The sequence below is a fragment of the Maribacter sp. MAR_2009_72 genome (assembly GCF_007827235.1).
Classification (GTDB): domain Bacteria; phylum Bacteroidota; class Bacteroidia; order Flavobacteriales; family Flavobacteriaceae; genus Maribacter; species Maribacter sedimenticola.
The window spans coordinates 3,633,302-3,690,972 of record NZ_VISB01000001.1 but is presented as its reverse complement, the minus strand read 5'-3'; the positions used below and the strand labels follow the sequence as shown (position 1 = coordinate 3,690,972).

The 57,671-nt window shown below is 37.2% G+C and carries 63 protein-coding genes (2 of these 63 running past the window's edge); 14 read left to right on the top strand and 49 right to left on the bottom strand.

The window, feature by feature from the left end; translation table 11 throughout:
* Nucleotides 1-1,241: the 5' portion of a hypothetical protein gene (locus tag JM81_RS15490; protein WP_144804725.1), read on the bottom strand. 520 nt of this gene lie to the left of the window's left edge; only the first 1,241 of its 1,761 coding nucleotides appear in the window; the start codon lies at nucleotides 1,239-1,241; its stop codon lies beyond the left edge, outside the window.
* 106 nt (nucleotides 1,242-1,347) lie between these two features.
* Between JM81_RS15490 and JM81_RS15485 the strand changes: the two genes are divergently transcribed.
* The 3 genes from JM81_RS15485 (at nucleotide 1,348) to JM81_RS15475 (ending at nucleotide 5,418) form a co-directional block, all read left to right on the top strand.
* Complete coding sequence (locus tag JM81_RS15485) at nucleotides 1,348-1,860, top strand: RNA polymerase sigma factor (RefSeq protein ID WP_144804723.1); 513 nt, start codon at nucleotides 1,348-1,350, stop codon at nucleotides 1,858-1,860.
* Nucleotides 1,861-2,009: 149 nt separating this feature from the next.
* On the top strand, nucleotides 2,010-2,921 hold the full coding sequence (locus JM81_RS15480; protein WP_144804721.1) for a FecR family protein: 912 nt from the start codon (nucleotides 2,010-2,012) through the stop codon (nucleotides 2,919-2,921).
* Entirely contained in the window at nucleotides 2,902-5,418 is a 2,517-nt protein-coding gene (locus tag JM81_RS15475) for a carboxypeptidase-like regulatory domain-containing protein (protein WP_144804719.1), read from the top strand. The genes JM81_RS15480 and JM81_RS15475 overlap by 20 nt, the downstream gene beginning before the upstream one ends.
* Nucleotides 5,419-5,420: 2 nt before the next feature.
* On the opposite strand, the gene argS is transcribed toward JM81_RS15475, so the two are convergent.
* Entirely contained in the window at nucleotides 5,421-7,202 is a 1,782-nt protein-coding gene (gene argS, locus JM81_RS15470; protein WP_144804717.1) for an arginine--tRNA ligase, read from the bottom strand.
* 116 nt (nucleotides 7,203-7,318) lie between these two features.
* Between argS and JM81_RS15465 the strand changes: the two genes are divergently transcribed.
* From JM81_RS15465 to JM81_RS15455, 3 genes are all read left to right on the top strand, one after another.
* Complete coding sequence (locus tag JM81_RS15465) at nucleotides 7,319-7,744, top strand: hypothetical protein (RefSeq protein WP_144804715.1); 426 nt, start codon at nucleotides 7,319-7,321, stop codon at nucleotides 7,742-7,744.
* A 64-nt stretch (nucleotides 7,745-7,808) separates the two neighbouring features.
* Entirely contained in the window at nucleotides 7,809-8,261 is a 453-nt protein-coding gene (locus JM81_RS15460) for a DUF1648 domain-containing protein (protein ID WP_186435590.1), read from the top strand.
* Nucleotides 8,258-9,682 carry an SDR family oxidoreductase gene (locus JM81_RS15455; protein WP_144804711.1) on the top strand — a complete coding sequence of 475 codons (1,425 nt, stop codon included), beginning with the start codon at nucleotides 8,258-8,260 and terminating at the stop codon, nucleotides 9,680-9,682. The genes JM81_RS15460 and JM81_RS15455 overlap by 4 nt, the downstream gene beginning before the upstream one ends.
* 19 nt (nucleotides 9,683-9,701) lie before the next feature.
* Here the strand turns inward: JM81_RS15455 and JM81_RS15450 are convergent, their stop codons facing one another.
* The 41 genes from JM81_RS15450 to rpsL all read right to left on the bottom strand — a co-directional run bounded on the left by JM81_RS15450 (nucleotide 9,702) and on the right by rpsL (nucleotide 37,853).
* The gene (locus tag JM81_RS15450) at nucleotides 9,702-11,876 is read right to left on the bottom strand and encodes a xanthine dehydrogenase family protein molybdopterin-binding subunit (protein ID WP_144804709.1); all 2,175 of its coding nucleotides are present in this window, start codon (nucleotides 11,874-11,876) and stop codon (nucleotides 9,702-9,704) included.
* Complete coding sequence (locus tag JM81_RS15445; protein WP_144804707.1) at nucleotides 11,876-12,370, bottom strand: (2Fe-2S)-binding protein; 495 nt, start codon at nucleotides 12,368-12,370, stop codon at nucleotides 11,876-11,878. The genes JM81_RS15450 and JM81_RS15445 overlap by 1 nt, the downstream gene beginning before the upstream one ends.
* A gap of 8 nt (nucleotides 12,371-12,378) precedes the next feature.
* Nucleotides 12,379-12,990, bottom strand: a complete 612-nt coding sequence (locus JM81_RS15440) for a hypothetical protein (protein WP_144804705.1) — start codon at nucleotides 12,988-12,990, stop codon at nucleotides 12,379-12,381.
* Between the two features lie 95 nt (nucleotides 12,991-13,085).
* Complete coding sequence (gene ctlX / locus JM81_RS15435) at nucleotides 13,086-14,021, bottom strand: citrulline utilization hydrolase CtlX (RefSeq protein WP_144804703.1); 936 nt, start codon at nucleotides 14,019-14,021, stop codon at nucleotides 13,086-13,088.
* A 38-nt stretch (nucleotides 14,022-14,059) separates the two neighbouring features.
* Complete coding sequence (locus tag JM81_RS15430; protein ID WP_144804701.1) at nucleotides 14,060-14,974, bottom strand: dimethylarginine dimethylaminohydrolase family protein; 915 nt, start codon at nucleotides 14,972-14,974, stop codon at nucleotides 14,060-14,062.
* 94 nt (nucleotides 14,975-15,068) lie between these two features.
* Nucleotides 15,069-16,355: a citrate synthase gene (locus JM81_RS15425; protein WP_089259470.1), complete on the bottom strand. Its 1,287-nt coding sequence runs from the start codon at nucleotides 16,353-16,355 to the stop codon at nucleotides 15,069-15,071.
* 115 nt (nucleotides 16,356-16,470) lie between these two features.
* Nucleotides 16,471-18,006 (bottom strand): glycogen synthase, encoded by a 1,536-nt coding sequence (locus JM81_RS15420; RefSeq protein WP_144804699.1) that lies wholly within the window; start codon nucleotides 18,004-18,006, stop codon nucleotides 16,471-16,473.
* 120 nt (nucleotides 18,007-18,126) lie between these two features.
* On the bottom strand, nucleotides 18,127-19,419 hold the full coding sequence (gene eno / locus JM81_RS15415; RefSeq protein ID WP_144804697.1) for a phosphopyruvate hydratase: 1,293 nt from the start codon (nucleotides 19,417-19,419) through the stop codon (nucleotides 18,127-18,129).
* 104 nt (nucleotides 19,420-19,523) lie between these two features.
* Nucleotides 19,524-20,651, bottom strand: coding sequence for a glutamine-hydrolyzing carbamoyl-phosphate synthase small subunit (carA, locus tag JM81_RS15410; protein ID WP_089259467.1), 1,128 nt, complete (start codon nucleotides 20,649-20,651; stop codon nucleotides 19,524-19,526).
* A 92-nt stretch (nucleotides 20,652-20,743) separates the two neighbouring features.
* Nucleotides 20,744-21,298, bottom strand: coding sequence for a 50S ribosomal protein L17 (rplQ, locus tag JM81_RS15405; protein WP_144804695.1), 555 nt, complete (start codon nucleotides 21,296-21,298; stop codon nucleotides 20,744-20,746).
* 59 nt (nucleotides 21,299-21,357) lie between these two features.
* Complete coding sequence (locus tag JM81_RS15400) at nucleotides 21,358-22,350, bottom strand: DNA-directed RNA polymerase subunit alpha (RefSeq protein ID WP_089259465.1); 993 nt, start codon at nucleotides 22,348-22,350, stop codon at nucleotides 21,358-21,360.
* 17 nt (nucleotides 22,351-22,367) lie between these two features.
* Nucleotides 22,368-22,973: a 30S ribosomal protein S4 gene (gene rpsD, locus JM81_RS15395; protein WP_089259464.1), complete on the bottom strand. Its 606-nt coding sequence runs from the start codon at nucleotides 22,971-22,973 to the stop codon at nucleotides 22,368-22,370.
* A gap of 85 nt (nucleotides 22,974-23,058) precedes the next feature.
* Nucleotides 23,059-23,451: a 30S ribosomal protein S11 gene (gene rpsK / locus JM81_RS15390; protein WP_036152169.1), complete on the bottom strand. Its 393-nt coding sequence runs from the start codon at nucleotides 23,449-23,451 to the stop codon at nucleotides 23,059-23,061.
* Between the two features lie 9 nt (nucleotides 23,452-23,460).
* Nucleotides 23,461-23,835 carry a 30S ribosomal protein S13 gene (gene rpsM, locus JM81_RS15385; protein WP_089259463.1) on the bottom strand — a complete coding sequence of 125 codons (375 nt, stop codon included), beginning with the start codon at nucleotides 23,833-23,835 and terminating at the stop codon, nucleotides 23,461-23,463.
* Nucleotides 23,836-23,837: 2 nt separating this feature from the next.
* Entirely contained in the window at nucleotides 23,838-23,954 is a 117-nt protein-coding gene (ykgO, locus tag JM81_RS15380) for a type B 50S ribosomal protein L36 (protein ID WP_013305171.1), read from the bottom strand.
* A gap of 8 nt (nucleotides 23,955-23,962) precedes the next feature.
* Nucleotides 23,963-24,178, bottom strand: a complete 216-nt coding sequence (gene infA, locus JM81_RS15375; protein ID WP_013305172.1) for a translation initiation factor IF-1 — start codon at nucleotides 24,176-24,178, stop codon at nucleotides 23,963-23,965.
* Between the two features lie 3 nt (nucleotides 24,179-24,181).
* Nucleotides 24,182-25,525 (bottom strand): preprotein translocase subunit SecY, encoded by a 1,344-nt coding sequence (secY, locus tag JM81_RS15370; protein ID WP_089259462.1) that lies wholly within the window; start codon nucleotides 25,523-25,525, stop codon nucleotides 24,182-24,184.
* 14 nt (nucleotides 25,526-25,539) lie between these two features.
* Nucleotides 25,540-25,992, bottom strand: a complete 453-nt coding sequence (gene rplO, locus JM81_RS15365; RefSeq protein ID WP_089259461.1) for a 50S ribosomal protein L15 — start codon at nucleotides 25,990-25,992, stop codon at nucleotides 25,540-25,542.
* A 12-nt stretch (nucleotides 25,993-26,004) separates the two neighbouring features.
* Nucleotides 26,005-26,184 carry a 50S ribosomal protein L30 gene (rpmD, locus tag JM81_RS15360; RefSeq protein WP_089259460.1) on the bottom strand — a complete coding sequence of 60 codons (180 nt, stop codon included), beginning with the start codon at nucleotides 26,182-26,184 and terminating at the stop codon, nucleotides 26,005-26,007.
* 10 nt (nucleotides 26,185-26,194) lie between these two features.
* Nucleotides 26,195-26,719 (bottom strand): 30S ribosomal protein S5, encoded by a 525-nt coding sequence (rpsE, locus tag JM81_RS15355; RefSeq protein WP_089259459.1) that lies wholly within the window; start codon nucleotides 26,717-26,719, stop codon nucleotides 26,195-26,197.
* Between the two features lie 9 nt (nucleotides 26,720-26,728).
* Nucleotides 26,729-27,085, bottom strand: a complete 357-nt coding sequence (gene rplR / locus JM81_RS15350) for a 50S ribosomal protein L18 (RefSeq protein ID WP_089259458.1) — start codon at nucleotides 27,083-27,085, stop codon at nucleotides 26,729-26,731.
* A 12-nt stretch (nucleotides 27,086-27,097) separates the two neighbouring features.
* Nucleotides 27,098-27,640 carry a 50S ribosomal protein L6 gene (rplF, locus tag JM81_RS15345; protein ID WP_089259457.1) on the bottom strand — a complete coding sequence of 181 codons (543 nt, stop codon included), beginning with the start codon at nucleotides 27,638-27,640 and terminating at the stop codon, nucleotides 27,098-27,100.
* A gap of 19 nt (nucleotides 27,641-27,659) precedes the next feature.
* Nucleotides 27,660-28,058 (bottom strand): 30S ribosomal protein S8, encoded by a 399-nt coding sequence (gene rpsH, locus JM81_RS15340; protein ID WP_089259456.1) that lies wholly within the window; start codon nucleotides 28,056-28,058, stop codon nucleotides 27,660-27,662.
* A 65-nt stretch (nucleotides 28,059-28,123) separates the two neighbouring features.
* Nucleotides 28,124-28,393, bottom strand: coding sequence for a 30S ribosomal protein S14 (gene rpsN, locus JM81_RS15335; protein WP_089259455.1), 270 nt, complete (start codon nucleotides 28,391-28,393; stop codon nucleotides 28,124-28,126).
* A gap of 1 nt (nucleotide 28,394) precedes the next feature.
* Nucleotides 28,395-28,946 carry a 50S ribosomal protein L5 gene (rplE, locus tag JM81_RS15330; protein ID WP_089259454.1) on the bottom strand — a complete coding sequence of 184 codons (552 nt, stop codon included), beginning with the start codon at nucleotides 28,944-28,946 and terminating at the stop codon, nucleotides 28,395-28,397.
* A gap of 2 nt (nucleotides 28,947-28,948) precedes the next feature.
* The gene (gene rplX / locus JM81_RS15325; protein ID WP_089259453.1) at nucleotides 28,949-29,263 is read right to left on the bottom strand and encodes a 50S ribosomal protein L24; all 315 of its coding nucleotides are present in this window, start codon (nucleotides 29,261-29,263) and stop codon (nucleotides 28,949-28,951) included.
* Between the two features lie 13 nt (nucleotides 29,264-29,276).
* On the bottom strand, nucleotides 29,277-29,645 hold the full coding sequence (gene rplN / locus JM81_RS15320; protein ID WP_027064819.1) for a 50S ribosomal protein L14: 369 nt from the start codon (nucleotides 29,643-29,645) through the stop codon (nucleotides 29,277-29,279).
* A 3-nt stretch (nucleotides 29,646-29,648) separates the two neighbouring features.
* A complete protein-coding gene (gene rpsQ / locus JM81_RS15315) occupies nucleotides 29,649-29,906 on the bottom strand; it encodes a 30S ribosomal protein S17 (RefSeq protein WP_058104316.1) in 258 nt (85 codons plus the stop codon).
* 13 nt (nucleotides 29,907-29,919) lie between these two features.
* Nucleotides 29,920-30,111, bottom strand: coding sequence for a 50S ribosomal protein L29 (gene rpmC, locus JM81_RS15310; RefSeq protein WP_089259452.1), 192 nt, complete (start codon nucleotides 30,109-30,111; stop codon nucleotides 29,920-29,922).
* 12 nt (nucleotides 30,112-30,123) lie between these two features.
* The gene (rplP, locus tag JM81_RS15305) at nucleotides 30,124-30,552 is read right to left on the bottom strand and encodes a 50S ribosomal protein L16 (RefSeq protein WP_089259451.1); all 429 of its coding nucleotides are present in this window, start codon (nucleotides 30,550-30,552) and stop codon (nucleotides 30,124-30,126) included.
* 20 nt (nucleotides 30,553-30,572) lie between these two features.
* Nucleotides 30,573-31,292, bottom strand: a complete 720-nt coding sequence (gene rpsC, locus JM81_RS15300; protein ID WP_089259450.1) for a 30S ribosomal protein S3 — start codon at nucleotides 31,290-31,292, stop codon at nucleotides 30,573-30,575.
* Between the two features lies 1 nt (nucleotide 31,293).
* Entirely contained in the window at nucleotides 31,294-31,701 is a 408-nt protein-coding gene (gene rplV, locus JM81_RS15295) for a 50S ribosomal protein L22 (RefSeq protein WP_089259449.1), read from the bottom strand.
* 3 nt (nucleotides 31,702-31,704) lie between these two features.
* Nucleotides 31,705-31,983 carry a 30S ribosomal protein S19 gene (gene rpsS, locus JM81_RS15290; protein ID WP_089259448.1) on the bottom strand — a complete coding sequence of 93 codons (279 nt, stop codon included), beginning with the start codon at nucleotides 31,981-31,983 and terminating at the stop codon, nucleotides 31,705-31,707.
* A gap of 14 nt (nucleotides 31,984-31,997) precedes the next feature.
* On the bottom strand, nucleotides 31,998-32,822 hold the full coding sequence (gene rplB, locus JM81_RS15285) for a 50S ribosomal protein L2 (protein ID WP_144804694.1): 825 nt from the start codon (nucleotides 32,820-32,822) through the stop codon (nucleotides 31,998-32,000).
* A gap of 9 nt (nucleotides 32,823-32,831) precedes the next feature.
* Nucleotides 32,832-33,122 carry a 50S ribosomal protein L23 gene (gene rplW / locus JM81_RS15280; RefSeq protein WP_089259446.1) on the bottom strand — a complete coding sequence of 97 codons (291 nt, stop codon included), beginning with the start codon at nucleotides 33,120-33,122 and terminating at the stop codon, nucleotides 32,832-32,834.
* Nucleotides 33,123-33,126: 4 nt separating this feature from the next.
* Nucleotides 33,127-33,759 (bottom strand): 50S ribosomal protein L4, encoded by a 633-nt coding sequence (gene rplD / locus JM81_RS15275; protein ID WP_089259445.1) that lies wholly within the window; start codon nucleotides 33,757-33,759, stop codon nucleotides 33,127-33,129.
* 5 nt (nucleotides 33,760-33,764) lie between these two features.
* Complete coding sequence (gene rplC, locus JM81_RS15270) at nucleotides 33,765-34,382, bottom strand: 50S ribosomal protein L3 (RefSeq protein ID WP_089259444.1); 618 nt, start codon at nucleotides 34,380-34,382, stop codon at nucleotides 33,765-33,767.
* A gap of 142 nt (nucleotides 34,383-34,524) precedes the next feature.
* Nucleotides 34,525-34,830 (bottom strand): 30S ribosomal protein S10, encoded by a 306-nt coding sequence (gene rpsJ / locus JM81_RS15265; RefSeq protein WP_007094989.1) that lies wholly within the window; start codon nucleotides 34,828-34,830, stop codon nucleotides 34,525-34,527.
* A gap of 9 nt (nucleotides 34,831-34,839) precedes the next feature.
* Entirely contained in the window at nucleotides 34,840-36,972 is a 2,133-nt protein-coding gene (fusA, locus tag JM81_RS15260) for an elongation factor G (RefSeq protein WP_144804692.1), read from the bottom strand.
* Between the two features lie 6 nt (nucleotides 36,973-36,978).
* Entirely contained in the window at nucleotides 36,979-37,455 is a 477-nt protein-coding gene (gene rpsG / locus JM81_RS15255) for a 30S ribosomal protein S7 (RefSeq protein ID WP_089259442.1), read from the bottom strand.
* Between the two features lie 23 nt (nucleotides 37,456-37,478).
* Nucleotides 37,479-37,853, bottom strand: a complete 375-nt coding sequence (gene rpsL / locus JM81_RS15250) for a 30S ribosomal protein S12 (protein WP_036152127.1) — start codon at nucleotides 37,851-37,853, stop codon at nucleotides 37,479-37,481.
* Nucleotides 37,854-38,255: 402 nt separating this feature from the next.
* On the opposite strand from rpsL, the gene JM81_RS15245 reads away from it, so the two are divergent.
* The 7 genes from JM81_RS15245 to rlmB all read left to right on the top strand — a co-directional run bounded on the left by JM81_RS15245 (nucleotide 38,256) and on the right by rlmB (nucleotide 50,694).
* Nucleotides 38,256-41,480 (top strand): SusC/RagA family TonB-linked outer membrane protein, encoded by a 3,225-nt coding sequence (locus tag JM81_RS15245; protein WP_144804690.1) that lies wholly within the window; start codon nucleotides 38,256-38,258, stop codon nucleotides 41,478-41,480.
* A 24-nt stretch (nucleotides 41,481-41,504) separates the two neighbouring features.
* A complete protein-coding gene (locus tag JM81_RS15240; RefSeq protein ID WP_144804688.1) occupies nucleotides 41,505-43,151 on the top strand; it encodes a SusD/RagB family nutrient-binding outer membrane lipoprotein in 1,647 nt (548 codons plus the stop codon).
* Between the two features lie 18 nt (nucleotides 43,152-43,169).
* Nucleotides 43,170-44,111, top strand: coding sequence for a hypothetical protein (locus tag JM81_RS15235; protein ID WP_144804686.1), 942 nt, complete (start codon nucleotides 43,170-43,172; stop codon nucleotides 44,109-44,111).
* Between the two features lie 230 nt (nucleotides 44,112-44,341).
* Nucleotides 44,342-45,682 (top strand): aryl-sulfate sulfotransferase, encoded by a 1,341-nt coding sequence (locus JM81_RS15230; RefSeq protein WP_261375081.1) that lies wholly within the window; start codon nucleotides 44,342-44,344, stop codon nucleotides 45,680-45,682.
* A gap of 75 nt (nucleotides 45,683-45,757) precedes the next feature.
* Nucleotides 45,758-49,093, top strand: a complete 3,336-nt coding sequence (locus JM81_RS15225; RefSeq protein ID WP_144804684.1) for a VCBS repeat-containing protein — start codon at nucleotides 45,758-45,760, stop codon at nucleotides 49,091-49,093.
* A gap of 57 nt (nucleotides 49,094-49,150) precedes the next feature.
* Complete coding sequence (locus JM81_RS15220) at nucleotides 49,151-49,891, top strand: hypothetical protein (protein ID WP_144804682.1); 741 nt, start codon at nucleotides 49,151-49,153, stop codon at nucleotides 49,889-49,891.
* 68 nt (nucleotides 49,892-49,959) lie between these two features.
* Nucleotides 49,960-50,694, top strand: coding sequence for a 23S rRNA (guanosine(2251)-2'-O)-methyltransferase RlmB (gene rlmB / locus JM81_RS15215; protein ID WP_089259436.1), 735 nt, complete (start codon nucleotides 49,960-49,962; stop codon nucleotides 50,692-50,694).
* Nucleotides 50,695-50,716: 22 nt separating this feature from the next.
* Here the strand turns inward: rlmB and JM81_RS15210 are convergent, their stop codons facing one another.
* The gene (locus tag JM81_RS15210) at nucleotides 50,717-51,451 is read right to left on the bottom strand and encodes a rhomboid family intramembrane serine protease (RefSeq protein WP_144804680.1); all 735 of its coding nucleotides are present in this window, start codon (nucleotides 51,449-51,451) and stop codon (nucleotides 50,717-50,719) included.
* A gap of 134 nt (nucleotides 51,452-51,585) precedes the next feature.
* Between JM81_RS15210 and JM81_RS15205 the strand changes: the two genes are divergently transcribed.
* Nucleotides 51,586-52,863 carry a replication-associated recombination protein A gene (locus tag JM81_RS15205; RefSeq protein WP_089259434.1) on the top strand — a complete coding sequence of 426 codons (1,278 nt, stop codon included), beginning with the start codon at nucleotides 51,586-51,588 and terminating at the stop codon, nucleotides 52,861-52,863.
* On the opposite strand, the gene JM81_RS15200 is transcribed toward JM81_RS15205, so the two are convergent.
* The 5 genes from JM81_RS15200 to JM81_RS15180 form a co-directional block, all read right to left on the bottom strand.
* Complete coding sequence (locus tag JM81_RS15200) at nucleotides 52,860-53,771, bottom strand: hypothetical protein (protein WP_144804678.1); 912 nt, start codon at nucleotides 53,769-53,771, stop codon at nucleotides 52,860-52,862. The genes JM81_RS15205 and JM81_RS15200 overlap by 4 nt on opposite strands.
* Nucleotides 53,772-53,847: 76 nt before the next feature.
* The gene (locus JM81_RS15195) at nucleotides 53,848-55,293 is read right to left on the bottom strand and encodes a DUF5723 family protein (protein WP_144804676.1); all 1,446 of its coding nucleotides are present in this window, start codon (nucleotides 55,291-55,293) and stop codon (nucleotides 53,848-53,850) included.
* Nucleotides 55,290-55,835: a hypothetical protein gene (locus JM81_RS15190; RefSeq protein WP_144804674.1), complete on the bottom strand. Its 546-nt coding sequence runs from the start codon at nucleotides 55,833-55,835 to the stop codon at nucleotides 55,290-55,292. Before JM81_RS15190 ends, JM81_RS15195 begins: the two co-directional genes overlap by 4 nt.
* Nucleotides 55,836-55,885: 50 nt before the next feature.
* A complete protein-coding gene (locus JM81_RS15185; RefSeq protein ID WP_144804672.1) occupies nucleotides 55,886-56,575 on the bottom strand; it encodes a YjjG family noncanonical pyrimidine nucleotidase in 690 nt (229 codons plus the stop codon).
* Nucleotides 56,562-57,671, bottom strand: the 3' portion of a protein-coding gene (locus tag JM81_RS15180) for a polysaccharide deacetylase family protein (protein WP_144804670.1). 192 nt of this gene lie beyond the right edge of the window; 1,110 of the gene's 1,302 nt are visible here — the last part of the coding sequence; its start codon lies off the right edge, out of view — the gene reads right to left on this strand; it ends in the stop codon at nucleotides 56,562-56,564. The genes JM81_RS15185 and JM81_RS15180 overlap by 14 nt, the downstream gene beginning before the upstream one ends.

Here is a 57,671-nt window from a genome sequence, read left to right as displayed (position 1 = left end):
ATATCCCAGGTCCCTTCAGAAATATTGACACCGTTGGATAAGGTTACAACGCCTTCTGCCATAAATTGAAATTCATAACCTAAAACCCTATCAAAATCCTCGTTTTGTAATTCTATATCCTTAATAATCCAAGCACACTCTTTAAGTATCTCTCTTAAGGTATCTACATTGGTATATTGCAAATCTTCACCACAGAATTGCTTCATGATTACTCGGTTACCATCACCACTGAATAACTTGATTTTATCATCTCCTAAATCGTAAACATTCCATTCTAGGTTAAAATCGGTAGAATTCTCAAATTCCATAGTAAGCTTTGCACCATCATCGCCAACCTTTGTGCTCCAAGTACCCTCAATTACAGTTGCGCCGTCAAAACCATTACTAACCGTACCGTCTCCTTTAAAGTTTAATATGTAGTTTACGTATTGCTGCGTCTGGTCAACATCGTTTCTTCTGAATTCAGTTACGAACCATACACACTCAATTAATTCAGAATTCAATTCATCTTCATTAAAATCATCATCATTGTAATCATCGTCGTCATCTTCATCGCAATCATCCTTGGCATTTTCAATGGCACTTGCCAATTCTCTATGGTTAGCAACCTCTATTGTGGTATCATCATATAATTTTAGCGTTATTGGAAAGTCAAAACTTACTAAAGAGTCGCTCCCCAAGTCTTTAAAGAACAATCTAAGTTCACGATCGCTTTCTACCTGAACCGTGCTCGTCTGCTCCAAATTAACATTAAAGGTGTACAAGGTCATAGGGTATACAAAGTCAATACACTCAATATCGTCATCTTCCCCACCTTCTTTACATTCTGCCGCCAATTCCCGTAAATCCTGTAGGCCATTAACCGTAATTTCCGTAAAATCCCCAGCAGTTACCGTAATAGGAAAGATGATATCCAAAATATTTTCGTCATCATCTATACTATCAAAAATTTCCTCAATAGTTTCTAGATCATCCTTAGATTCTATGGTAAGCGTTAATCCGTTCACCTCTACCGTATATGGGAATTTTATTTGAAAGCAACTGGTCCCATCCACTATATTGTCTGAAGATCCATCATTGGAACTTGTGCGCTGTATTAAATCTGCAGTAGAAGAATTGGCCTCTATAGCCTGTGGCTCTTCACCGTTATTGATCTCCTCAAATTCATCTTGACATGACGTTAGGTTCAATGCCATGGCCAAAAGACCAATATACATGGTATAACTAAAAAACTTTTTCATAATGATTTGGTATTATTGTTATTACAACCCTAAAACAATTAACTTGATAAAAACCCTACCTACTTTTTTATTTTTTTTAAAATATCTTTGACAAAAAGAAACCCTGTTGAAAACAGAACAACCACAAAATGTATGTGAAGAGGCGGTTTACCGAAGCGTTTTTAATGAAACGTCAAAAACCGTATTCAATTATATTTATTATAAATTCGGGAACGAGGAAAAAGCCAATGATGCCGTACAGGAAGCTTTTGTTAAACTATGGGAGAATTGTGCAAAGGTAGCACCGGACAAAGCAAAATCGTATGTATATACCATTGCCAATAACCTGTACCTTAATGTTATTAAAGCAGAAAAGGTACGTTTAAAGTATGCCCCACCTTCCTTAGGAACAACCAATGAATCTCCGGAATTTATCATGGAGGAAATAGAGTTCAAGCAAAAATTGGACAATGCCCTAAACGCATTACCGGAAAACCAACGTACCACATTTTTACTTAACAGGATAGACGGAAAAAAATATGCGGAGATTGCGGCAATTGAAAATGTAAGTGTAAAAGCGATTGAAAAAAGAATGCATTTGGCACTGAAAAGTTTAAGGGAGCAGATAGATGGAATATAATTAGAAATTAGAGGTTAGAAATTAGAGGTTAGAGGTTAAATACATTACATACCATTAAGCAACATTATTGGTTGATACCTTTTACCAAATACTAAAAAAAAGTAGGGTTTTTAAAAACTTGGTTGTTATACTAAAACAAAGCTACAAACATGCAAGAAAATTACTTGGCTAAATGGCTCAACAATGAATTGACCGAAGCGGAAATGGCAGAATTCAAACAGTCTGAAGCCTATGCCACATACAAAAAAATAAAGGATGTCGCCTCTAATTTACAAGCACCGGCCTTTGATATGGATACGGTCTATAATTCTCTTGAACAAAATAAGGCTAAGGAGTCACCTAAAGTATTTACCCTTGCCCCTTATAAACCCTTCCTGCGTATAGCCGCGGCCATTACCGTATTGTTAGTAGCTTCTTTTTTCTACTTGAATACGTTAAACAAAACGATTACTACATCATATGCCGAAAATAAGACCATAACCCTACCGGATACATCTGAAGTTATTCTTAATGCGGACTCAGAACTGGCCTATAATGAAAAGAAATGGGACGACAAGAGAAATATTGAACTTGAGGGAGAGGCATATTTTAAAGTAGCAAAAGGCAAAAAATTTACCGTAGCAACCACACACGGAACTGTCTCCGTTCTTGGAACCCAGTTTAATGTTGAAAACAGAAAAGATTATTTTGAAGTGGCCTGTTATGAAGGAATGGTAAGTGTAACCCTTAACGGAAAAGAAACAAAATTACCCGCGGGCAATTCATTGTTGGCAATAAATGGCAAAAGTTCTACTTACAAAGTAGCCGTAAACGGCAAACCATCTTGGTTATCCAACGAAAGTTCATTCAGAAGCATACCTTTGCATTATGTAATGGATGAGTTACAGCGACAATATAACATTAAGGTTACCTATAGCGGTATTGATAAAGAACAACTATTTACCGGTTCCTTCAATAACGACGATCTAGAGCTCGCCCTTAAAAACATTAGTGTTCCATTACAGATAAAATTTAAATTAGATGGAAACCAAGTGCTGTTCTATGAAGAAAAAGCACCATAAACATATTCTTATTTGCCTGGTACTACTGTGCTTTAGCGTAATTGCTTTGGGGCAGCAAGTAGCAAAAGACGCTATACTCCTTTCGGATTATCTCACGACTTTGGAGCAGGAACATGACATAAAGTTTTCCTTTGCGGACAATGCTTTGGAAAATGTCTATGTTAAGCCGTTAGATTTACAATCATTAACATCCAAGTTAGACCATATTCAGCAAAATTCGGATATCGTTATCACAAAGTTAAGTGACAGATATTATAGCTTGACAAAGGTTTCTACGGTATCTATTTGTGGCTTTGTACTAGATAATTTTGAGCAAAATACCATACCAGGTGCAACCGTTGAAGTTTTGGGTACATCACTAACCGGTATTACCGATACTACAGGAAGGTTTTATATGAATAATGTTCCAAGAACTGCGCTCGTACTCGTAAAGCATTTAGGTTTTAAGCCACAATTCATAGAAGTGGAAAAACTTATAAATACTACTATGTGTCATAAAATAGCCATGGCACTTAGCTATCAAGAACTGGAAGAGGTCGTAGTTTCCCAATTTTTGACCACCGGTCTGAACAAATTTAGCGATGCAAGTTTTGAACTTAATCTATCCCAATTTGGAATTTTGCCTGGTATAAGCGAACCTGATATATTACAGACGGTACAAGCCCTTCCAGGCATAAAGAGTGTAGATGAAACCGTTTCGGATATTAACATTAGGGGAGGTACAAATGATCAAAATCTTGTTATTTGGGACCATATTAAAATGTACCAGACCGGACATTTTTTTGGATTGATCTCAGCATTTAACCCTTATGTTACGGATAAGGTCAGCATTATAAAGAACGGAACGTCCTCCATTTATGGAGATGGTCTAAGCGGAACGATGGACTTACGTACCTCTGACCAATTGCCCATCTATACCAATGGTGGGACAGGCTTGAATTTAATATCCGGGGATGTCTTTGGCAATATCCCAATTAATGAACGTTTAGGAATACAAATTTCCGCACGCAGGTCCTATACGGATTTTTTGAGCACCCCCACCTATACCGTATTTTCAGAAAAAGCATTTCAAGATAGCCAAGTGGATAATGAAAGTGATTTCTATTTTTATGACTTTACGGCAAAAGTATTATATGAGATAGACCAGGACCACAAAGTTCAGCTCAGCATGATCAATATGAGCAACAACCTTAGTTATTTTGAAACCAGTGACAGTAACGCTGTTAATGGTAGTAACTTAAATCAGGATAACATTTCATTAGGCACAAGATTACAAAGCAATTGGTTAAGTAATTTTACTACGGACCTTCAATTCTATTATACCCAATATGGTCTGGATGCTCTGACAATTTCAAATAATGAAAGTCAAAGATTACAACAGAATAATTTGGTCAAGGAATCCAGTGTAAAATTGATTACCAAATACGCAGTGCGCAAAAATTTGGATTGGATCAATGGGTACGAACTTACGGAAACAGGTATAGAGAATAGAACAAATATTAACCAGCCACCCTTCGCCAGTAATATAAAAGGGGTAATACGTAAACATGCTTTGTTCAGCGAGCTTCAATTTACATCTGAAGATTCCAAATTTTATGGGCGCATAGGAGGGCGACTCAATTATTTTGAAAACCTGAACACCTTTAAGGAATATATTCTGGAGCCCAGGTTAAATATTACCTATGAACTACTCCCCAATTTCAAGACCGAAGCAATGGGCGAATTTAAAAGCCAGGTAACCAATCAGATTATAGATTTAGAACAGAATTTTTTGGGGATTGAAAAAAGACGATGGATACTTTCTGATGGTAATACCTTACCCATTACCAAAAGCAAACAAGGTTCTATAGGCGTTAATTATGACACGGATAAATTATACATAGGTATTGACGGATTTTACAAAGAGGTCAACGGTATAAATGTTTTTACCCAAGGTTTTCAAAATCAAAATCAGTTTAATGGTGAAATTGGCTCTTATGCGGTCAAAGGTGCTGAATTTTTAATCAACAAGAAAAATAACGACTATAGTCTATGGCTTAGTTATACGTTCAATAAAAATGATTATCTATTCAATAGCCTTACACCATCTAAATTCCCTAACAACCTAGATGTAAGACACGCAATAACCCTTGCCGGAAATTATACCATAGGCCACTTAAAACTAGGTTTGGGTTTAAATTATAAATCCGGAAAACCATTTACCCGACCAGATGCCGACGACCCTATAGACAACACAGTTTTCCCTAGAGAAATCAATTACGAAGAACCCAACAGCAGTAGATTACCGGAATATATAAGGGCAGATGCATCTGCAAATTATACGTTTGTTTTAGGCAAAACCATTAAAGGAACGTTTGGCGCCTCTATATTGAATATCACCAATAGAAAAAATACATTGAATACGTTTTATAGATTAGGTGAAGATAATTCTATAGAAACAATAGAACGATTATCCTTGGGCCTTACTCCCAATGCCAGTTTTAGATTACGGTTTTAGGCCTACATGCGCTCCGGGACCTCAACCCCCAATAATTTAAATGCATCTTGAATTACCTCTGCAACCTTTTTGGACAGTTGTATACGCAATATCTTCTTAGCTTCATTTTCTTCGCCAAGAATAGAAACCTGCTGATAAAACGAATTAAATTCCTTTACCAGATCATAGGTATAATTGGCAATCAATGCCGGACTGTAATTTTCAGCTGCCAATTGTATAGTTTCAGGAAATAACTGTAGCTGTTTTATAAGCTCTTTTTCCTTACTATGTAATTCAGTGACCGCCGCATGAACATTACTCTGTATTTCCATACTTGCGGCCTTCCTTAAAATGGATTGGATCCTGGCATATGTATATTGAATAAAAGGACCCGTATTCCCTTGAAAATCCACAGATTCTTCTGGATCAAACAAAATTCGTTTTTTAGGATCTACCTTTAAAATGTAATATTTTAAAGCTCCCAATCCGATCATTTTATAAAGTGCCTGTTTTTCTTCTTTACTATAATCTTCCAACTTACCTAGTTCTTCGGAAATAGTGGCCGCGGTTTGGGTCATATCTGCCATAAGATCATCCGCATCTACGACCGTACCCTCCCTACTTTTCATTTTACCGCTAGGTAAATCTACCATTCCATAACTGAGATGATGTAATTTATTGGACCATGAAAAACCAAGCTTCTGTAATATTAGGAACAATACCTTAAAATGATAGTCTTGCTCATTACCAACGGTATATACCATACCGTTTACATCTGGGTGGTCTTTTACCCGTTGTATGGCGGTACCAATATCTTGGGTCATATACACCGCAGTACCATCTGAACGTAAAACAATTTTTTCATCCAAACCGTCTTCGGTCAAATCGATCCAAACACTACCATCTTCCTTTTTAAAGAAAACCCCTTTTTTAAGTCCGTCTGCAACCACATCCTTCCCTAAAAGGTAGGTATCGCTTTCATAGTAAAGGGTATCAAAATCAACCCCAAGATTCTTGTAGGTTACCTCAAAACCTTTATATACCCAACCGTTCATGGTTTTCCATAATTGAACGGTATCCGGGTCCCCAGCTTCCCATTTCAACAGCATCACTTGCGCTTCCAACATAATAGGAGCATCTTTTTCAGCAACTTTTTGGTCAGTACCATTTGCTACCAATTGCGCTATTTGATCTTTATAAGCCTTGTCAAAAGCCACGTAATAATTACCTACCAGTTTATCACCCTTTAATCCGGTAGATTCTGGTGTTTCGCCATTTCCAAATCTTTTCCAGGCCACCATACTTTTACAAATATGGATACCACGATCATTGATTATTTGGGTTTTGTAAACTTTTTTACCGGAAGCTTTCAATATTTCAGAAACGGAGTACCCTAATAAATTGTTACGTATATGCCCCAAATGCAAAGGTTTATTCGTATTGGGAGATGAGTACTCTACCATTACGGCATCATTGGATTTTTTTACATACCCGTATTGTTCAATGTTTTTTATGGAATTAAAAAAATCCAAGTAAAAACTATCGTTGATAACAATATTTAAAAACCCTTTGATCACGTTAAAATTAGCCACTTCATTGACCTGATCCTTTAAATAAGTTCCAATCTGTTCCCCTATCTGTACAGGATTGCCCTTTACCACACGTAGCATTGGAAAAACCACAACAGTGATATCCCCTTCAAAATCTTTTCGCGTAGGTTGAAATTCCACATTTGGCAATTCCTTATCAAAAATAGATTGTACGGCTTCTTTAACTTTCTGTGACAGTACCTCTTGAATATTCATCAAAACGTTTAATTAAGGCTGCAAAACTAATCATTTTTTGGGCTTTTAGGGTAAACAGTTATGGCATTCATTAGGCATTTGATTAACTTTAATAAAAACAGTGCAATATATACCCTATGCTTCTTAACGTATCTTACAACAATAAAGCGGTAACCAAAAAAATTGAGTCGGAACTTGGAAAGCCATTTACTTTAAAAGAACGTTGGGCAATGGGCGGTATTGGCTCTCCAAAACTTTATATTACGGAGACAAGCTTAGAAATTAGAAATTTATTGATTTTAGACAATAATAGGGATACTTGCAATATAGAAATGAGGCCCAAGGGCGTTATAGTTGGTTTTAGGTCCTTACTGGAAACGTATGCCCTAATTATTCCTTATTACAAATTAACTATTTACAAAGGTGATGCATCTGTCTATTGCATATACAGGGATCAATACTTTATAAAAGTAGAATCAGATACAAAAGCCGTTCAGAAATTCTTTAAAAAATTATTAGGCTATAAAGCCGATAATGCCCCAACTTCAATAGAAGATTTGTAAAATGTGCTCAACGCCACCTAAAATAAACATACCCCTTACTAAACAGCAACAAAAGCTTATTGTCTTGGGATGGATTATTGTAGTGTTGAATTTTTTATTGGTTGCCGCATTTTATAATAATTTAAATGATATAGTTCCTATCCATTTTACCTATAAAGGTGAAGCAGATGGTTATGGAAATAAACAAACAATATGGGCGCTACCTATATTGACCTTGATCGTCCACACCATACTATACTTGGTCTTAAAAAAGACTAAACCTTGGAACATGAACTACCCAATACAGGTAACTGCAAAAAATGCACCGCAATTGTATAGATTGTCCATACACATGTTGGTGCAATTAAACTTGCTCATAGCGATAATGTTAATACCTATAATTTTAGAAACCATCATATTGGACCATAACCTAAACTTAGGTTTTAAGTTATCTAGCCTTACCATGTTTATGGTAGCATGTATTACCGTTTTGCCATTTTACTATGTATTTAAAATGTATAAAATACCAAAAGAATGAAAATACTGCTCACCGGTGCCAATGGTTATATAGGAATGCGATTATTACCCCGACTTCTGGAGATGGGGCACCAAATTGTTTGTGCCGTACGTGATGAGGCCAGGTTATCCGTAGATAAGGAAATCAAGGATCAAATTGAAATCGTAGAAATAGATTTTTTAGAAGAACCCAAAGAAAATAGCATACCAAAGGATATAGATGCAGCATACTTCTTAATACACTCCATGAGTTCTTCTACCCAAGATTTTGACAATATGGAGGCTAAGACCGCCAATAATTTCAACAAACTTGTATCCCAAACAAATATTAACCAAGTAGTGTATCTAAGCGGAATTGTCAATGATAAAAACCTATCCAAGCATTTACAATCCAGAAAAAATGTAGAGGATATTCTTTATCAGGGCAATTATAATTTAACTGTATTAAGAGCAGGAATCATAGTTGGATCCGGAAGTTCTTCTTTTGAAATTATTAGGGACTTATGTGAGAAATTACCTGTAATGATTACGCCTAAATGGGTTTTGACCAAAACCCAACCAATAGCCATACGAGATGTCATTACCTTTCTAACCGAAGTTTTAGGCAATGAAAAAACCTATAACGATTCATTTGATATTGCAGGACCCAATGTGTTGACTTATAAAGAAATGCTGCTTAAATACGCAGAGGTAAGAGGCTTTAAAAACTGGATTTGGACCGTACCGGTAATGACTCCAAAACTTTCATCCTATTGGCTGTATTTTGTGACTTCAACGTCATATAAATTAGCGCTCAACCTAGTAGATAGTATGAAAATAGAAGTTGTGGCCAAAGATACTAGGCTTCAAGATTTACTTAACATACAGCCCCACACCTATAAAGAGGCAATTGATCTGGCCTTTAAAAAAATAGAGCAAAATTTAGTGGTAAGCAGTTGGAAGGATAGTATGATCAGTGGCCGTTTTTTAGAAAATTTAGAGAAACATATTCAAGTACCAAAGTACGGTGTACTAAAAGACCATAAGAAGATTAAGGTAAAAAATCCTGATATTGTATTGGAACGTATTTGGAGCATTGGTGGGGAAACCGGATGGTATTATGGAAATTGGCTCTGGAAAATAAGAGGCTTTATGGACAAATTATTTGGTGGTGTAGGGTTACGGCGGGGACGTACACATCCAAATAAAATTTTTGCAGGAGACTCCCTTGATTTTTGGCGTGTATTGCTGGCTGAAAAAAAATCGAAAAGATTATTACTGTTCGCAGAAATGAAACTGCCTGGGGAAGCGTGGCTAGAATTTAAAATTGATGAAGATAATGTTTTGCACCAAACCGCAACATTTAGGCCTAGAGGTTTAAGAGGCAGGCTGTATTGGTACAGTATAGTGCCATTTCATTATTTTATATTTGGCGGTATGATCAAAAATATTGCCAAACAATAATACCTATGAAAGGTAAAACCTAAATATGCTTAGGTAATTTTAAGGGCACCTGCGTTAACCGTTCTCCCGTCAATCTTCTTACAGCATTTGCAATTGCCGCACCAATAGGGCCCAACGGGGGTTCCCCTACGGCTCCCGGAGTATCTTTTCCCTGTAGCAGCACAACATCTATTTCCTTTGGCGCATTTTTCATCAATGCCATTTTATATGGTCCATATATCGTTGGGGAAAGTTCCCCATTTTCAACAAACATTTGTTCATAGAGCACTGCGCTTATACCCATGATAACGCAGCCTTCGCACTGCGCACGAATTTGATCTGGGTTTACTGCCAAACCGGGATCCATGGCTACCGTAACTTTATGAACAACAATTTCATGATCCACAATACTAACCTCAGCTATTTGGGCGCATGGCGTATTGGCATCAATGGAGGCTGCTAGGCCCATAGCACGGCCTTCAACAATATTTTCCGAATATTTTGCTTTATCCGCTACCGCATTAATTACATTTTTAAAACGAATACCTATAGGATCATCGGCGATTTGACGAAGCCTGAATTCAACGGCATTCATTTGCGCCTTTATCGCCATTTCGTCCATAAAACTTTCCATGGCAAAAGTATTGGCCAATAATCCCAAACTTCGCCACCAACTTGTAGCAAATGGTAAATCTACATGCCAATAAACGGACCTAAAATTGGGAATACCCGTATACTGGATAAAACCACCACGTATAGCACCAATGTCGGCTCCAATGATAGGAGGAAGAAATCCTGGTATTAAAGCCGAATCGTTACCAACGTCCCCACTTACAAATTCATGTTCCAGGACATTCAATAATCCTTCTTCATTAAGATTGCCAGAAATAATATGATGCGTAGGTGGGCGAAACATATCATGTTGAAACTCTTCCTTTCTACTAAAGAAATATTTAACGGGTCTACCAACTGCTTTTGACATTAAGGCCGCCTGTACCGCATGAGGTGTATGCAACCTACGACCAAAACCTCCGCCCAAATAAGTTGGCTCCACAATTACTTGTTCCACATCTAAATCTAACCGTTGGGCCACTTCCTTTCTTGTGAGTCCGACAACCTGTGTTGATATTTTTATTATTGCTTTTCCATCTTTAACAAATGCTACAACCCCATTAGGTTCTATCTGTGCATGTGCCCCTATTGGGGTTCTAAATTCCATTGTTAAAGGATTATCTTTCTCTTTTAATGCTTTGCCTTTCTTTTGGATGATGGTAGAGGACCCATTACCTACGGTCATGATCTCTACTATATCTTTTGTATTTAAATTGTCATAACTTTCCCAAATTACCTTAATGGCATTTTTTGCATTCTCGGCTTCTATCATGGAATTTGCCACGACTGCTACAAAATCCGCTTCATGTATAATTTTTACCACGCCAGGCATTTTTTCTGCCGTTGTGGAATCTGCACTTACAAATACCGACCCAATTTTTGAAGATCTCACTACTGCCCCATACAACATGTTAGGCATTTGCGCATCCATCCCAAAAATAGGGTCACCAAATACCTTGTCTTCCAAATCTATCCTGGGTACGGGCTTACCCACATATTTATAATCCTTAATATCTTTTAGAACAGGTAAATCTGGCACAACCCATTCATCAACCCCATCTGCCACCTGCGCAAAGGTTAGCTGTTTACCTTTCCCTATAATCGTCCCATCCTTTATAATCAATTGGTCTATATCCAAGTTCAGCTTATGGGAAGCCTCTTTTAAAAGCATAGTACGCAACATGGCAGAAAGTTCCCTGAGTGGTTGCCACAAACCGGAAATGGAAGTACTGCCACCTGTAGCAAAACTATCTACATTTCCTGTAGAGGATGACGCATGTACCACCTTTATCCTGTGAATTGCAACAGAAAGTTCATCTGCAGCCATTTGGGCTATTCCCGTAAATGTTCCCTGTCCCATTTCCATTTTTGGGGAATGCAAGCGTATAAAATTATCCGATGTGATTTCAAACCATATCATAGGTTTATCGGTATTGTCCGTATAAGGCATTTCCAATGAATTTACCTTACCTAAAATTCCTCTGCGTATAGGATTCCTGAATAGATAGGTACCTACAGCAAGGACTCCTAAAGTTCCCAATCCTCCCTTAACCAAGAATTTACGTCTGGACACCCCTTTATTCGAATTTTTATTGGTTGCCATCAATCTGTAATTTTAAATGAGGTGGAACCGCTTTCCGCTGAAAGTTCTGCTGCCCTATGTATAGCCTTGCGCATACGGTAATAGGTTCCACATCTACAAATATTGATGATATTGTTATCAATATCTTTATCCGTAGGTCTTGGCACTTTATTTAACAATGCGGCAGTGGCCATAATGAATCCAGGTTGGCAATAGCCGCACTGTGGTACGATCTCTTCTATCCAAGCCTGTTGAACCGGGTGTGGTTTGGCCCTATTGCCTAACCCTTCTATAGTTATGATTTCTTTTCCTTCTGCAAATTTGACGGGATAGGAACAAGACCGTACGGCCTCATTGTTTACATGTAAGGTACACGCTCCGCAAGCTGCTTTACCGCAACCAAACTTAGTACCTTTTAGATCTAGTACATCCCTAATAATATATAAAAGAGGAGTATTCTCATCTGCAACATCTATTATCTTGGACATGCCGTTAATAATAAAGGATATTTTCATAGCATAAACTATTTAGTAGGAATCACCGCTCCGTTTGCAAACCAATCTACAACGGCTTTTTTAAAATCTTCTTTGGAAACTGGTGGCAATGTTCGTTGCATACCATTTGCATTCACCCCTGGATCCCAGGCCCATAATACCAGTTCATCTTTCGTCATATGTTCAATAAGCTCTTCATGACTTTTATTACCGTTGGTTTCCCTATTCAATAATTGCACAGCTATTTCGGTCCTAGTAAGTCCCTCCCAACCCATAGAAGCCGGAGCCAATGCCCAGTGCGGCGCTCCAGGTACACCAGAATTTTTATTATTTACAGATTGATGGCATGTATGGCAGTTTGTAGCTTGAAAACCTTTATCATTAATTCCTCTTGCCATACCAAAATAATGGGGGTGCCGGTCATCTCCTTGTTTGGGAATATTATCGTTAGGATGGCAGTTCATACAGCGTTGGTGGGTAAGTACGTCCATCATTACAGTGAATGAGGAAGATTCCGTCTGGGCAATATCATGTTGTGAAACAGGCAGTGTATAAGTTACCATATTTGGAGTATTGGCCAAAGAGAACAATATACCTAACAAGGCCAACACAACGACTGGATACAAAAACCTTACATTCATAACATGCAGTTACGTTCAATTTTAGGAACGATATCTTATGAAGATAGTAAAAGCAAAAGACATTAAACAATAATCTGATACAACAAGATCATGATCTACACCCTACCCTTGGGCAAGAACACTTCTGCCATCATACAACGGGCACTGCCACCACCACAAGTTTCTATTGTAGACAATGAACTATGTAAAATACTACAATGCTTTTCTATCATGGTAATCTGCTCCTTAGTTAAACTAGTATAAGCGGCGGAACTCATTACCATATACCGTTTATCATCAGCTCCCAATACCTGTAACATATTCCCTGCAAAATGGTGCATCTGTTGTTCTGTAATAGTTATGATTACCCTACCGTCTTTCTTCAGGTGGTCAAGAACATTTTTACGTTCCTTTTTATCATCGATCGTATCCGAGCATATAATAGCGAAATCCTCTGCCAATGCCATCATAACGTTGGTATGGTAAATAGGTAAACGCTTACCGTCTACAGATTGGTTGGCTGTAAAAATTACAGGAAAACAATCAAAATCCTCACAAAACTCTATAAAAAGCTCCTCATCTGCCCGCTCCGAAAGGGCACAGTATGCTTTTTTATTGACCCTGTCCAACAATATACTTCCGGTACCCTCCAAAAATATACCTTCTTCCTCTGCTGAGGTATAATCGATGACCTCTATGATCATAAATCCTTTTTCCTCTAGAATTTCCAAAATATCCTCTCTGCGCTCATTTCTCCTATTCTCTGCATACATTGGGTAAACCCCTACTGTACCGTTGGCATGAAATGAAATCCAGTTATTGGGAAAGATGCTGTCCGGAGTATCAGGTTCATAGGTATCGTTCACAACGATTACATTGACTCCCTTACCCTTCAATGTGGAAACAAAAACATCAAATTCTTCTTGGGCTTTTATATTAATAGCCCGATTCTTCATGTCAATATCTTCCATAAAATAATTATTGACAGCGGTTTGTTCGTTCATTCTGAACGATACCGGACGAATCATGAGTATATTATTGGTAATCTGCATAATGGGGAAAAATATATTTATTCGTTTAAATATTAAAACTATTCTCTTATGAGCGGCAGCGTACTACAGCGCAATAAACCTTCCTGTTTGGAAATTTCAGCATAGGGAATTTCCTCTACGGTAAATCCTTGTTGACGTAACCAAGTATTAAGCCTGGTAAAACTTTTTTCAGAAACAATTACATCTGGGGATATTGAAAATACATTACTGAACATACGGTACATTTCATGAGCATTGATCTCAAATATATTCTCCTTACCAAAAAAGGCAACCAACCATTGGTATTCCTCCTCTACCAAGAACCCGTTTCTATGTAAAATAGCCTTACCCTTGCCTAAAGGCTGAAAACAGCAGTCTAAATGCAATGCGTTTTCTTGAGCATTGGTGTTAGACTTTCTCAGTTCAAAAGATTTGACGGTTTTCTTAGGAAACTGGGCTTTTAAATAATCTACCGCTGCCTTATTTGTTCTGGCCGTAATATAATCCGGGTAATCGGGAGCTGTATAGGTACCTACAAAAATATATTCGTTCCAGGGCATTACATCACCACCTTCTACATGCACTTCTTCCGGGGGATGCAAAATATTACTATCCTCTATTTTATCGAGTACATGTAAAATGGCCTCCACCTCTTTCTCCCTATCAGGTAAGATATTTGCTATAATCAATTTATCTTCAATAACAAATGCAATATCACGGGTAAAAATTTGATTGCAGTCCTCCAAAACCTCTGGGCGGAATACTTGTACGCCATATTTTTCAAATACGGCTTTAAATGCCTCCATTTCAAAGATCATATCATCCTCTTTGGGATAAGTGCCCGCCAATATATGCTCCAAGGATTTAGGGTCATATGCATCTTCTGTTCTGGGCACGGGCCCTGAACTTTTTGCGGTTCCCAAAACAACGGCCTTTAACTTTGAAATTTCATCTTTTACCTGTAATTGTAACATGCTTTCAATTTTAGATACTGATTAAAAATTAGCACAAAAAAAAGCTCCTTTATACTTTAAAAGAGCTTTTTGTTTTTTTATTAACGGTAGCAATCTACCTTTTATCCAGTTCGACAAAAGACCTTAGATTTTCACCAATATACACTTGTCTTGGTCTACCAATAGGTTCTCCTTTTAAGCGCATTTCCCTCCATTGGGAAATCCAACCTGGTAATCTACCCAAGGCAAACATTACCGTAAACATCTCTGTTGGTATTCCTAAAGCCCTATATATAATACCTGAATAGAAATCTACATTAGGGTACAATTTTCTATCCACAAAATATTTATCCTCCAATGCTTCTTTTTCCAAGCCCTTTGCGATATCCAATATAGGATCGTCAATACCCAAATCTGCCAACACTTCATCTGCGGCTTTTTTAATGATTTTTGCGCGGGGATCAAAATTCTTGTAAACCCTATGCCCAAAGCCCATTAACCTAAATGGATCGGACTTGTCCTTAGCCTTGGCCATATACTTTTTAGTATCGCCACCATCTGCCTCAATTGCTTCAAGCATTTCCAAAACCGCTTGGTTTGCACCACCGTGCAATGGCCCCCAAAGTGCAGATATACCTGCGGATAAGGATGCGAACAGTCCTGCATGGGAAGAACCTACAATACGCACGGTACTGGTAGAACAGTTTTGTTCGTGATCGGCATGTAAGATCAACAACTTATCCAAAGCTTCTATAACGACCTTGTTCTTTTTATATTCTTGATTAGGACGTTTGAACATCATCTTATGTATGTTTTCTACATAACCTAAACTGTCATCACCATAATCTAGAGGAAGTCCTTTCTTCTTGCGTAAAGTCCAAGCGACAAGAACTGGAAATTTAGCCAAAATACGTACAATGGCATGGTACATATCTTGGTCCGAACTTACATCAACAGTGGATGGGTTAAATGCAATCAAAGCACTTGTCAAAGAAGACAACACTCCCATTGGGTGTGCAGACTTTGGAAAACCGTCCAAAATCTTTTTCATTTCTTCATCTACATGAGACTCATCCTTTATATCCTTATGAAATTTAGCCAGCTCTTCTTTGTTTGGTAAATTTCCAAAAATCAATAAATACGCTACCTCTAAAAAATCGGCTTTTTCTGCCAATTCTTCTATAGAATACCCTCTATATCTTAAAATTCCTTTTTCACCGTCCAAAAAAGTAATGGCACTCTCACAAGATCCTGTATTTTTATAACCTGGATCTATAGTTATAATTCCTTTGGTAACTGAACGCAAAGATTTAATATCAATCGCAAGTTCATTTTCAGTTCCCTTAATTACTGGAAACTCATATTTTTCACCATTATATTCTAAAGTAGCTTTATCTGACATTTTTAAATTTTACGTTTTATATACTCCCTGTAAAGTTAACAAAACAGGATTGTTTTAACAATTTCAATATTCTGTTTGGGGTAAAATTAACAATAAGATCTTTTAACTACATTACTCACAACATATATAATGATTTGTAATATTCGTCCAAAGACTTTTCCCAAGTAAAACGAGCTTTTTTGGCATTGGCCTGTATCTTATTCCATTTGGGTTTATCGTATTGCCATAGGGAGATAGCCTCATCAAAACGCAACACCATATTTTCAATTTGCTGTTCATACGTAGCGCCGTCAAAAGCAAAGCCAGTCTTCATATGCTCCACAGTGTCCTTTAACCCACCTGTATGGTGAACCAAGCAAGGATTTCCATTGCGCATTGCCAACATTTGACTAATTCCACAAGGCTCAAATAGACTTGGCATAAAGTAAAGATCAGTTTCCAGATACATAGAGTCAATTAAATCTTCTGATTGACCATTGGTGAATATAAAATTCTGATGTTTATAACTCATGTCGCGAAAAAACTCTTCATAATCCGGGTCTCCGGTACCTAACAGCATAAAGATACCGTCAACTTCCCCTAAGCGTGCCAGCATTTTTTCAAAGGCTTCTGGAGAGCGCATAAGAAAATAAAATTTTTGTTCCGTTAAACGAGCAACACTTGAAACTATGAATTTAGGCCTATTGCCTACATATTGCATTATTTTCTCACCTGTATGCGCTAAAAAATCCGCTTTATATTTCTTGGATGTATCCTGCAACCATCTAAAAAGAGCTTTCACCGTATTTCTATAAAGAAACCCTTTTTCCGCCTTCCTAATATTATTATAGTTACTAGCGTTTAATATCCCGAACAATCTTCCTTCATTGTCCGCTTTCTGCAAGTCGTTCTCCAAACTTTCACCACCAATAAATTCCGGTCTTCTGCTTGGCAAGAGCACATCTTCTTTATATGATGGGGATACGGTATGTACTGCATCTGCCAGCCTAATGCCTACCGCCATAAGGTTTATACAATCCTGATAACGTAAATCCATCAGCTCCTTATGATTTAATTGCACTTCTGGAAACCAGTTATGAACCGATGCATAATTATCATAAAATGGTCTTATACCCTGTATGGCCAAATTATGTATGGTATATACATAGCGCATCTTCTTTAAATCTTGATATTGGGGATGGTATTTTTTAATGAACAACAGAGCGGCCGAATGCCAATCATGCATATGTACAATATCCAACTCTCCAAAGGCCCCTACTTTTATAGCTTCTGCAGTAGCCGTACAGAATATAATGAACTTTATAAAATCGTTATAAAATGGTTCTGTTGGGTCATCATGGTAAATATGAGCAATACCCCCTTCTATAATCTCTGGATGGTGTATTACATAATGTGTAATGTTTTTATCAACCTTTTTTGGTATCACTTCATATAGCTCCGCTGTATAAGGTACGCCCCTAAGTTGAAAATGAAGATTGGTTTTAAAGATTCCGTTCTTATGCAATCTGGAATAGGAAGGTACAACGACATGGACTCTATCATCCCGTTTCGAAATTTCCCTTGGCACATCTCTAACTACATCACCCATACCGCCGGCTTTGCAATCTGGAATGGCATCATTTTCTGCTGAAACGAAAAGAAAGTTGTTCATACGTTACTTACAAGGTTTTAAATGTATTTTTTACAAAAGGTAGTTAAAGTTTAGGAGTAAGACAAAAAAAAAGCCTTTCCAAAATAGGAGAGGCTTTTTATATAAATTATGGCACAAAATCTAGTTGACCTTGAATGCTTTTTCTTGTGGATAATAAGCTGTACTACCCAATTCCTCTTCGATACGAAGCAATTGATTGTACTTGGCCATACGGTCTGATCTAGATGCCGATCCGGTTTTAATCTGTCCTGTATTCAAAGCAACAGCTAGGTCAGCAATTGTGTTATCTTCCGTCTCTCCCGATCTATGGGACATTACTGAAGTATACCCTGCATTTTTAGCCATATTTACGGCTGCTATTGTTTCGGTAAGCGTTCCAATTTGGTTTACCTTGATCAAAATTGAATTGGCAATTCCTTTTTCAATACCTGTAGACAAACGTTCCACATTGGTCACAAATAAATCATCACCTACCAATTGAACTTTGTCCCCAATTTTATCGGTCAATGATTTCCATCCATCCCAATCATTTTCATCCATACCATCCTCAATAGAAATAATAGGGTATTTAGCACTTAAATCTGCCAAGTATTGTGCTTGTTCCTCAGAAGTTCTAACAACACCTTTATCACCCTCAAATTTGGTGTAATCATATTTACCATCTACATAAAACTCTGCAGCGGCACAATCTAGAGCGATCATTACATCATCCCCTAAAGTATAGCCAGCATTCTTTACAGCTTTGGCAATGGTATCCAATGCATCCTCAGTACCTCCGGCTAGGTTCGGCGCAAAACCACCTTCATCACCTACTGCTGTACTAAGTCCACGATCGTGCAATACTTTTTTCAAATGATGGAAAATCTCCGTACCCATTTGCATTGCATGCGAAAAGCTTTTTGCCTTTACGGGCATTACCATGAATTCTTGAAAGGCAATAGGAGCGTCTGAATGAGAACCACCATTGATAATATTCATCATAGGAACAGGTAATGTGTTGGCACTAACGCCACCCACGTACCTATATAAAGATAGACCAAGTTCATTTGCAGCCGCCTTAGCTGCCGCTAAAGAAACACCTAAAATGGCATTGGCCCCTAGTTTGGATTTATTTGGTGTACCGTCAAGATCGATCATAGTTTGATCTAAGAGATTTTGATCAAATACAGACATACCCAAAATCTCTTCGGCAATAACATTATTTACATTATCAACTGCCTTTAAAACTCCTTTACCCATGAAATCCTTGCCTCCATCGCGTAGTTCAACAGCCTCATGCTCACCGGTAGATGCACCAGAAGGAACAGCGGCCCTACCCATTACACCGTTTTCAGTAATTACATCTACTTCAACGGTTGGGTTACCCCTAGAATCTAAAATTTGTCTTGCGTGAACACTTAATATGATACTCATTTAATTTATTTTTTATTAGTTGATCATTTAAAGGACAAAGATACAAAACCAAGGTACTCCCGAGTTTATTTGCACTCTACATTTGTCCATTAAATAACAATTATTTAAACAATTTCGTTATGTTTTATACTTTTCCCAATTAAACCGAAAAAATCATCAAAAAGATAGTCCGCATCATGTGGACCTGGACTCGCCTCTGGGTGATATTGAACAGAAAAAACATCTTTATTCTTCATTCTTATACCTGCAACCGTCTTGTCGTTAAGGTGTACATGTGTAATTTCCAAACTGTCATTTGCTTCAGTTTCCTCACGGTTAATTGCAAAACCGTGGTTCTGCGAAGTAATTTCACCCTTGCCGTTTAATAGGTTTAAAACCGGATGATTTATTCCCCTGTGGCCATTGTGCATCTTGTATGTTGATACTCCATTTGCCAATGCCAAAATTTGGTGCCCCAAACAGATTCCAAAAACAGGTTTATCCGTTTGTATCATTTTTTTGGCAGCCGCAATGGCATCGGTCAAAGGTTCTGGATCACCAGGACCGTTAGATATAAAATAAGCATCTGGGTTCCAGGCCTCCATTTCTTCAAAGGTTGCATTGTACGGAAACACTTTTACGTAAGCGTCACGCTTAACCAAATTTCTAAGAATATTCTTTTTAATTCCAATATCCAAAGCGGCAATCTTTATGGAAGCATTATCATTACCTACAAAATATGGTTCTTTGGTAGATACTTTGGAAGCCAGCTCCAACCCTTCCATACTAGGTACTTCTGCCAAACGTTTTTTAAGGTCCTCTATATTATCCACTTCGGTGGATATTACAGCATTCATGGCGCCATTGTCTCGTATATAGCTCACTAAAGCCCTGGTATCCACATCAGAAATTGCAAATAATCCGTTGGCGTCCAAAAATCCTTGCAAACTATCATCTGCTAGAGCCCTAGAATAATCATAGCTGAAATTCCTACATACTAAACCCGCTATTTTGATGGAGTCTGATTCTATTTCATCTTTATTAACCCCATAATTACCAATATGGGCATTTGTGGTCACCATGATCTGACCAAAATAGGACGGGTCCGTAAAAATTTCCTGGTACCCGGTCATACCAGTATTAAAACAAACTTCACCAAAAGCTGTACCCTCTTTATCCCCTACAGACTTTCCATGGAATATGGTACCATCCGAAAGTAATATTAAAGCTTTTCTTTTTGCTTGATATTTCATTTTGTGCTATTATTTATTCATTTACAAAAAAACATAAAAAAAAGGATAAGCTAGAAAGCTTATCCTTTTCATTATAAATATTTATTGACAATTTATTCCTTAGAATCATCTGCCTTTACCTCGTTATCCGTTTGAGATTCTGTTTCCGGTAGTGCTTCTTCCACTACTTTCGTTTCTTTCACTTCGGTAGCGGCCTCTGCATTGTTACCACCAGACCTTCTACTTCTTCTTGTAGATTTTTTCTTAGGCTTACCGGCATTATACAATTCGTTGAAATCAACCAATTCTATCATAGCCATATCGGCGTTATCACCTAAACGGTTACCCAATTTAATAATTCTAGTATAACCACCTGGTCTGTCAGCTACTTTTTCAGAAACTACACTGAACAATTCCGTAACAGCATTTTTATCACGTAAGTTTTTAAAGACGATACGTCTGTTGTGAGTACCCTTCTCAGCACTTACATTGTTCTCTGCCTTAGACTTCGTAATCAAAGGTTCTACAAATTGTTTTAAGGCTTTTGCCTTGGCAACCGTAGTATTGATTCTTTTGTGCTCAATTAAAGAACAAGCCATATTGGCCAACATTGCCTTTCTGTGTGCAGTTTTTCTGCCTAAGTGATTAACTTTTTTACCGTGTCTCATGTTTTTGTTTTATCATCTTGCTACCAAACTCGATAGAACGAGGAGCAAAATATGATTAATTAATCTTTATCTAATTTATATTTTGAAAGATCCATTCCAAAACTAAGTCCCTTGTTGATTACAAGCTCCTCAAGTTCCGTAAGGGATTTTTTACCGAAGTTCCTAAATTTCATCAGGTCGTTCTTATTAAATGATACTAAATCACCTAAAGTATCTACTTCTGCCGCCTTTAAACAATTAAGGGCACGTACGGATAGGTCCATATCTACCAATTTTGTCTTAAGCAACTGACGCATATGCAATGATTCTTCATCATATGTCTCAGTTTGGGCAATTTCATCTGCCTCAAGCGTAATACGCTCATCAGAGAACAACATGAAATGATGAATAAGAACTTTTGCAGCTTCGGTCAAAGCATCCTTTGGGTGAATAGAACCATCAGAAGAGATTTCAAAAACTAATTTTTCGTAATCTGTTTTTTGCTCTACACGAAAGTTTTCAATACTATACTTTACATTCTTGATCGGTGTAAATATAGAATCTACAGCTATTGTCCCTAATGGTGCGCCAGATTTCTTATTTTCTTCTGCAGGTACATATCCCCTACCTTTTTCAATAGTAATTTCCATATTTATGCTTACTTTGGCATCCATATTACATATTACTAAATCTGGATTTAAAACTTGATATCCTGAAATAAACTTCTGGAAATCCCCTGCAGTCAATTGATTTTTTCCACTAACGGAAATAGAAACCACTTCTGCTTCAGAATCCTCTATTTGTTTCTTGAAACGCACTTGTTTCAAGTTCAATATAATTTCAGTAACATCTTCTACAACGCCAGAGATAACCGAGAACTCATGCTCTACCTTATCTATCCTTACAGACGTAATGGCGTAACCTTCCAAAGAAGAAAGCAACACACGTCTTAACGCATTCCCAACAGTTAATCCATAACCAGGTTCCAAAGGGCGAAATTCGAACTTCCCTTCGAAATCTGAGGAATCGATCATTATTACTTTATCGGGTTTCTGAAAATTAAATAATGCCATAATTGGATCGGTATTGTTTATTTAGAGTATAACTCCACGATTAATTGTTCTTTGATGTTTTCCGGAATCTGCATTCTTTCAGGTATAGATACATAAGTACCTTCCTTCTTTTCGCTGTTCCAAGAAATCCACTCATAAACAGCGCTATTCGCAGTCAATGAATCCTGTATGCTTTGTAATGATTTTGATTTCTCCCTTACACCTACAACATCTCCGGCTTTAAGGGAATATGAAGGAATATTCACTACTTCTCCGTTTACCGTGATATGTCTGTGCGATACTAACTGTCTAGCTCCACTTCTTGTAGGTGATATTCCCATTCTATAAACCACATTATCTAAACGTGATTCACACAATTGTAATAATATTTCACCGGCAACACCTTCTTTTCTCTTTGCAGTTTGAAACAGGTTTCTAAATTGCTTTTCTAAAATACCATAGGTATATTTAGCTTTTTGCTTTTCCATTAACTGAATAGAGTACTCAGATTTTTTTCCTCTACGTCTGTTATTCCCGTGTTGTCCCGGAGGGTAATTTTTCTTTTCGAAAGACTTATCGTCTCCAAAAATTGCTTCGCCGAATTTACGTGCGATCTTTGACTTTGGTCCTGTATATCTTGCCATTTTCCTTTAATTTGAAAGTGAGATTATGAATTAAGGCTTATCCTTCGATAATCGTAACTACACTTTCGGTGAAATATATAATTGATTAAACTCTTCTTCTTTTTGGAGGTCTACAACCATTGTGCGGCATTGGAGTAACATCGATAATCTCGGTTACTTCAATTCCAGCATTGTGTAATGATCTAATGGCAGACTCCCTACCATTACCAGGTCCTTTTACATAAACCTTAACTTTTCTCAAACCTGCTTCATGAGCAACTTTTGAACAATCTTCAGCTGCAACCTGAGCAGCATAAGGTGTATTCTTCTTAGAACCTCTAAACCCTAATTTACCAGCAGATGACCAAGAAATTACATCTCCTTTTTTATTTGTTAAAGAAATGATGATGTTGTTAAAAGATGCACTTATATGCGCTTCCCCAACAGAATCAACTATTACTTTACGTTTCTTGGTAACTTTAGTATTTGCCTTTGCCATACCTACTTATTATTTAGTTGCTTTTTTCTTGTTAGCAACTGTTTTACGCTTTCCTTTTCTAGTCCTAGAATTATTCTTGGTACGTTGACCTCTTAAAGGTAAACCAGACCTGTGACGAATTCCTCTATAACAACCAATATCCATTAATCTCTTAATGTTCAATTGGGTTTCGGAACGCAACTCTCCTTCGATTACGTAACCAGATACAGCTTCCCTAATACGTCCTATTTCATCATCGTTCCAATCAGAAACCTTTGTATCTTCACTAACCTGGGCTTTACTCAAAATTTCTTGAGCTCTACTTCTTCCAATTCCAAAAATGTAGGTTAAGGCGATAACGCCTCTCTTCTGTTTTGGTATATCAATACCTGCGATTCTTGCCATAATTACCCTTGTCTTTGTTTAAATCTAGGATTCTTTTTGTTGATTACGTACAACCTGCCTTTTCTGCGAACAATCTTGCAGTCGGCACTTCTCTTTTTAACTGATGCTCTTACTTTCATCTTGTATCTTAGTATCTATATGTAATTCTTGCTTTAGTAAGATCGTATGGACTCATTTCCAATTTAACCTTATCGCCAGGTAATAATTTTATATAATGCATACGCATCTTACCTGAAATATGCGCTGTTACTACATGTCCATTCTCCAACTCTACCCTAAACATTGCATTTGACAATGCTTCAATGATAGACCCATCTTGTTCTATTGCTGCCTGTTTAGCCATAAATTATGCTACTTTTCTATTTTTACCGGTTTTCATTAGGCCATCATAATGTCTATTCAACAGATATGAATTCACCTGTTGCACAGTATCAATAGCCACACCAACCATAATCAATAAAGATGTACCTCCATAAAATAAGGCCCATCCAGCCTGAACATCCATCAACTTTACGACAACGGCCGGCAAAATTGCGAGCAAAGCTAAGAAAATTGATCCAGGTAACGTTATTAATGACATAATCTTATCTAAAAAATCTCCTGTTTCTTTCCCAGGACGTATTCCTGGTATAAAACCACCACTTCTTTTAAGGTCATCTGCCATTTTATTGGTAGGAACCGTAATGGCCGTGTAGAAGTATGTAAAGATGATGATCAACAAGGCAAATAAAATATTATATGCCAAACCAAATATATCACTAAACTGAACTTGCATCCACTGCCCAAATGAAGTATCATCAAATGCGCCACCTATCATTCCGGGAACAAACATAATAGCCTGTGCAAAGATTATAGGCATTACTCCAGATGCATTTAATTTTAATGGAATATACTGTCTTGATCCCATGATGTTTTTCTCATAACCACCAGACGCCGTTCTCCTGGCATACTGAACCGGTATTTGACGAGTAGCCATTACCAATAATATACATGCCAAAATAACAAGGAACCAAATAATAACTTCAATCAGAATAAACATTAGACCGCCATTATTATCAACGGTCCTTGAAATAAATTCCTGAACAAAGGATTGTGGCATGGTTGCAATAATACCGATCATGATTAACAATGAAATACCATTACCAATACCCTTATCTGTAATTTTTTCTCCTAACCACATAGCAAAAACGGTACCTGTAACCAAAATGATTACTGCAGGTATCATAAAATCCAGCCCTTTTCCTAAAATAAAAGCACTGTCCCTAACACCAAAGGCTTCCAAACCGTAGAGATAGGCAGGAGCTTGAACTATACAAATACCAATGGTCAACCATCTAGTAATTTGGTTAATAGTTTTACGACCGCTTTCACCCTCTTTTTGAAGTTTTTGAAGATATGGTATAGCAATACCCATTAATTGCACCACAATTGAAGCAGAGATGTAAGGCATAATACCTAATGCAAAAACAGAAGCATTGGCAAAAGCCCCTCCTGTAAATGCGTTTAATAGACCAAAGATACCTTGATCGGTTCCATCGGTCAAACCACCCAACTGCGTAGAATCTATACCTGGAAGAACAATTTGGCAACCAAAACGGTACACCAATAAAAGACCCAAGGTAATAAGTATTCTATTTCTTAGCTCTTCTATCTTCCAAATATTGGATATTGTATCAATAAAATTCTTCATGCTCTCGTTTATGCTTACAAACTTATTGCTTCACCACCAGCTGCTTCAATAGCTGCCTTAGCAGAAGCGGTAAATTTATGTACCGTAATTTTTAGGGGGGATTTCAATTCACCGTTACCTAAAATTTTAACTAAGTCGTTTTTACCTACTACTCCGTTTTCAACCAAAATATCCAAAGAAACCTCTTTTGAAATTACTTTGTTATCAACAAGTTCCTGTAACTTCTCAATATTGATACCTTTATAATTCTTACGGTTGATATTTGTAAATCCAAATTTAGGAACACGACGTTGCAATGGCATTTGACCACCTTCAAAACCAATTTTCTTAGAATAACCAGATCTTGATTTTGCTCCTTTATGTCCTCTTGCAGCAGTTCCACCTTTTCCTGACCCTTGTCCTCTTCCAAGACGTTTACCGTCCCTATTAACTGAACCTTCTGCAGGCTGTAGATTATGTAAACCCATTATATTCTATCTTTAAGCTCCCTCAACGGAAACTAAATGTTTAACTTTATTTATCATTCCAAGAATGTTGGCCGTATCATCATGTTCTACAACTTGACCAATTCTTTTTAAACCAAGGGCCTCAAGAGTTCTTTTCTGATTTTGAGGTTTCTTGATTCCACTTTTTACCTGTGTAACTTTAATCTTTGCCATAATTCTACTCTTAGCCTTTAAATACTTTTTCTAAAGAAACACCTCTTTGACTTGCAATGGTCTTTGCATCCCTAAGTTGCAATAAAGCGTCAAAAGTTGCTTTTACAACATTGTGTGGATTTGAAGAACCTTGTGATTTGGACAAAACATCATGTACACCAACAGCTTCTAAAACTGATCTCACTGCACCACCGGCAATAACACCCGTACCATGAGAAGCTGGCTGGATATAAACCCTTGCTCCACCAAATTTACCTTTTTGCTCATGTGGCAATGTACCATTGTTCAAAGGAATTCTAATCAAGTTCTTTTTACCGTCCTCAATTGCTTTTGCTATTGCAGTTGCAACTTCTTTAGACTTACCTAAACCGTGACCTACAACACCATTTTCGTCACCTACGACAACTATAGCAGAAAAACCAAATGCCCTACCACCTTTAGTTACCTTGGTAACACGTTGGATGCCAACTAATTTATCTTTTAAATCTAAACCGCCAGGTTTAACCGTTTCTACGTTTTTATATTTTTGGAACATACTAGTTTATTAGAATTTTAATCCTGCTTCTCTTGCACCTTCGGCCAAAGACTTAACTCTACCATGATACAAATTTCCACCTCTATCAAAGGCTACCTTATCAAGACCCGCCTTTACAGATTTCTCGGCAATTGTTTTACCAACTAGTGCGGCAATCTCTGTTTTGTTACCTTTTACTTTTGCAATATCCTTATCTCTTGAAGAAGCAGATACTAAAGTAACTCCTTTAACGTCGTCTATAACTTGTGCGTAAATCTCGCTATTACTACGGAATACAGATAACCTAGGTCTAGCTGCAGTTCCGGTAGAAACCTTACGGATTCTACGGCGGATTCTATTTTTTCTTTGTGTTTTTGATAATCCCATAATACACTTATATTAAGCTGACTTACCAGCTTTTCTTCTTAATATTTCACCAACAAACTTAATACCTTTTCCTTTGTACGGTTCAGGTCTACGGAATGATCTTATCTTAGCTGCTATATGACCAACCAATTGTTTGTCATGAGAGGTCAATTTAACTATTGGGTTCTTTCCTTTTTCAGAAACAGTTTCAACCTTAACCTCTGGGGCCAAGTCAAACACTATATTATGGGAAAACCCTAGAGCCAAATCTAATTTTTGACCTTGGTTACTAGCCCTGTAACCTACACCTACTAACTCCAATTCTTTGGTCCAACCTTTTGAAACGCCCTCAACCATGTTGAGTATAAGTGACCTATATAAACCGTGTTTTGCTTTATGCTCCTTAGAATCTGAAGGTCTTGTTACCCAAGCCTGACCATCTTCCACTTTAACCGATACACCAGAGAACTCTTGAGTCAACTCTCCTAACTTTCCTTTTACGGAAATGATATTTTCATTGATTTCAATTGTAACTCCTTCTGGAATCGCGATTGGATTATTACCTATTCTAGACATTTTCTAATTCTTTTATCAATTAATAAACGTAGCATAAAACTTCACCACCAACTTTTTCCGCCTTTGCTTGCTTACTTGTCATTACACCATGGGATGTAGAAACAATAGCGATACCCAAACCGTTCAATACACGTGGCAAATCGTCACTACCCGCATATTTTCTAAGACCCGGCTTACTTATACGCTGTATTTTCTTGATAACAGGCTCCTTTGTAAACTTGTCATATTTCAAAGCAATTTTAATAGTGCCTTGAACCTTGTTCTCTTCAAACTTATAACTTAAAATATATCCTTGATCGAACAATATTTTTGTTATCTCCTTTTTTAAATTAGAAGCAGGAATTTCAACAATTCTATGACCTGCTCTACTTGCGTTTCTAACTCTCGTTAGGTAATCTGCTATAGTATCTGTTACCATGTATATATAATTCGGTGACGGTTTTTAACTTTTACGTTAAACCTGAAACCATTAATAATTCTTTTTTACCAGCTGGCTTTTTTAACACCTGGAATTAAACCGGCATTTGCCATTTCCCTGAACATTACCCTAGAAATTCCAAAAGTTCTCATATAACCCTTAGGTCTTCCGGTAAGCTTACATCTATTGTGCAAACGTACTGGAGAAGCATTTTTAGGAAGTCTTTGCAAACCTTCATAGTCTCCAGCTTCCTTTAGAGCCTTTCTTTTTTCAGCGTAAATTGCTACAGTTCTTTCCCTTTTTCTTTCACGGGCTTTCATTGATTCCTTAGCCATACTAATTCTTTTTAAAAGGTAAACCTAATTCTGTTAATAATGATTTTGCTTCCTTGTCAGTATTTGCAGAGGTCACAAAAGTAATATCCATTCCGTTAATTCTATTGATTTTATCAATATTGATTTCCGGGAAAATAATTTGTTCGGTTATACCCAAGTTATAATTTCCACGACCATCAAAACCAGTAGCCTTGATTCCTTGAAAATCACGTACCCTTGGTAATGCAGACGTTACTAAACGATCTAAGAATTCGTACATGCGCTCACCTCTAAGGGTAACCTTTGCACCAATAGGCATACCTTTTCTTAATTTAAAGGCAGCAACATCTTTTTTAGATAATGTAGCAACAGCTTTTTGACCAGTGATCATCGTCATTTCATCAATTGCATGATCAATAAGCTTCTTATCAGCAACGGCAGCACCTATTCCTCTGCTCATTACTATTTTTTCCAACTTAGGAACCTGCATTACATTACTGTAACCAAATTCTTCGGTAAGGGCAGCTATAATTCGCTCCTTATACTCTTTCTTTAATCTTGTAACGTATGCCATAACTAAATTACTTCTTTGGATTTTTTGGAAACCCTAACTTTTTTACCATCCCTCATTTCATAACCTACCCTTGTAGTATCTCCAGATTTACCGTCGATCAAAGCAAGGTTTGAAATATGGATTAAAGCTTCTTTTTTTACAATACCACCCTGAGGGTTCTTTGCACTAGGTTTCTCATGTTTGGAAACCATATTTGCACCTTCTACGATGGCCTTATTTTTTTCAAGATTTACACGCATAACCTTACCTTCGGTACCTTTATGGTCACCAGCGATAATTCTTACGGTGTCTCCTGTTTTTATTTTCAACTTTTTCATCTTGTCCGTTATATTATAATACCTCTGGGGCCAATGATACAATCTTCATAAATTGCTTGTCCCTAAGCTCCCTTGCAACGGGTCCGAAAACACGGGTTCCCCTCATCTCTCCGGCAGGATTCAATAAAACACAAGCGTTATCGTCAAATCTGATATACGACCCATCTGGTCTTCTCACCTCTTTCTTGGTACGCACGACAACAGCAGTTGATACCGCTCCTTTCTTGATACCTCCATTTGGTGTGGCCTCCTTAACGGTAACAACAATTTTATCACCAATGGATGCATATCTTCTTTTGGTACCACCAAGAACACGAATAGTCAATACTTCCTTCGCTCCGGTGTTATCCGCTACCTTTAATCTAGATTCTTGCTGTAACATAACTTATTTAGCTCTTTCTAAGATTTCTACTAATCTCCAACATTTGGTTTTACTCATAGGACGAGTTTCCATGATCTTTACAGTATCACCAATATTGCAATCGTTCTTTTCGTCATGTGCAACATATTTCTTTGTCTTCAAAACGAATTTACCGTACATAGGATGCTTTACTCTTTTCACCTCTGAAATAACAATGGACTTTTCCATCTTATTACTAGTGACAACTCCTACTCTCTCTTTTCTTAAGTTTCTTTTTTCCATAAAGCCGAACCAATTATTGGTTTTCCCTATTAGTTAATTCAGTGGCTAATCTTGCTACCGTTCTCCTTACTTTTCTAATCTGTAATGGATTTTCCAACGGAGTTACAAAATGTGCCATTTTCAATTCTTCATGCTGCTTTCTATACTCGGCCAATTTCTCCGTAAGTCCTTCGACAGACAATTCTTTGATCTCTTGTTTTTTCATTGTTCCTTACGTTTAATTTCCGCCCTCGTAATCTCGAGCTACAATAAATTTTGTTTTAACAGGAAGCTTCTGTGCCGCTAATCTTAAAGCTTCTTTTGCTACTTCCATAGGAACTCCAGCTACTTCGAACATAATTCTACCCGGTTTTACTACGGCTACAAAATATTCAGGAGCACCTTTACCTTTACCCATACGTACCTCTAGAGGCTTCTTGGTTATAGGCTTGTCTGGAAATATTTTAATCCATAACTGACCTTCCCTTTTCATATATCTTGTTGCAGCAATACGGGCAGCCTCAATTTGGCGTGAAGTCAAGAATGCTGCATCATCAACATTCTTTATACCGAACATACCATTTGAAAGTTGGTGTCCTCTACCAGCTAGGCCTTTCATACGGCCTTTCTGCATTTTACGGAACTTCGTTCTTTTCGGTTGTAACATTACTTTAGTTCTTTAAAAAATTACTTTCTACGACGTTGTTTTCTACCACCTTCTTGTTTACCTCCTTTAGAGGAATCTCCTTTTTGCATTCCTACTAAAGGTGACAACTCTCTTTTACCGTAAACCTCGCCCTTCATGATCCAAACTTTAATTCCAAGTTTACCATATGTGGTCTGGGCTTCTTGTAAAGCATAATCAATATCTGCTCTAAATGTGGATAATGGAATTCTACCATCCTTATAAGATTCTGAACGTGCCATTTCCGCTCCGTTCAACCTACCTGAGATTTGAATTTTGATACCTTCGGCATTCATTCTCATTGCAGCTGCAATAGCCATCTTGATAGCTCTTCTAAAGGAAATTCTACTTTCTATTTGACGGGCAACACTTGCCGCAACCAAATTAGCATCCAATTCTGGTCTCTTAATTTCAAAGATGTTGATCTGAACCTCCTTATTGGTGATTTTTTTCAACTCTTCTTTCAGCTTATCAACTTCCTGACCTCCTTTACCGATGATTATTCCAGGACGTGCCGTGGTCACCGTTACAGTAATCAGTTTAAGGGTACGCTCTATAATTACTCTAGAAACACTAGCTTTAGAAAGCCTGGCATGGATATACTTACGTATTTTATCATCTTCAGCCAATTTATCCCCATAATCGTTTCCACCATACCAGTTAGATTCCCAACCCCTGATGATTCCTAGACGATTTCCTATTGGATTTGTTTTCTGTCCCATTCTAGTTTTCTGTTATATTTTTAGACCCTAAAACCAAAGTAACATGGTTTGAACGTTTTCTAATTCTATGTGCCCTACCCTGTGGAGCTGGACGCAATCTCTTTAACATTGCACCGCTATCAACTCTTATCTCGGCAACGACCAAATCAGCATCCTCAAGGTTTGCATCTTCATTTTTAGCCTGCCAGTTGGCCAAAGCGGACAACAACAATTTTTCTAGTTTTCTAGAAGCCTCTTTTGGGTTAAATCTTAATATAGCTAAGGCATTTTCAACTTTAGCACCTCTAATTAAATCAGCAACTAAACGCATCTTTCTAGGTGAAGTTGGACAATTGTTCAACTTCGCGAAAGCTACCTTCTTTTTTTCAGCCTTGATTCTTTCGGCCATTTGTTTTTTACGAACTCCCATAGCTTACTTTTTTCCTTTGTTTTTTGCACCAACGTGACCTCTAAAAGATCTAGTAGGTGAAAATTCCCCAAGTTTATGTCCAACCATGTTTTCAGTTACAAAAACAGGTACAAATTGTTTTCCGTTGTGCACAGCTATTGTCATTCCAACAAAATCTGGAGTGATCATAGATGCCCTTGACCAAGTTTTGATTACCGATTTTTTACCGGATGCTGCACTTTGTTGGATTTTTTTCTCCAAACTATAGTGAACGTATGGTCCTTTTTTTAGTGAACGTGCCATTTCTTTCTACTTTTTTATTTCTTTCTACGTTCTATTATATACTTATTGGTGCTCTTAGTCTTAGAACGGGTTCTAAATCCTTTTGCAGGAATACCGTTTCTAGATCTTGGATGTCCACCTGAAGCTCTACCTTCACCACCACCCATTGGATGATCTACAGGGTTCATAGCTACTGGTCTAGTCCTTGGTCTTCTACCCAACCATCTACTTCTACCGGCCTTACCGGAAACAAGCAATTGATGATCAGAGTTTGATACCGCCCCAATTGTCGCAAAACAACCAGAAAGAACCAATCTAGTTTCACCGGAAGGCATTTTAACCGTTACAAACTTACCGTCCTTCGCCATTAACTGAGCAAAGGTTCCAGCACTCCTAGCCATTACAGCTCCTTGTCCAGGTCTTAATTCAATACACGAAATGATCGTTCCTAAAGGAACTTCGCTCAAAGGCATTGCATTTCCAATTTCTGGCGCCACAGAAGCACCCGAAGAAACTTTCTGATCAACCTGTAAACCGTTCTGCGCGATCACATATCGTTTTTCACCATCAGCATACTCTAAAAGAGCAATAAATGCCGTTCTGTTTGGATCGTACTCAATAGATTTTACGGTCGCGAGCACATCTTGCTTATCCCTTTTAAAATCAATTACACGATACCTTCTCTTATGACCTCCACCTTTTTGGCGCATGGTCATCTTTCCTTGACTGTTTCTACCTCCGGACTTTTTTAACGGAGCAAGCAAGCTTTTCTCCGGCTTATCAGCAGTAATGGCGTCAAATCCGTTTACTACTCTAAAACGCTGTCCAGGAGTGATTGGTTTTAATTTTCTAACTGACATTTCTTGTCTTTATAGATTACTGTAAAAATCAATAATATCACCTTCCACAACATCAACTATTGCCTTCTTAACGGCATTTGTTTTTCCATGCTGCACCCCAGTTTTTGTATATCTGGATTTTCTGGTGGGTCCGTAATTCATAGTACGCACCTTTTTAACCGAAACACCATAAGTAGCTTCAATTGCATCCTTTATCTGCAATTTATTTGCCTTAGGGTTAACTACGAAACCATAACGATTGTTCAACTCGCTATCAGCAGTCATTTTCTCCGTTATAATTGGTTTTATCAACACACTCATGATATTATTGTTTATTTAAATTCGATTCGATTCCTTCTAGAGAGCTCTCCAACAACACTACACTATTTGCATTAAGTATTTTGTAAGTGCTTAATTCTGAGTTAGTTATAACTTCAGACCCTTTGAAATTACGCGAAGACAAATATACACCTTTATTTGAATCACCCAACACAATCAAAGACTTTTTGTTTTCAATACCTAAAGTCTTTAAAACCTCGACAAAATCCTTAGTTCTAGGTGTATCAAAATCGAAATCCTCGACCACGATTATGGCATTGTCCTTTGACTTTAATGTCAAGGCAGATTTTCTTGCCAAACGCTTTAGGTTTTTGTTCAATTTTTGGGTATAATCCTTAGGTCTAGGACCAAATATTCTACCACCACCTCTAAAGATAGGCGACTTAATACTACCGGCTCTTGCCGTACCTGTACCTTTTTGCTTCTTTATCTTTCTAGTACTACCTGCTATTTCAGCTCTTTCCTTTGCTTTATGCGTACCTTGTCTTTGATGTGCCAAATATTGTTTAACATCCAAATAGACCGCATGCTCATTAGGCTCTATAGCGAAAACATCATCAGAAAGGTTTGCCTTTCTGCCTGTGTCTTTTCCTTTAATATCTAAAACTGCTATTTTCATTACCTCTACCTTTGTATCGTTACATAAGCGTTCTTATGGCCAGGAACACAACCTTTTACTACTAAAAGATTCTTTTCTGGAACTACTTTTAAAACCCTAAGGTTTTGAACCGTAACACGGTCAGACCCCATTCTACCGGCCATTTTCATACCCTTAAATACTCTTGCCGGATATGAAGCGGCACCAATTGAACCAGGAGCTCTAAGTCTATTATGCTGACCATGGGTTGCTTGACCCACACCACCAAAACCATGACGCTTAACTACACCTTGAAATCCTTTACCTTTAGAAGTACCTACAACATCGACAAATTCGCCTTCAACAAAAACATCCACACCAACAGTGTCCCCTAATTTAAACTCACCTTCAAAATCTCGGAATTCAACGACTTTTTTCTTAGGAGAAGCACCTGCCTTTTTAAAATGACCCGATTGAGCCTTATTAGCACGACTTTCTGCCTTGTCATCGAAACCAAGCTGAAGGGCACTATACCCGTCAACCTCTTCGGTTCTGACTTGGGTAACTACACATGGTCCAGCTTGTATAACGGTACATGGAATATTCTTTCCATTCTCGTCAAAAATACTGGTCATGCCTACTTTCTTTCCTATTAACCCAGACATACTTATTTATATTAATTATTACTATTAAATACTATTCAAAAAAATAGGGTCAAAATAATTTAACCCTAAATTATTTTTTTCCGTTTTTCCCTCGCCCGCAGCTTAGGACATGTCACCTATCTCAACAAGACAGGTTAATTACTTACACCTTGATCTCTACTTCTACACCACTAGGAAGCTCAAGCTTCATAAGTGCATCAATAGTTTTAGAAGAAGAGCTATAGATATCAAGTAATCTTTTATAAGAACTTAACTGAAACTGCTCTCTTGATTTTTTATTTACGTGCGGTGAACGCAATACCGTAAATATCTTTTTATGTGTTGGCAAAGGAATTGGCCCTGTAACAACAGCACCGGTTGTCTTTACCGTCTTTACAATCTTTTCAGCGGATTTATCCACTAAATTGTGATCGTAGGATTTTAGTTTTATTCTAATTTTTTGACTCATGTCCTAAATTTATGCTGTTATTCCTTTTGCTGCTTTTATCACTTCTTCCGATATATTGGAAGGAGTTTCTGCATAGTGTGAAAATTCCATAGTTGAAGTTGCACGACCTGAAGACAATGTTCTCAATGAAGTAACATAACCGAACATTTCAGATAAAGGAACAGTACCTTTAACAACTTTAGCACCTGCCCTATCGCTCATATCACCAATAGTACCTCTTCTTCTATTCAAGTCACCCACAATATCACCCATATTTTCTTCCGGAGTAATAACTTCCAGTTTCATAATAGGCTCCATGATTACAGCACCAGCAGCTTTACCAGCGGCCTTGTAACCCATTTTTGCAGCAAGCTCGAAAGAAAGTGCATCCGAATCCACAGGGTGGAAAGAACCATCCTTAAGAACAACTTTCATGGTATCCATCTCATAACCTGCCAAAGGTCCGTTCTGCATAGCAGCAACAAATCCTTTTTCAACAGCAGGTATAAATTCCTTAGGAATACGTCCACCTTTAATCTCATCGACAAACTGAAGACCATCTCCTTCAAAATCCTCATCCGCAGGACCCATTTCGAAAACAATATCACCAAACTTACCACGACCACCAGATTGCTTCTTATAAACCTCTCTGTGAGACGCTGTTTTAGTCAACGCTTCCTTATATTCTACCTGAGGCTCACCTTGGCTAACCTCAACCTTAAATTCCCTTCTTAGACGGTCAACGATAATATCCAAGTGAAGCTCGCCCATCCCGGAAATAATAGTCTGTCCCGAAGCCTCATCTGTCTTAACCTGGAATGTAGGATCTTCTTCAGCCAATTTAGCCAAAGCCATACCCAACTTATCTACATCTGCCTTGGTCTTAGGCTCTACAGCAATACCAATAACCGGCTCTGGGAAGTTCATACTTTCCAAAACGATTGGGTGTTTCTCATCAGACATAGTATCCCCTGTCTTGATATCCTTAAAACCTACCGCTGCACCAATATCACCTGCTTCAATAAAATCGATCGCATTTTGCTTATTGGAGTGCATCTGATATATTCGAGAAATACGTTCTTTCTTACCTGAACGATTGTTCAAAATATACGAACCAGCATCCAAACGACCAGAATATGTTCTAAAGAATGCCAATCTTCCAACAAATGGATCGGTGGCAATTTTAAACGCCAAGGCCGCAAATGGCTCCTTAACATTTGGTTTACGCTTCTCTACTTGACCAGTTTCAGGATTTGTTCCTTCAATTGCATCCTTATCTATAGGAGAAGGTAAATATCTACATACAGCATCCAATAAAAACTGAACACCTTTATTCTTAAATGAAGAACCACAGATCATAGGAATGATCGCACGATCCATAACAGCAGCTCTTAATGCGGCATGTACTTCTTCCTCGGTAATGGAATCTTCGTCCTCAAAGAACTTCTCCATCAACTCCTCATCATATTCTGCAACAGCTTCAATCAAGGCAGCTCTATACTCCTTAACCTCAGCTTTCATATCTTCAGGTATATCGATAACATCGAAAGTAGAACCAAAGTTGTCATCATGCCAAACAATAGCTCTATTCTTAGCCAAATCAACTATACCTTTGAAATCAGCTTCATCACCAATAGGCAAAACAATAGGAACTGCATTAGAACCCAACATTTCCTTAACTTGCTTGCACACCATTAGGAAATTAGAACCCTGACGGTCCATTTTGTTTACAAAACCAATTCTTGGCACCTTGTAATTATCCGCCAATCTCCAGTTTGTTTCGGATTGAGGCTCAACACCATCAACCGCACTGAACAAAAACACCAAACCATCCAAAACACGCAAGGAACGGTTTACCTCAACGGTAAAATCAACGTGTCCCGGTGTATCGATAATATTAAAATGATAATCTTTTGTTTCTTCCAATTCCTTTGCATTTTCCAAAGGAAATTTCCATGTACAAGTTGTAGCCGCAGAAGTAATGGTAATACCTCTTTCCTGTTCTTGCTCCATCCAGTCCATAGTGGCAGCACCATCATGAACCTCCCCAATTTTATGACTTACCCCTGTATAAAAAAGTATACGTTCAGTAGTCGTAGTCTTACCGGCATCAATATGCGCAGCAATTCCAATATTTCTAGTGTATTTTAAATCTCTTGCCATTATATATTAGAATCTAAAGTGAGAGAATGCTTTGTTTGCCTCTGCCATTTTGTGCGTATCGACCCTTTTCTTAACGGCAGCACCTTCTTCTTTGGCCGCAGCTAAAATTTCACCTGCCAATTTTTGAGACATTCCTTTTTCATTACGCTTTCTTGCATAACTGATCAACCACTTCATAGCGGTAGATATTTTTCTATCCGGTCTAATCTGCATTGGGATCTGGAACGTTGCCCCACCAACTCTTCTACTACGAACCTCAACATGCGGCATAACATTGCTCAATGCATCTTTCCATAACTCCAAAGCTGTTTTCTCATCATCTGTCTTTTTAGCATCAACGATGTCTATTGCATCGTAAAAAACACTAAAAGCGACTGATTTCTTACCATCCCACATCATCATATTGACGAAACGCGTAACCAATTGGTCGTTAAACCTTGGATCCGGTAAAAGTGGTCTTTTCTTTGCCTGTCTTTTTCTCATTACTTCCTTTTAAACAAGTTTAATTACTTCTTAGGTCTCTTAGCGCCATATTTTGATCTACGTTGCGTTCTACCGGCCACACCTGCTGTGTCCAATGCACCACGTACAATATGATACCTTACCCCTGGTAAATCTTTAACTCTTCCGCCTCTTACTAATACTATCGAGTGCTCTTGTAGATTATGTCCTTCACCGGGAATGTAAGCGTTCACTTCTTTACCATTGGTTAACCTTACCCTTGCTACTTTACGCATAGCTGAATTTGGTTTCTTTGGTGTTGTAGTATAAACACGTGTACAAACACCTCTTCTCTGAGGACACGAATCCAAAGCAGCCGATTTACTCTTCTTAGTAATCGTCTCTCTTCCTATTCGTACTAATTGTGATATTGTTGGCATACTATAATATAATGTATAAAAATTACCCCTACTTTAAGGGTCGGCAAATGTAGTGATATTTCAGAATAATTCAAACCCTGATCAAATTATTTTTATATTTTTTTTACTATTTGATTTTCAACCCTTTATTAGTGTTAAAATTTATCTGCTCAGTTCGTTAAATTTTTTGATGAAAATTTCTTTATAGCGTAATCAGATTCCAACATATTATAACGTCGCATTCTCTATGAAATTAGCATATTCTCAAAATTTAGGGGGTAAAATTATATAACTTAAAATATGCGCGGTGTTTTATCTGTAACTAATAATTTTATGAGTTTCCTTAAAGTTTTATTAAAATTCACTTGCATTATTAACAGTTTATTGTGAAGTTTGCCGCTAGCTAATTCAAATAATTTAAAAATGAGAACAAAACTAAAAGGATTGTTAACGCTACTTTTGGCGTTAGTTGTGCATCTTTCGTTCGCACAGCAAAAAACAGTTTCCGGTACGGTTACTGATCAAGAAGGGCTTCCTTTGCCTGGGGTAAACATTGTAGTCGAGGGCACCACTAACGGCACCCAGACCGATTTCGATGGAAATTATTCCATCAGTGCCTCACAAGGACAAACTTTACTATTTACCTACATTGGACAGAAAGCTGTTCGCCAAACTGTAGGTGCAGGAGACACGGTGAATGTTGCAATGCAGGAAGATGCTCAAGCTCTTGAGGAGGTTGTAGTAACTGCACAAGGTATTAAACGTGAAAAGAAGGCCTTAGGTTACGCAACAAGTTCAGTTGGTCAAGAAGCTTTGGAATCTAGAGCTGAAGGTGACGTTGCGCGTGTACTTGCCGGTAAAGCCGCTGGTGTCAACATTACTTCAGGTGGTGGTATGTCCGGTTCTGCAACGAGTGTGACAATTAGAGGTTTAAGTTCATTTAGTGGAAGTAACCAAGCTTTATTTATTGTAGATGGTGTTCCTTTCAGTAATGACACCAACAGTGGTGGAGATTTCCTTTCTGGAAATACCGGATCATCACGTTTCTTGGATATTGACCCTAACAATATTGCCAACATAGAAGTACTTAAAGGTTTGGCGGCAACTACACTATATGGTACTCTTGGTAAAAACGGTGTAATACTTGTTACGACCAAAGCAGCAGCTAATACGGGTGGTGTTAAAAAGAACGAGATTTCTGTAAACACATCTTACTTTACTAACGAATATGCATCCTTACCAGAATACCAAACTAAATATGGTGGGGGTTTTGATCAAGCATTTGGATGGTTCTTCAGTAACTGGGGACCTAGTTTCGATAGAGAAGGAACGGCTGGATGGGGAGCTCAAGCTGCCATTGATGAAAATGGAACTTTGGAGCATCCTTATTCAACTACGGCAATTGCAGGTACAAGAGAAGCATTCCCTGAATTACAAGGTGCACGTTATGACTGGAGACCTTATGATTCCGTAGAGGAATTTTTTGCTCCTGGCCATGTGACCAATACCTCTGTTAACTTTTCTGGCGGTTCACAAGATGGCAATACAACGTATAATGCCAACTTAGGACATTTAAACGATGTTGGTTTTACACCAGGCAACCAATTAAGACGTATAAACTTTTCTGTTGGTGGGCGTTCAAAATTAAGCAACAAATTCACCATTGCAGGAACTATGAACTATTCAAGAACAGATTATGATACTCCACCCGTATCTGCAAGTAGGGGTAACGGTGGTATTAGTTCCAACTCGGTTTACGGTGCAGTATTATTTACACCAAGAAACGTAGATTTAATGGGTCTGCCATATGAAAACCCTGTAACAGGTGGTAGTGTTTACTATAGAAACGGTAACGACATAATCAATCCACGTTGGGTAACTGAACACATTAAATTCAATCAGTTAACCAATAGATTCTATTTTAACACATCATTGTCTTATGAAATAAATGAGAATCTTGGGACTACATTTAGAACCGGTCTTGATTTCTACAACGAAAGAAACACTCAGTTTTCTGACAAAGGAGGTGTAGAATTTGATTTCGATATTTTTGGATTCTTAAATACATTTGACAACAATAATACTATTTGGGACCATACATTTAGCTTAAACGGTAATTATGATATATCCGATAAGATAGGATTAACATTTAACGTTGGTGCCAATGCTCGTTCAGATGAATACGACAGACAAGGTGTCGCAAGTTCAGGACAAATAGTATTTGGTGTTAGGAGACATTTTAACTACGAAAATCAGTTACCAATACAATTCTCTAGAAAAAGAAATATTGTTGGTATGTTCGGTGATGTAAGTATTGATTACGATAATATGTTATTCCTTAACCTTAGTAGTCGTACGGATTGGGTTTCCAACCTAATTACGGAGAACAGAAGTCTTACCTATCCTGGTGCTAGTTTATCCTTCTTACCTACCGCTGCTTTTTCAGGATTAAGATCAGAAGGAGGGCTGAATTATCTTAAATTAAGAGCTAGTTACGGAACATCTGCAAACTTCCCAGAAAATTACCCAACGGTAAGTGGTGTTGACCAAAATACACAACAGTCTGGTGGAGCATTTGGACCCGTAACCTTGAACAGTATTAGTTCATTTAAAGCCAATCCTAATTTAAAGCCTGAATTGTTAAAAGAATTTGAAGTAGGTTTTGAAAGTAAATTCTTCAACAATCGTGTGTCATTGGACGCTACTTATTATGATAGAAGAACAGATGACCTTATAGTTACGGAACCGTTATCACCTTCAACTGGTTTCCAATTTACTCAAAGTAACATAGGACAGATCAGTAACAAAGGTTATGAAGCCGATTTAGGAATAGATATATTCAGAAATCCTGACGGATTTAACTGGAAATCTAGTGTAAATTTCTTTGCAAATAAAGAAATTGTTGAAGAACAAGCACAGGATATCATTATTTACACAGGTAACTCTGCTTTATTTATTGGTGGTAATGCCGCTATTAAGGGTGAGTCTTTAGGTAGTATAGTAGGAACCGCTTTCGCAAGAAACGAGAATGGAGACCTATTGACAAATGCTGCTGGTAACTATGTAATTACTGAATCTGATTTAGATGGTAATGTGCCAATTATTGGTGATGCCGTACCAGATTATACAATGAACTTCATTAATTCCTTATCATATAAAAACTGGAGTCTTGGATTTCAAATTAACCATATTAAAGGTGGTGACATCATGTCCAGTACCATTGCAACATTACTTGGTAGAGGTTTGATCGTTGAAACAGAGGATAGGTTGAACACGTACATCTTACCAGGTGTAAACCAAACAACAGGTGAACCTAATGATGTACAGATCAATAACTCCACATACTACTTTAATAACTTGTTATTTGGTCCTGCTGAAGCTAAAATTTATGATGCATCGGTAATACGTTTACAAGAGGTTTCTTTAGGCTATTCATTACCTAAGAAATTTTTGGAAAAAACACCTTTTGGAAGCTTGACATTCACCGTACAAGGATTTAACCTTTGGTATGATGCTTACAACACTCCAGATGGCGCAAATTTTGATCCTAACGTTGCAGGTGTTGGTGTAGGAAATGGTAGAGGATTTGACTTCTTGAACGGTCCAAGTACCAGAAGATATGGTATGAGCGTAAAGATGACCTTTTAAAAATTGCTAAAAACAAGATATATCATGAAAAAAATAATTAAATACATATTGGTGGTATTTATTTCAGGTAGTTTTCTAAACTCCTGTGATACCACTGAATTGAATCTTACAGAAAACCCTAATATACTTACACAGGGAGATCCTAATCTATTACTTAATACCATACAGTTAGGTTATAGAAACAACGTTAGTACATTTAACGCTATTGGTGGTGCATTAACCAGAATCCAATTCATGGGAGGTAGAGATTATTTCAATAACTACCAAGGTGCAACCATGAACGGTATTTGGTCTACAACCTACAGCAACATTTTTGCGAATCTTCAAGAAATTGAAAGAATAAATGCCGAAACGGACATCAATTATGATTTTCACGTTGCACTGGGAAAAATAGCACAAGCACATAGTTTGGTCATTTTAGTTGATATGATCGGTAATGCAGCTTATACAGAAGCTTTGAATCCTGTTGAGTTTCCTGCTCCAAAACTAGATGATGGAGAAACAATTTATGCAGTAGCGCTAAGTTTGTTAGATGAAGCACAGGCATTATTGAACACAAATCCTGCTACGCAAGGTGCTACGGATTTTTACTATGATGGGGATTCTTCACAATGGATTAAAGTAATTAATACCATAAAACTAAAAGCTTACAAAACCACTGGTAATGTATCTGCTTTTAATAGCATTATAGCTGGAAACAATTTTATCAGCAGTAATGAGGACGACTTGCAGTTTACCTATGGTACCAATCAGTTACAGCCAGACACACGTCATCCTGACTATGCCAGTGATTATACCCCAAGTGGTGCAAATTTATATCGTTCAAATTGGACAATGGAAACCATGTTGTTGAAAGATGATCCAAGGATTCGCTACTATTTTTACAGACAAGTTGACGGAACACCAGGTGCACTTGATATAAATGGCGACCCTGTTGATCCAAATGAAGAAACTTTAGCTTGTTCATTAGTGGTTCCTCCACAGCATTATATAGATGGTGGTTATACGTACTGTAGTGTTGATAATGGATATTGGGGACGTTCTCATGGTAATGATGAAGGTACTCCTCCAGATGGATTTACAAGAACTGCTTCTGGTGTATATCCAGCAGGAGGTCGTTTTGACGACAATAGCTTTGGTGAAGTTGGTTTAGGAGTTGGTGGCGGTGGTGCCGGTATCGAACCAATGTTATTAGCTTCATGGGTTGATTTTTGGAGAGCCGAGATGGCTGCTACAGATGCCGAAAGAGGAACATTTATGGAAGCTGGTATGACGAAATCCATTGCTAAAGTTCAAACATTCGGAGCATTGGACGGAACAGCTGACAAATCTTTTGAGCCTACAGCAGATGAAGTTTCTGATTATATTGAAGGTATTGTAGCTGAATACAACGCAGCTACAGGTGACGACAAAGAAAATGTTTTTGCTGAGCAATACTGGATTGCTTTATATGGTGGAGGCGGAGAATCTTGGAACTACTATAGAAAGACCGGATTCCCAACTACTGTTCTTCCTAACTGGGAGCCAGATCCGGGAGCATTCCCAAGAACATTATTACTTCCACAAAACGAGGTAGTTACCAATCCAAATTTAACACAAAGAACGTCGCTAACTACTCAGGTATTCTGGGATACAAATCCAGCTAGCCCTGCATTTCCACCAGCGAATTAATTAATTAAAAAACTTAAAATGATGAAAATAAATTATAAAGTTTTTGCAGCATGTATGCTCACTTCGCTGATGTTCACATCTTGCGATGAAGGAGATGCTGTAGTAGATGATGTTGTAGCCAACACTACGAGAGGAGCAATTTTGAGAACTATAGAAGTTAAATCCAACGAATTGCCTATTGGTGTAGATACTGGTGAATTTTCTGTTGATTTAGAAATTCAAAGTGAGGCAGACGGTACGTTGGTTGATGCTTTGGAAGTATATGTAAGCTTTTTGGACGCAGATCCAAGCAATGGTCCAGGCGATGTAGCAGAATCCTTGTTAACAACTATTCCTTCTTCTGAATTTGGAGTTGGCGATAGAGGATTACCTACATATAGCTTTTCCGCTACTTTAGGAGAACTTCTAGGAGTTACCGGTATTTCCGCAACTGATATAGATGGAAGTGACCAATTTAGAATTAGGTTTGCTTTAATTTTAAATGATGGAAGATCCTTTTCATTCGCACAGAATTCCGGTACGTTGACAGGATCGTATTTTTCCTCTCCATTTTTATATTCTGCTACAGTCGTTTGTCCTCCAAAAGCACCAACACCTGGTGTATGGACCATTAATATGACAGATTCTTATGGTGACGGTTGGCAAACATCCACAGGTTTAGGTGGTGATGGTATTACCGTAACCCTAGACGACGGAACAGTATTAGAGGTAGGACTTTGTTCTCCATATGCAGGAGCGGCCGGAACGTTCCTCGGAGGAACTGATTGTGTTCCAAACGATGGATCAGCAGGTGTTGGAACAATTACAATACCTGAAGGTACTTTAACTGCAGATTGGTATTTCCCTGGAGATGAATATGGCGAAATAGGATTTGAAATCGTTACACCTAACGGAAACATTGTTGGTGGCTATCAAAGTGCTGATGCAGGTCCTATTACAATAGATTTTTGTAAGGATTAATATTGGTAAATTGATATTACCGTTATGATAAAAAGCCACCTCTATATTGGGGTGGCTTTATTTTTAAAATCTATTTTCAAAATAACTTTTCAATTAAAATAGATTGTTACCCACCTTAAAATTTACAATCAAATTTGAAGTAATGAGTATACAAGAGCTTTAAATTATTTAAGTAGGAATATCCTATGTACAATTAATAAATCTTACCTTAAGTACTAAAATTCTTGATTTTGAGAAAAAAACAAATAAACTATTGTCTCCTAATTTGCTTAAGCTTAATATATGGAGTGTACTCCTGCACTAACGCAGATGAAATAGCTTTTGACATAAACAACCCTACATTACCAGAAGTTGAGGAGGATTTAAACATAGATGAAAATTTCACTCCAATCGGAACTGTTGAAATATTTAATGAAACTAAAATTGACTCCAACTACATATTAGTAAATGATGCAAGTGCCAACCGGGTTTATATTATGAATAAGAAAGCTAAACTTCTTCATGAATGGAATCTGACAAATAATATTGGAAATGATGTTTTTTTAATGACCAATGGAAAATTACTGGCTTCACTTGAATCAGACGAACCAAAAATACCATTAGGAGGTAAAGGAGGTAAAATTCAAATAATTGAACCAGATAATACTCCATCTTGGGAATATATCTATTCGACAGAAAATGGCGAAACACATCATGATGTAGAAATGCTGCCCAATGGCAATATCATAGCCATGGTTTGGTCAATTATGGATTCGTTACAGGCAAAAGAAGAAGGCTTTATGCTTTCAGAAAATATATATCCAGAATCAATTATAGAAATTAACCCTACCTCTAGCTCTATTGTTTGGGAGTGGCATTCAATGGATCACCTAGTACAAGAATTTGATGATACAAAGAATAATTACGGTATTATAAACCAAAATCCTCATTTAATAGATATTAATTATAGCACACAAGTATCATTATTGCCAGAAGTTAAAGGAGATATAATGCACGCTAATGCCATAGCATATGACGAAAATAAAGATGTTATTTATTTAAGTGTAAATTCATTTTCAGAAGTGTGGGTAATAGATCATAGTACTTCAACTGAGGAAGCTTCCGGTCATATAGGTGGAAATTACAATAAAGGTGGAGATTTAATTTATCGTTTTGGTAATCCAGAAGCATACGGTAATACAGAAGGCACTAGACTTTTTCAAAATAATCATTTTCCTAACTTGCTCAAAGGTGAACACTTGGGTAAACTTTTGATATTTTCTAATGGTAATGATATCAAACAATCAACAGTTTATGAACTACAATTACCGGAGAATTTCAATTTAGAAGCTAATACTGACAATGAGCCAACAATTACTTGGAGTTTTACTGACCCGGATTTATATTCAGGGAAAGTATCAGGTGCCGTATTACTTGAAAATGGCAATATTCTAATTACTGAAGGTGATTTTGGTTTTTGGGAAGTAACCAGGGAGCAAGAGGTTGTCTGGAAATATAGCGCACCAGGTTTTTATTGGAGAGGCTACCCCTACTTACAGCAAGCCCCCGAGATAAAACTATTAGGTTTATAGAACCCATAATTAATAGCACAAAATTACAGTTTACAATTATACGTAATATCTAATATTACCCATCAACGATAATTCATGAAAAAAATAATATACATATTCTTTATCTTAATTATCTCTTGTAATTCAGAAAAAGAATCTACCCCATCCACAAAAAACGTGGACAAAAAAACTATTAAACAAGAAAAATCACCAATTTTTGAAAAAATCCCAAGCAGCCAAAGTAAATTAAACTTCTCCAATAACATCTCCGAAAACCTAGAAACACTAGAAAATCTTTTTAGTTTCGATTACTTTTATAACGGTGCCGGTGTAGGTGTAGAAGATTTAAACAATGATGGATTGCTTGATGTCTTTTTCTGCGGTAACCAAGTCCCCAACAAACTTTTTTTGAACAAAGGCAATCTTGAATTCAAGGATATTTCCGCTTCTTCCGGAATCAATGACACAAAACACTGGAGCAATGGTATCACATTCGTAGACATTAATAATGATGGCTATAAAGATATTTATATATCACAGGGAGGTCCAAATGAACGAGTAAACAGGAAAAATGTTTTACTCATCAACAATAAAGACTTGACATTTACAGATAAAGCAGAAGATTATGGTTTAGCTGATATGGGCATATCCACACAAACAGCATTTTTTGATTTTGACCAAGATGGTGATTTGGATTGTATTGTCATGAACGAAAATGAAATTTATGGTGTTGATCCCGTAAATTTTTATAAGCTCATAAATAAGAACGATGAAATAAAATATTTTAATAGTTCTCATTTATATGAAAATAACAACGGAAAATTTGTTGACATAACCCAAAGCGCAGGAATAGAAAATCCCATATTTGGATTAGGACTTTGCATAAGTGATATAAACAAAGACGGTTGGCTAGATATGTATTTGACCAGTGATTACTATATACCGGATGCCTTGTACATAAACCAACATGATGGTACGTTTAAAGAATCCATAAAAGAATATACTCAGCATATATCCTATTATGGCATGGGCATAGATATTGCAGATATCAACGCTGATTCCAAACAAGATATTTTTACGTTGGATATGTCATCCAGCGATCACATAAGGTCCAAAACGTTAATGGCCTCCATGAATCCACAACGGTTCAATTATCTGGTGAATACAGCAGGTTTTCATTACCAATATATGTTTAATTCATTACAGCTAAACTTAGGCAATAACAAGTATAACAATATAGCACAGTTGACAGAGACCGCCAATACAGATTGGAGCTGGTCCGTATTAATGTCAGATTTTGACAATGATCAAGATAATGATATCTATATAAGTAACGGATATAGAAAATATGCACTGGATAATGATTTGCAAAACAAGGTATACGCTGCTAAAAGAAAATATGGCGGAAACGTACCATATGAAATAAAGGAGCAACTTTATGCCTCTATGCCTTCCGAAAAACTCCCCAATGTTCTTTATACAAATGAAGGCAATCTATCCTTTACAGAAGAGGCGGATCAATGGGGCCTAAATGACTATTCTTTCAGTAATGGAGTTGCTCAAGCCGATTTGGATAATGATGGTGATTTAGATTTGATTGTCAATAATATGGATGAAGAGGCATTTCTTTACAAAAACACTACTATAGAAAAGGGTAAAGGAAATTATTTAAAAATAAACCCCATAGGTGATACTTCGGAGCCTTTTTGTAAGGTAGAGATCAGATATAATGGCAAGGCACAGTTTGCAGAATTAAAAAGGGTTAGAGGATACATGTCTTCACAGGAAAATGGCATACATTTTGGACTTGGAGACAATACTCAAATAGACACCTTATCTATCACTTGGTTGAATGGAAAAAGGGAAACACTTTATAATATTGATGCAAATAGTACAGTACAATTGGATATTAACAATGCAACAGAGGAATCCGTTAATGAATTAAGTACTCCACCCATTTTTAATGAGTTAAAATCAAAAACTTTAGGTCTTGATTACACCCACATTGAAAATGAATATGATGATTTTGCATCAGAAATATTACTTCCCTATAAACAATCCACTTTTGGACCATTCGTATCTCTAGGAGATTTAAATGCGGATGGTTTAACCGATATTTTTATTGGCGGTTCATCCAATCAACCGGCTTGTATTTACTATCAGACAAATAGAGGGTATAGAAAGAGTGTTCCTTCAATATTTCAGAAAGATAAATCATTTGAAGATATGGAGTCCATAATCTTTGACATGGATAATGATAATGATCTTGATATTTATGTAGTAAGTGGTGGTAATGAGTTCCAAGAAAATTCATCTTTATATCAAGATAGAATTTACTTGAACAATGGCAAAGGTGAGTTTACAAAATCTAAAGACCCTGCATTGGTAGCTTTTGCTAAAAACGGTAAGAGCGTAGAGATTATTGACTATGATAAAGATGGGGATATGGATATATTGGTTGGCAACAGGTCTATACCCAAAAAATACCCACAGCATTCCTCTTCCACATTATATGAAAACATAGATGGGGTATTAAAAGATGTCACCAAGGATATTGCTCCCCAGCTAGAGGATTTTGGAATTATAAACAGTATAATCAGTACCGACTATAACAATGATGGTTGGCAAGACTTTATAGCAGTTGGGGAATGGACGGGTATTGGTTTTTTTAAAAACGAAAACGGAACTTTTACTTTAGATAAAATAAGCCCATTATTAGAACAAGGTTGGTGGTTTTCCATTCAAGAAACCGATATTAATAACGATGGCTTAAAAGATTATGTAGTAGGCAATGTTGGACTTAACTTAAAATTTAAGGCAAATACTAAAAAACCATTTAAAATATTCTCAAACGATTTTGATAATAATGGCACCAATGATGTTGTTTTGAGCAAAGAATATAAAGGTAAATATGTCCCCGTGCGTGGTAGGGAATGTTCTTCTCAACAAATGCCATTTATCAAAAATAAATTCAAAAGCTATTCTTCTTTCGCGAATGCATCATTAGAGGATATTTATGGAGAAAATCTAGAAAAGTCCTATTCCAAAGAAGTTACAAATTTTCAATCACTATTACTTATTAACCAAGGCGAAGGAAAATTCAAAACAACCGCATTACCAATAGAAGCACAACAATTTCCCATACTCAGCAGCGTATTCATAGATTTGAACAATGATGGCTTTGAAGATTGTATCGTAGCTGGTAATATTTTTGAAACCGAAGTAGAAACCCCTAGACTAGATGCTATATCTGGACTAGTGCTCATATCCAACCAAAAAAATGGATATGACCCCATGCCCTATGAAGAGGCAGGCCTGTATTTTACTGACAATTTAAAGGATATGATTATTACTGAATATGAAAATAAACCACTCATAATTTGCACAAATAACAATAATGAGATGTATACATACAATTTCACACCAAATTAACTTTTAAAACCCTGACTATTAACATAATTTTATTATGTTTAGGCCAAAGATATTATTATGAGAAAATTATTTTGCCTGTTCTTATTCGTTGGAACGTTAACTTCAGGATTTGGTCAATATGCTGGTCAAGCTTCTACAAATATGTCCGCTGGCGGTGGTGAAGGTGCATCAGGAGCCATATATGATTTAATGGGGCCTATTAGCGAACGGAATAAAAAAAATGACAATATGTATTCGGATTTTCAGGGTTCGCCGTATATCACCGATACTTTTTTGCCAACCACAATGTATTATGGTGATGAAAATATGGGCAATATTTTTTATAGATATAATGCCTTGAATGAAGAAATTGAAATCAAAAAAGCTAATATCGAGGAAGCTACCATACAAAGTCTTTCCAGGGATAAGAAAATTAGTATTATAACCGGTGGTAAAAAAATGAGTTTCAAAACCTTTACTACATCTAAGAAAAAAACCTTAAACGGTTACCTTACCACGATTATAGATGGTAAAACTTATGATTTGTACAAAAGAAATTACGTAAAATTCACAGAAGGGAAACCTGCTCCTAATTCTTTTGTGAAGGCGGTACCAAGTAGATTTACACAATTTACAGAGTATTATTTTCAAAAAGAAGGTGTAAACCGAATGGATGAAATCAAATTAAAAAACAGCCATTTAATAAAACTTATGGACGGCAATGAAAAGGCTGAATTGAAACAATATTTAAAAGAAAATGAATTGAATATTAAAAATGAAGCGGATTTGATCAAGGTTTTTGATTACTTGAACAGTTAAGCATATTTAATAGTAAGATTTACGACCGCCCAACAATAGTTAGGCGGTTTTTTATTTACTTTTGCCCCATGGTAAAGACTACGCAAATTTATGGCTTAAGAGCCATTATAGAGGCCGTTAATTCAAACGAGGAGATAGACAAGGTATTTCTCCAAAAAGGCTTAAAGGGTGAGCTTATGAAGGAATTGGAAAGCCTTTTGCGAAGAAATGAAATCAATATGGTCTACGTGCCGGTAGAAAAATTAAACCGGTTGACCAAAAATAACCATCAAGGTGCGGTGGCCAACATCTCCCCTATTTCGTTCTTTACTTTAGAGGAATTAGTGGAAAAGGCCGATCAAAAGGATGGCCCGTCCCTATTTTTATTATTGGACCAACTTTCTGATGTACGTAATTTTGGCGCTATAATTCGAACTGCGGAATGTACAGGTGTAGACGGTATTATCGTACAGAAAAAAGGAGCTGCACCAGTAACGGCAGATACTATAAAAACATCTGCAGGCGCAGCGTATAAAGTACCTATTGCAAAAGTTGATCATTTAAAGGATGCCGTTTTCTATTTGCAGGCTTGTGGAATTAAAATTGTCTCCGCTACGGAAAAGACCAAGGAATCCGTCTACGACATTTCCTTTAAGGAGTCCATTGCCATTGTAATGGGTGCGGAAGACCGTGGTATTTCCCCTTCTATATTGAAAGCGTCAGATTATTGTGCAAAATTACCTTTACTGGGAGAAATTGAATCCTTAAACGTTTCGGTGGCCTGTGCAGTATTTTTATATGAAGCAGTACGGCAAAGGCTCTAACAACCCACCTAACTTATTGGGATCATTCGTCTTTTTTAGATGGTTTAAAATGATATTGAACAATTGTATCATCGCTTAAGGATTCCTCCTTTTCCATATACTCAATGAAATTGCCGTTCTCATCAAAATGTTTTAAAAATGGATCGTCATCTTCATTATAATCTTCACTTTCCCAATCATACTTATGTTGAACAGGAATTTTCACTTTAAAGATAACGGCCAATAACAGACCTGTTATGAATCCTGCTAAATGGCCTTCCCAAGAAATACCTTCTTTGACCGGAAAAATATACCATAACAAACTTCCATATATGAAAACAACGATTAAGGAGAGGGCTATTAATCTAAAATAAGCGCTAAAAACCCCTTTAAAAAAAATAAAACTGGCCAAAACATAAATAAGTCCGCTTGCGCCGATATGATAGGAGGTCCTACCGATACACCAAGTCAAAAAACCAGATAACAAAACTCCATAAAGTAGCATTCGCCAAGCTAAATCCCTATAGAAATAGAATAAGGCCATCAACAATATTCCCAATGGAATGGTATTGTTATATAAATGTTCTAATGAACCATGAATAAAAGGGCTGAACAATACCCCTTTAAGTCCGGAAAACGTTCTTGGCATTATTCCGTATTCATTTAGATTAATGCCCATTTGAAGTTCCATCCAATACACAAGCCATATCAAAATCATACCCATTAAGGGTACGATTACATTGGTCTTAGAGAATTTAAAATGTCCTGAATCTGACATAGTCCGGAATTTTCTTGAAAAACACAATTATGTATCCAATTTAAACAAACTGGTCAAATTGTCATTATTTTTTAAAATCAAGGATTGGTACATTAGAATTATCCAATCTTTTAAGTTTATCATACTTTTGTATTATGAACGAACCTTTAGCTGAACGCGTACGTCCAAAAACATTGGACGAATATATTAGCCAACATCATTTGGTAGGTGAAAAAGGCTCGCTTACCCATCAAATAAAAAAAGGCATTATTCCTTCACTTATTTTATGGGGACCACCAGGAACGGGAAAAACAACGCTCGCCAACATCATTGCACAAGAAAGTCAAAGACCGTTCTATATTCTAAGTGCTATTAATAGTGGCGTAAAGGACATTAGGGAAGTTATTGAAAAGGCAAAACAGGCGGGTGGCCTATTTACCGCTAAAAATCCCATTTTATTTATAGATGAGATACATAGGTTCAGCAAATCACAACAAGATTCTTTATTGGGCGCCGTTGAGAAAGGTTGGGTTACCTTAATTGGAGCAACCACTGAAAATCCAAGTTTTGAGGTAATTCCCGCGCTATTGTCCCGTTGTCAAGTCTATATTTTAAATGCCTTTGGTAAGGATGATTTGGAAAACCTGATCAGAAGGGCCATGGACAAGGATAGTTTCTTAAAGTCTAAGCAGATAGAACTAAAGGAAACGGAGGCGTTACTAAGACTGTCCGGAGGCGATGGCAGAAAATTACTTAATATTTTTGAACTTGTCGTAAATTCGGAAGATAGCGATGCCATTGTCATTACGGATGAACTAGTACTTTCAAAAGTCCAAAAAAATACCGTGCTCTATGACAAAACAGGAGAACAACATTATGACATAATCTCGGCATTTATAAAATCTATACGCGGTAGCGATCCAAATGGTGCCGTATATTGGTTGGCCAGAATGATAGAAGGCGGTGAGGACGTAAAGTTCATAGCCCGTAGAATGCTTATTTCCGCTTCTGAAGATATTGGATTGGCAAATCCTACAGCATTGGTAATAGCCAATACCACATTCCAGGCCGTTTCTGCCATTGGGTATCCTGAAGCACGAATTGTATTGAGCCAATGCGCAATCTATTTAGCCACCTCAGCGAAAAGCAACGCCAGTTATATGGCCATTGGCAAAGCACAACAAACGGTAAAGCAAACCGGTAATTTATCAGTACCGTTACCATTGCGCAATGCCCCTACTAAATTAATGAAAGATTTAGGTTACGGGCAGGAATACAAGTATGCCCATGACTATCAAAATAATTTTGTAGAAGCGGAGTTTTTACCTGATGAGCTAATGGGTACTACGTTTTACAAGCCAGGAAATAACCAAAGGGAAAAAGCTTTGAGTGATTTCCTAAAGAATAGATGGAAGGATAAATATGAGTTTTAAAACTTGATTTCCAGTTCTTCTTGAATTAAAGTATTATTATCGTAATACTCAAAAATCCATTTGCCGTCTTTTTGGTATACCATTCCGTTTTTATCATCGGTTTTGGCCATAAATACATTATCGGCAGAACTTTTTAACAATTGCATTCTAATCTTTGGTGTACTATCTACCAACTGATATCCATTCTCAGTAGTTTGGGCGTATAATATATCCTTAATTTTAGATAGGTTAGGCTGTAATTTTTTAAATGCGGGCTTTTCTTTTTCTACCTTGGTAATGGTAGAGGTCACCGGTTCATTGTTCTTATAAAATTGGGTATCTTCCGTAGCCTCTTCCTTGACCGTTACGGATTTAACTGGTTCTTTAGCTTCAACAATCTCCTGCGTTTTTTTGACTACCTCAACATCCTTGGTATCAGGTTCCTGAACTGTTTTAACATCGTTCTTAAAACTTACTGTTATACTTTCATTATTTACATCCTCACCGGCATAAGTGTAGTCCACACCATTGAAAGAACGCATAGCTTCCCGTATAGCTTCAGAGTAAGATGTTTTATATTCCTTTTCCTTACTCATGCCCTGCATCGTTTTATAGACTTCTACCCCATTACAATCTGTTAGTGATACCATTACTTTGGTAGTAAACATAGAACTATCGTCAAGCAAATCTGCCATCAGTCCTAAACATCTATTCGCTCTTAAATCAAAAGGCAAAGCATCGTCATAAACGACATTAAATCCTTTTCCGTTAAATAGATATTTAACCAATGTACTTGTTTGGTATTCGTTTACCTTCTTAAAAGCTTCAAATTTTTTGGGTACAACGACATATTTATAATCGTTCAAGCTAGTTTGAGCGTAAGCAGATAAACCTAGACATGTAAATAGTAGCGCAAAAATTGTTTTCAAAATGTATTGGATTTTTAATTCATGGTAAGATATGAAAAAAGCGTGCCAAAAAAATAATTTAAAGAAAGAAGACCTCTTACTTTTTAGTTCCCCATGATATAATATTCATACCAAATTGAAATGAGGCATAATGGCTTGCAGCTAAATTCCGATAGGAAAGTAAATTATCTGCCATAGCATATAAATTAACGGGGCCTGCCTGAATGTTCAACCCCAAACCAACATTGGTATAGGTGAATTTATCTGCTGTATAAGTTGCCTTTAAAGCTATAATATTACCAATTCTACGCGTATAGAACCCGGTTAATGCAACTTGTGGGCCTCGTGGTCTATTGATCATATACACTTGCGCTCCTATAGAGTTTCGGTATGCCATACGCAACTCACCTCCACCTGAGGAGCCTACGGTACAATTACAATCTAACCGCCCACCGGTACTACCAACTGGTTCACCGAAATCATTACGTATTGATCCATACAATTTTGTGGGCCTAAAACTAATGTAACTTTTGGTATCTGTATTAAAAGGTATTGCGACTTCTACCTCATCTACCAAATTCTGCCAGAAATCCGTATTCAGATTGGCAAAATCTTCTAGAATATCTATCTGTATACCTTCTACGGTGGCCCTACCTTCCAAACTGTACGTTTTAGCACTGTTGGAATGGTGCATAAAACCTAAATCCAAAATACTACCTGTTAGTGTGGTCCTTTCGGATAGGTGATAGGTAAACCCTACATCCATTCCTAGACCTAAATCACCTCCTAGAAATGCCCTTTTAATAAGCTCACTACTTACCGCATCATCATCGGCAGCTTGATCAAAAGCTTCAATTCCAGATGTGCGCAACATTAAATCCGCACTTAACGTTGTTGCAATTCTATTATTCTGCCCAATGGTGTTCCTAAAATATCCTTTGTTTGTAGATGTACTATAATCTACAATACCGGAATATAACTTTGCCCTGACCCCTAAAGTCAAATTCCTATCCATTCGTTTATTGATGCCAAAATGCATGACATTGACCATTGACCCTCTAGATTTTAAATCGCTTAAATCATATTCTCTATCCAATTGGTCCGCATTACCGTCAAAGAGCAAGCTGGCATAATCCTGTGGCCAATATGTAATATTGTCAAGCTCCAAGTAGCCCCCAAAAGAATAAAAGATTGTAGGGTCAGCAGATCTAAATCCGCCATTAATATATTCCAGTTGAATCGTTGAACTAAATTCATCTTTAGGAGTCAGCACATTTAAGGCCCTTTCCCTTATTTTTAGATTTATATCCAAACCATCATCGGCAAAAATATCGTTTACCGAGATATTGTTGGAGCCTGCATATCCTGATATACCAGACAAAAATGGAATTCCCGCAAACCATTTAAAATCAGTTTCCATACCCGGGTTCAGATTCAACGACTGCGGTATTTCATTGAAATCATAAAGGATCTGTTTGTTCTGGGCACGTGCTCCCAAAGTAAACAAGATGAAGATTATGGACAATAAACGGGATATACTCATCTTACCTCTAAAGTAAATTTTGCGCTGGAACGTAGAATTATTGCCGGATCCGGCAAGCTTGATGCACTAGTGTTATCGCCAAGATTAGTAGCGTTCAATCTTATTTTTGAAGTATTTCTTATAATTTCAAGGTTTTTACCGGTTGGTCCATAGGCTACATCCCTGGTTAAAGTGGATGTAGGTGCTGCATCGGTTCTGAAAATTTCGGTATCAAGTATATTTTCGTTCTCGTCCAAAAACTCAAGAATAATTTCAATAGGTTTACTAGTAGTATTTTCAAGCTCATAGGTCAAAACCCCAGATAGCACCCTATTTGCAAAAAATGGTTCTGCAAAGGCATCAAAATTAAAATCCTGTGAAAAAAAACTAACTCCGTTAATACGGTTAATGATACTTTCTTGGGCCTTTACATAAAAAACACTGGTCTCATAAGTTGGCGTAATCTCCAGATCGTCTATTTGGTTAAAATCCTGCTTGTCCGTACATGAGAACATCAGTGCAAGAGCAAAGAATACCATTATTAAGTTATAAACCCCTTTCATTATCTTTAGAATTATTGGCAAAGAGGCTGAAACCTCTTATACTAGTAACTCTATAAAATGGATTTTATTTCTTGTAGATCGTAAATTATAGGGGCTTCATCATGTCTATCTTCGCGGTGCGGATTAAAATGCACCGCATGTAGTCCAACCGCTTTTGCCCCTAGGATATCCGCTTCTAGATTATCGCCTATCATTAAGGATTTATCCGGTGCTACCCCTGCCCTATGCAAGGCCAGGTTAAAAATTATTGGATTAGGTTTTTTTACCCCTGCCATCTCTGAATCTATAATGTGCTCAAAATAACCATGTATACCGGCGCCCATTAATTTTTTTTCCTGTATTTCCTGAAAACCATTGGTAATGATATGCAACCTATATTTAGGTTTTAGGTAATCCAAAATTTCTATAGTATTAGGGAACAGATGGTTAAAAGATGATAAATGGGCAATATATTCTTGGGACAATACATGTATGACCTCATCAGGTATGCTATAGGAAAGGGTATCGAAAACCGTTTTTAGACGTTGATATCGCAATTCTGATTTGGTAATCCTTTCTTCCCTGTACATTTTCCAAAACCTTAAATTGGAAGGCACATAAACTTCCAAAAATTGGGACAGATCAACATTGATGTGTTGTTCCGTAAAAATTTTTTGAAACGTATAGGCGGAATTCCTATCAAAATCCCAAAGGGTATGATCTAGGTCAAAAAAAATATCGGTCACCTTATTCTTGAACATGTTGTTGTTTTATGATTTCTTCGTAGAGCCTTAACCAGTTTCTTTCATCATTGTTACCCAATAATTCATTGGTAAACATGGCAATTAACGTACCTTGTACATCCTTTACATCTTTCTGTATTCTTTGAATTTGCTGTAATACTCCATTGTCTTTTTTTATTTTTGACAAGGCATAATCATGAATAGCAAAGGGGTGCACTTTTATAGGTTGTTTTACCTCTAAAGGAATATCATAAAATTGAAAGGGTGAACATGTACCTGCACGGAAACCCAGCTCAAAAGTATAGCCCATGGTATAGTCATCCGTAAATTCTGCCGCGATCAAGTTTCTATAGGTTTCGGGTACATCTACCCTATTATAGCGCATTTTAGAATTATTGACCGGCCTATTGATGACCTCCTCTAAATTAGATTTTTCCTTTTTCAATAGTTCTAGATTAGAAAAAGAACTATAGGAAGCAGCCAGGGAGACAGGAACATAATCAGCAACATATTTGATGAGCGATTTGAATTTCATGCTATTGGTTGATACATTCTTATCATATTTGGAATAATCCGCGAACTGAAAAAAGAAATTACATTTTACACCGTATTCTTTATGCATGGCGATCAAAGCCGCAAAATTATCATAGGGATCCTTTAGTCTATTGAAACGAACGGCCACACGTTCATAGACCCGCTTTAATTTTAAGGTTCCCATATCCATAATCAAGCCAGCCAAACCACGGGCAATTCCCCTATTGGCGTAGCAATGTGATGTGGCTACATCTATAATGGATATATAATCATAAGACCTGTTCCTATATTCAAGTTCATCAAAACGTTCCTTAAGAGCGTCCAATAGTTTATAGGCCCATAAATCTACTACAGGTTTTTGTAAAAAGTCATTTTGGTAAGCAATACTATCCTTTGGTGAAAATCTACCATGAATATCCTTAACGTGGGGCAGATATTCCTCATATCTGGCCAGTAGAAAAAAGCTTGCCGCAAAAATATCAAAAGGAATGTTACTACGCTCCCCATTGGAAAAGAAGCACGGTACACCTTCCCAATCCCCAACACTTATCTGCACATCGTTTATGCCCTGTTCAAATAA

Excerpts from the sequence above, each read along its gene's own strand:
- JM81_RS15480 (WP_144804721.1), top strand. The coding sequence starts at position 2,010 with ATGCAAGAAAATTACTTGGCTAAATGGCTCAACAATGAATTGACCGAA.
- JM81_RS15475 (WP_144804719.1), top strand. The coding sequence starts at position 2,902 with ATGAAGAAAAAGCACCATAAACATATTCTTATTTGCCTGGTACTACTG.
- argS (WP_144804717.1), bottom strand. The coding sequence starts at position 7,202 with ATGAATATTCAAGAGGTACTGTCACAGAAAGTTAAAGAAGCCGTACAA.
- JM81_RS15465 (WP_144804715.1), top strand. The coding sequence starts at position 7,319 with ATGCTTCTTAACGTATCTTACAACAATAAAGCGGTAACCAAAAAAATT.
- JM81_RS15455 (WP_144804711.1), top strand. The coding sequence starts at position 8,258 with ATGAAAATACTGCTCACCGGTGCCAATGGTTATATAGGAATGCGATTA.
- JM81_RS15450 (WP_144804709.1), bottom strand. The coding sequence starts at position 11,876 with ATGGCAACCAATAAAAATTCGAATAAAGGGGTGTCCAGACGTAAATTC.
- JM81_RS15445 (WP_144804707.1), bottom strand. The coding sequence starts at position 12,370 with ATGAAAATATCCTTTATTATTAACGGCATGTCCAAGATAATAGATGTT.
- JM81_RS15440 (WP_144804705.1), bottom strand. The coding sequence starts at position 12,990 with ATGAATGTAAGGTTTTTGTATCCAGTCGTTGTGTTGGCCTTGTTAGGT.
- ctlX (WP_144804703.1), bottom strand. The coding sequence starts at position 14,021 with ATGCAGATTACCAATAATATACTCATGATTCGTCCGGTATCGTTCAGA.
- JM81_RS15430 (WP_144804701.1), bottom strand. The coding sequence starts at position 14,974 with ATGTTACAATTACAGGTAAAAGATGAAATTTCAAAGTTAAAGGCCGTT.
- JM81_RS15425 (WP_089259470.1), bottom strand. The coding sequence starts at position 16,355 with ATGTCAGATAAAGCTACTTTAGAATATAATGGTGAAAAATATGAGTTT.
- JM81_RS15420 (WP_144804699.1), bottom strand. The coding sequence starts at position 18,006 with ATGAACAACTTTCTTTTCGTTTCAGCAGAAAATGATGCCATTCCAGAT.
- eno (WP_144804697.1), bottom strand. The coding sequence starts at position 19,419 with ATGAGTATCATATTAAGTGTTCACGCAAGACAAATTTTAGATTCTAGG.
- carA (WP_089259467.1), bottom strand. The coding sequence starts at position 20,651 with ATGAAATATCAAGCAAAAAGAAAAGCTTTAATATTACTTTCGGATGGT.
- rplQ (WP_144804695.1), bottom strand. The coding sequence starts at position 21,298 with ATGAGACACGGTAAAAAAGTTAATCACTTAGGCAGAAAAACTGCACAC.
- JM81_RS15400 (WP_089259465.1), bottom strand. The coding sequence starts at position 22,350 with ATGGCATTATTTAATTTTCAGAAACCCGATAAAGTAATAATGATCGAT.
- rpsD (WP_089259464.1), bottom strand. The coding sequence starts at position 22,973 with ATGGCAAGATATACAGGACCAAAGTCAAAGATCGCACGTAAATTCGGC.
- rpsK (WP_036152169.1), bottom strand. The coding sequence starts at position 23,451 with ATGGCAAAGGCAAATACTAAAGTTACCAAGAAACGTAAAGTAATAGTT.
- rpsM (WP_089259463.1), bottom strand. The coding sequence starts at position 23,835 with ATGGCAAGAATCGCAGGTATTGATATACCAAAACAGAAGAGAGGCGTT.
- ykgO (WP_013305171.1), bottom strand. The coding sequence starts at position 23,954 with ATGAAAGTAAGAGCATCAGTTAAAAAGAGAAGTGCCGACTGCAAGATT.
- infA (WP_013305172.1), bottom strand. The coding sequence starts at position 24,178 with ATGGCTAAACAGGCAGCAATAGAACAAGATGGGTCTATCATTGAAGCA.
- secY (WP_089259462.1), bottom strand. The coding sequence starts at position 25,525 with ATGAAGAATTTTATTGATACAATATCCAATATTTGGAAGATAGAAGAG.
- rplO (WP_089259461.1), bottom strand. The coding sequence starts at position 25,992 with ATGGGTTTACATAATCTACAGCCTGCAGAAGGTTCAGTTAATAGGGAC.
- rpmD (WP_089259460.1), bottom strand. The coding sequence starts at position 26,184 with ATGGCAAAGATTAAAGTTACACAGGTAAAAAGTGGAATCAAGAAACCT.
- rpsE (WP_089259459.1), bottom strand. The coding sequence starts at position 26,719 with ATGTTCCAAAAATATAAAAACGTAGAAACGGTTAAACCTGGCGGTTTA.
- rplR (WP_089259458.1), bottom strand. The coding sequence starts at position 27,085 with ATGGGATTATCAAAAACACAAAGAAAAAATAGAATCCGCCGTAGAATC.
- rplF (WP_089259457.1), bottom strand. The coding sequence starts at position 27,640 with ATGTCTAGAATAGGTAATAATCCAATCGCGATTCCAGAAGGAGTTACA.
- rpsH (WP_089259456.1), bottom strand. The coding sequence starts at position 28,058 with ATGGTAACAGATACTATAGCAGATTACCTAACGAGAGTTAGAAACGCA.
- rpsN (WP_089259455.1), bottom strand. The coding sequence starts at position 28,393 with ATGGCTAAGGAATCAATGAAAGCCCGTGAAAGAAAAAGGGAAAGAACT.
- rplE (WP_089259454.1), bottom strand. The coding sequence starts at position 28,946 with ATGGCATACGTTACAAGATTAAAGAAAGAGTATAAGGAGCGAATTATA.
- rplX (WP_089259453.1), bottom strand. The coding sequence starts at position 29,263 with ATGAAAAAGTTGAAAATAAAAACAGGAGACACCGTAAGAATTATCGCT.
- rplN (WP_027064819.1), bottom strand. The coding sequence starts at position 29,645 with ATGTTACAGCAAGAATCTAGATTAAAGGTAGCGGATAACACCGGAGCG.
- rpsQ (WP_058104316.1), bottom strand. The coding sequence starts at position 29,906 with ATGGAAAAAAGAAACTTAAGAAAAGAGAGAGTAGGAGTTGTCACTAGT.
- rpmC (WP_089259452.1), bottom strand. The coding sequence starts at position 30,111 with ATGAAAAAACAAGAGATCAAAGAATTGTCTGTCGAAGGACTTACGGAG.
- rplP (WP_089259451.1), bottom strand. The coding sequence starts at position 30,552 with ATGTTACAACCGAAAAGAACGAAGTTCCGTAAAATGCAGAAAGGCCGT.
- rpsC (WP_089259450.1), bottom strand. The coding sequence starts at position 31,292 with ATGGGACAGAAAACAAATCCAATAGGAAATCGTCTAGGAATCATCAGG.
- rplV (WP_089259449.1), bottom strand. The coding sequence starts at position 31,701 with ATGGGAGTTCGTAAAAAACAAATGGCCGAAAGAATCAAGGCTGAAAAA.
- rpsS (WP_089259448.1), bottom strand. The coding sequence starts at position 31,983 with ATGGCACGTTCACTAAAAAAAGGACCATACGTTCACTATAGTTTGGAG.
- rplB (WP_144804694.1), bottom strand. The coding sequence starts at position 32,822 with ATGTCAGTTAGAAAATTAAAACCAATCACTCCTGGACAGCGTTTTAGA.
- rplW (WP_089259446.1), bottom strand. The coding sequence starts at position 33,122 with ATGAGTGTGTTGATAAAACCAATTATAACGGAGAAAATGACTGCTGAT.
- rplD (WP_089259445.1), bottom strand. The coding sequence starts at position 33,759 with ATGAAAATAGCAGTTTTAGATATTAAAGGAAAAGACACAGGCAGAAAG.
- rplC (WP_089259444.1), bottom strand. The coding sequence starts at position 34,382 with ATGTCTGGGTTAATAGGAAAGAAAGTAGGCATGACCAGTATTTTTGAC.
- rpsJ (WP_007094989.1), bottom strand. The coding sequence starts at position 34,830 with ATGAGTCAAAAAATTAGAATAAAACTAAAATCCTACGATCACAATTTA.
- fusA (WP_144804692.1), bottom strand. The coding sequence starts at position 36,972 with ATGGCAAGAGATTTAAAATACACTAGAAATATTGGAATTGCTGCGCAT.
- rpsG (WP_089259442.1), bottom strand. The coding sequence starts at position 37,455 with ATGAGAAAAAGACAGGCAAAGAAAAGACCACTTTTACCGGATCCAAGG.
- rpsL (WP_036152127.1), bottom strand. The coding sequence starts at position 37,853 with ATGCCAACAATATCACAATTAGTACGAATAGGAAGAGAGACGATTACT.
- JM81_RS15245 (WP_144804690.1), top strand. The coding sequence starts at position 38,256 with ATGAGAACAAAACTAAAAGGATTGTTAACGCTACTTTTGGCGTTAGTT.
- JM81_RS15240 (WP_144804688.1), top strand. The coding sequence starts at position 41,505 with ATGAAAAAAATAATTAAATACATATTGGTGGTATTTATTTCAGGTAGT.
- JM81_RS15235 (WP_144804686.1), top strand. The coding sequence starts at position 43,170 with ATGATGAAAATAAATTATAAAGTTTTTGCAGCATGTATGCTCACTTCG.
- JM81_RS15225 (WP_144804684.1), top strand. The coding sequence starts at position 45,758 with ATGAAAAAAATAATATACATATTCTTTATCTTAATTATCTCTTGTAAT.
- JM81_RS15220 (WP_144804682.1), top strand. The coding sequence starts at position 49,151 with ATGAGAAAATTATTTTGCCTGTTCTTATTCGTTGGAACGTTAACTTCA.
- rlmB (WP_089259436.1), top strand. The coding sequence starts at position 49,960 with ATGGTAAAGACTACGCAAATTTATGGCTTAAGAGCCATTATAGAGGCC.
- JM81_RS15210 (WP_144804680.1), bottom strand. The coding sequence starts at position 51,451 with ATGTCAGATTCAGGACATTTTAAATTCTCTAAGACCAATGTAATCGTA.
- JM81_RS15205 (WP_089259434.1), top strand. The coding sequence starts at position 51,586 with ATGAACGAACCTTTAGCTGAACGCGTACGTCCAAAAACATTGGACGAA.
- JM81_RS15195 (WP_144804676.1), bottom strand. The coding sequence starts at position 55,293 with ATGAGTATATCCCGTTTATTGTCCATAATCTTCATCTTGTTTACTTTG.
- JM81_RS15190 (WP_144804674.1), bottom strand. The coding sequence starts at position 55,835 with ATGAAAGGGGTTTATAACTTAATAATGGTATTCTTTGCTCTTGCACTG.
- JM81_RS15185 (WP_144804672.1), bottom strand. The coding sequence starts at position 56,575 with ATGTTCAAGAATAAGGTGACCGATATTTTTTTTGACCTAGATCATACC.